Source organism: Aureivirga sp. CE67, from assembly GCF_015767245.1.
Lineage (GTDB): Bacteria > Bacteroidota > Bacteroidia > Flavobacteriales > Flavobacteriaceae > Aureivirga.
This window is the reverse complement of sequence record NZ_JADOTV010000008.1, coordinates 115,344-168,579: the sequence shown is the minus strand read 5'-3', so window position 1 is coordinate 168,579 and position 53,236 is coordinate 115,344. Positions and strand designations below refer to the sequence as shown.

58 protein-coding genes (1 of these 58 running past the window's edge) are annotated in these 53,236 nt (G+C 28.0%); 18 read left to right on the top strand and 40 right to left on the bottom strand.

Annotated features, from left to right (window positions below; all coding sequences use genetic code 11):
- Positions 1-374 precede the first annotated feature (374 nt).
- The 30 genes from I0K12_RS11710 to I0K12_RS11565 form a co-directional block, all read right to left on the bottom strand.
- Entirely contained in the window at positions 375-569 is a 195-nt protein-coding gene (locus tag I0K12_RS11710; RefSeq protein ID WP_196888276.1) for a hypothetical protein, read from the bottom strand.
- 389 nt (positions 570-958) lie between these two features.
- Positions 959-1,405: a hypothetical protein gene (locus I0K12_RS11705; RefSeq protein WP_196888274.1), complete on the bottom strand. Its 447-nt coding sequence runs from the start codon at positions 1,403-1,405 to the stop codon at positions 959-961.
- A 104-nt stretch (positions 1,406-1,509) separates the two neighbouring features.
- A complete protein-coding gene (locus I0K12_RS11700; RefSeq protein WP_196888272.1) occupies positions 1,510-2,520 on the bottom strand; it encodes an AhpC/TSA family protein in 1,011 nt (336 codons plus the stop codon).
- 53 nt (positions 2,521-2,573) lie between these two features.
- Entirely contained in the window at positions 2,574-3,191 is a 618-nt protein-coding gene (locus tag I0K12_RS11695) for a hypothetical protein (protein ID WP_196888270.1), read from the bottom strand.
- Between the two features lie 159 nt (positions 3,192-3,350).
- On the bottom strand, positions 3,351-3,845 hold the full coding sequence (locus tag I0K12_RS11690) for a YcxB family protein (RefSeq protein ID WP_196888268.1): 495 nt from the start codon (positions 3,843-3,845) through the stop codon (positions 3,351-3,353).
- 103 nt (positions 3,846-3,948) lie between these two features.
- Entirely contained in the window at positions 3,949-4,656 is a 708-nt protein-coding gene (locus I0K12_RS11685; protein ID WP_196888266.1) for a hypothetical protein, read from the bottom strand.
- A 177-nt stretch (positions 4,657-4,833) separates the two neighbouring features.
- On the bottom strand, positions 4,834-5,322 hold the full coding sequence (locus tag I0K12_RS11680) for a hypothetical protein (RefSeq protein ID WP_196888265.1): 489 nt from the start codon (positions 5,320-5,322) through the stop codon (positions 4,834-4,836).
- A gap of 68 nt (positions 5,323-5,390) precedes the next feature.
- Complete coding sequence (locus tag I0K12_RS11675; RefSeq protein ID WP_231372751.1) at positions 5,391-5,786, bottom strand: hypothetical protein; 396 nt, start codon at positions 5,784-5,786, stop codon at positions 5,391-5,393.
- Positions 5,787-6,007: 221 nt separating this feature from the next.
- The gene (locus tag I0K12_RS11670; RefSeq protein ID WP_196888260.1) at positions 6,008-6,412 is read right to left on the bottom strand and encodes a hypothetical protein; all 405 of its coding nucleotides are present in this window, start codon (positions 6,410-6,412) and stop codon (positions 6,008-6,010) included.
- A gap of 228 nt (positions 6,413-6,640) precedes the next feature.
- Positions 6,641-7,120, bottom strand: a complete 480-nt coding sequence (locus I0K12_RS11665) for a DUF695 domain-containing protein (protein WP_196888258.1) — start codon at positions 7,118-7,120, stop codon at positions 6,641-6,643.
- A 65-nt stretch (positions 7,121-7,185) separates the two neighbouring features.
- The gene (locus I0K12_RS11660) at positions 7,186-7,806 is read right to left on the bottom strand and encodes a hypothetical protein (protein WP_196888256.1); all 621 of its coding nucleotides are present in this window, start codon (positions 7,804-7,806) and stop codon (positions 7,186-7,188) included.
- Between the two features lie 298 nt (positions 7,807-8,104).
- A complete protein-coding gene (locus tag I0K12_RS11655) occupies positions 8,105-8,629 on the bottom strand; it encodes a hypothetical protein (RefSeq protein WP_196888254.1) in 525 nt (174 codons plus the stop codon).
- Positions 8,592-8,834: a hypothetical protein gene (locus tag I0K12_RS11650; protein ID WP_196888252.1), complete on the bottom strand. Its 243-nt coding sequence runs from the start codon at positions 8,832-8,834 to the stop codon at positions 8,592-8,594. The genes I0K12_RS11655 and I0K12_RS11650 overlap by 38 nt, the downstream gene beginning before the upstream one ends.
- A 198-nt stretch (positions 8,835-9,032) precedes the next feature.
- On the bottom strand, positions 9,033-9,557 hold the full coding sequence (locus I0K12_RS11645; RefSeq protein ID WP_196888250.1) for a hypothetical protein: 525 nt from the start codon (positions 9,555-9,557) through the stop codon (positions 9,033-9,035).
- Positions 9,554-10,702 carry a toxin-antitoxin system YwqK family antitoxin gene (locus tag I0K12_RS11640; RefSeq protein ID WP_196888247.1) on the bottom strand — a complete coding sequence of 383 codons (1,149 nt, stop codon included), beginning with the start codon at positions 10,700-10,702 and terminating at the stop codon, positions 9,554-9,556. Before I0K12_RS11640 ends, I0K12_RS11645 begins: the two co-directional genes overlap by 4 nt.
- Positions 10,703-10,770: 68 nt before the next feature.
- Complete coding sequence (locus tag I0K12_RS11635) at positions 10,771-11,352, bottom strand: hypothetical protein (RefSeq protein ID WP_196888245.1); 582 nt, start codon at positions 11,350-11,352, stop codon at positions 10,771-10,773.
- 136 nt (positions 11,353-11,488) lie between these two features.
- Complete coding sequence (locus I0K12_RS11630) at positions 11,489-12,229, bottom strand: NADase-type glycan-binding domain-containing protein (protein ID WP_196888243.1); 741 nt, start codon at positions 12,227-12,229, stop codon at positions 11,489-11,491.
- A 224-nt stretch (positions 12,230-12,453) separates the two neighbouring features.
- Entirely contained in the window at positions 12,454-12,954 is a 501-nt protein-coding gene (locus tag I0K12_RS11625; RefSeq protein ID WP_196888241.1) for a hypothetical protein, read from the bottom strand.
- A 53-nt stretch (positions 12,955-13,007) separates the two neighbouring features.
- Complete coding sequence (locus I0K12_RS11620; RefSeq protein WP_196888240.1) at positions 13,008-13,793, bottom strand: hypothetical protein; 786 nt, start codon at positions 13,791-13,793, stop codon at positions 13,008-13,010.
- A 180-nt stretch (positions 13,794-13,973) separates the two neighbouring features.
- A complete protein-coding gene (locus tag I0K12_RS11615; protein WP_196888238.1) occupies positions 13,974-14,489 on the bottom strand; it encodes a hypothetical protein in 516 nt (171 codons plus the stop codon).
- A gap of 18 nt (positions 14,490-14,507) precedes the next feature.
- On the bottom strand, positions 14,508-15,068 hold the full coding sequence (locus tag I0K12_RS11610; RefSeq protein WP_196888236.1) for a CPCC family cysteine-rich protein: 561 nt from the start codon (positions 15,066-15,068) through the stop codon (positions 14,508-14,510).
- Positions 15,069-15,338: 270 nt separating this feature from the next.
- A complete protein-coding gene (locus tag I0K12_RS11605; RefSeq protein WP_196888234.1) occupies positions 15,339-15,794 on the bottom strand; it encodes a hypothetical protein in 456 nt (151 codons plus the stop codon).
- Positions 15,795-16,082: 288 nt separating this feature from the next.
- Positions 16,083-18,002 carry an AAA family ATPase gene (locus I0K12_RS11600; protein ID WP_231372750.1) on the bottom strand — a complete coding sequence of 640 codons (1,920 nt, stop codon included), beginning with the start codon at positions 18,000-18,002 and terminating at the stop codon, positions 16,083-16,085.
- Entirely contained in the window at positions 17,992-18,513 is a 522-nt protein-coding gene (locus tag I0K12_RS11595) for an ABC-three component system middle component 5 (RefSeq protein ID WP_231372749.1), read from the bottom strand. Before I0K12_RS11595 ends, I0K12_RS11600 begins: the two co-directional genes overlap by 11 nt.
- On the bottom strand, positions 18,510-19,085 hold the full coding sequence (locus tag I0K12_RS11590; RefSeq protein WP_196888231.1) for an ABC-three component system protein: 576 nt from the start codon (positions 19,083-19,085) through the stop codon (positions 18,510-18,512). The genes I0K12_RS11595 and I0K12_RS11590 overlap by 4 nt, the downstream gene beginning before the upstream one ends.
- A complete protein-coding gene (locus tag I0K12_RS11585; RefSeq protein WP_196888230.1) occupies positions 19,082-19,273 on the bottom strand; it encodes a hypothetical protein in 192 nt (63 codons plus the stop codon). Before I0K12_RS11585 ends, I0K12_RS11590 begins: the two co-directional genes overlap by 4 nt.
- A gap of 254 nt (positions 19,274-19,527) precedes the next feature.
- Positions 19,528-20,037 (bottom strand): hypothetical protein, encoded by a 510-nt coding sequence (locus I0K12_RS11580; protein ID WP_196888229.1) that lies wholly within the window; start codon positions 20,035-20,037, stop codon positions 19,528-19,530.
- 208 nt (positions 20,038-20,245) lie between these two features.
- Positions 20,246-20,581 carry a hypothetical protein gene (locus tag I0K12_RS11575; protein ID WP_196888228.1) on the bottom strand — a complete coding sequence of 112 codons (336 nt, stop codon included), beginning with the start codon at positions 20,579-20,581 and terminating at the stop codon, positions 20,246-20,248.
- 423 nt (positions 20,582-21,004) lie between these two features.
- A complete protein-coding gene (locus I0K12_RS11570) occupies positions 21,005-21,307 on the bottom strand; it encodes a hypothetical protein (protein WP_196888227.1) in 303 nt (100 codons plus the stop codon).
- Positions 21,295-22,050, bottom strand: coding sequence for a LytR/AlgR family response regulator transcription factor (locus I0K12_RS11565; RefSeq protein ID WP_196888225.1), 756 nt, complete (start codon positions 22,048-22,050; stop codon positions 21,295-21,297). The genes I0K12_RS11570 and I0K12_RS11565 overlap by 13 nt, the downstream gene beginning before the upstream one ends.
- Positions 22,051-22,203: 153 nt before the next feature.
- Here I0K12_RS11565 and I0K12_RS11560 point away from each other — a divergent pair, with 153 nt between their 5' ends.
- The 11 genes from I0K12_RS11560 to I0K12_RS11510 all read left to right on the top strand — a co-directional run bounded on the left by I0K12_RS11560 (position 22,204) and on the right by I0K12_RS11510 (position 29,445).
- Entirely contained in the window at positions 22,204-22,539 is a 336-nt protein-coding gene (locus tag I0K12_RS11560) for a tRNA-binding protein (protein WP_196888223.1), read from the top strand.
- A 12-nt stretch (positions 22,540-22,551) separates the two neighbouring features.
- Positions 22,552-22,998: an AAA family ATPase gene (locus tag I0K12_RS11555; RefSeq protein WP_196888221.1), complete on the top strand. Its 447-nt coding sequence runs from the start codon at positions 22,552-22,554 to the stop codon at positions 22,996-22,998.
- A complete protein-coding gene (locus I0K12_RS11550) occupies positions 22,988-23,743 on the top strand; it encodes a tRNA(His) guanylyltransferase Thg1 family protein (protein ID WP_196888218.1) in 756 nt (251 codons plus the stop codon). Before I0K12_RS11555 ends, I0K12_RS11550 begins: the two co-directional genes overlap by 11 nt.
- Before the next feature lie 118 nt (positions 23,744-23,861).
- Positions 23,862-24,338 (top strand): hypothetical protein, encoded by a 477-nt coding sequence (locus I0K12_RS11545; RefSeq protein WP_196888216.1) that lies wholly within the window; start codon positions 23,862-23,864, stop codon positions 24,336-24,338.
- A gap of 69 nt (positions 24,339-24,407) precedes the next feature.
- A complete protein-coding gene (locus I0K12_RS11540; protein ID WP_196888214.1) occupies positions 24,408-25,064 on the top strand; it encodes a hypothetical protein in 657 nt (218 codons plus the stop codon).
- Complete coding sequence (locus I0K12_RS11535; protein ID WP_196888212.1) at positions 25,048-25,998, top strand: hypothetical protein; 951 nt, start codon at positions 25,048-25,050, stop codon at positions 25,996-25,998. The genes I0K12_RS11540 and I0K12_RS11535 overlap by 17 nt, the downstream gene beginning before the upstream one ends.
- 7 nt (positions 25,999-26,005) lie before the next feature.
- The gene (locus tag I0K12_RS11530) at positions 26,006-26,767 is read left to right on the top strand and encodes a hypothetical protein (RefSeq protein ID WP_196888210.1); all 762 of its coding nucleotides are present in this window, start codon (positions 26,006-26,008) and stop codon (positions 26,765-26,767) included.
- A gap of 4 nt (positions 26,768-26,771) precedes the next feature.
- A complete protein-coding gene (locus I0K12_RS11525) occupies positions 26,772-27,557 on the top strand; it encodes a hypothetical protein (protein ID WP_196888209.1) in 786 nt (261 codons plus the stop codon).
- A 54-nt stretch (positions 27,558-27,611) separates the two neighbouring features.
- Positions 27,612-28,325, top strand: a complete 714-nt coding sequence (locus I0K12_RS11520) for a hypothetical protein (RefSeq protein ID WP_196888207.1) — start codon at positions 27,612-27,614, stop codon at positions 28,323-28,325.
- A 13-nt stretch (positions 28,326-28,338) separates the two neighbouring features.
- Positions 28,339-29,097, top strand: a complete 759-nt coding sequence (locus tag I0K12_RS11515) for a hypothetical protein (RefSeq protein ID WP_196888205.1) — start codon at positions 28,339-28,341, stop codon at positions 29,095-29,097.
- 183 nt (positions 29,098-29,280) lie between these two features.
- Positions 29,281-29,445, top strand: coding sequence for a hypothetical protein (locus tag I0K12_RS11510; RefSeq protein ID WP_196888203.1), 165 nt, complete (start codon positions 29,281-29,283; stop codon positions 29,443-29,445).
- 113 nt (positions 29,446-29,558) lie between these two features.
- Here the strand turns inward: I0K12_RS11510 and I0K12_RS11505 are convergent, their stop codons facing one another.
- Positions 29,559-30,083 carry a hypothetical protein gene (locus tag I0K12_RS11505; RefSeq protein WP_196888201.1) on the bottom strand — a complete coding sequence of 175 codons (525 nt, stop codon included), beginning with the start codon at positions 30,081-30,083 and terminating at the stop codon, positions 29,559-29,561.
- 132 nt (positions 30,084-30,215) lie between these two features.
- Positions 30,216-31,013 (bottom strand): tRNA pseudouridine(38-40) synthase TruA, encoded by a 798-nt coding sequence (gene truA / locus I0K12_RS11500; protein WP_196888199.1) that lies wholly within the window; start codon positions 31,011-31,013, stop codon positions 30,216-30,218.
- Between the two features lie 409 nt (positions 31,014-31,422).
- On the opposite strand from truA, the gene I0K12_RS11495 reads away from it, so the two are divergent.
- Positions 31,423-38,349, top strand: coding sequence for an HYR domain-containing protein (locus I0K12_RS11495; RefSeq protein ID WP_196888197.1), 6,927 nt, complete (start codon positions 31,423-31,425; stop codon positions 38,347-38,349).
- A gap of 66 nt (positions 38,350-38,415) precedes the next feature.
- Here I0K12_RS11495 and I0K12_RS11490 read toward each other — a convergent pair whose 3' ends face one another.
- Together I0K12_RS11490 and I0K12_RS11485 are read right to left on the bottom strand one after the other, a co-directional pair.
- The gene (locus tag I0K12_RS11490) at positions 38,416-38,802 is read right to left on the bottom strand and encodes a DUF4345 domain-containing protein (protein WP_196888195.1); all 387 of its coding nucleotides are present in this window, start codon (positions 38,800-38,802) and stop codon (positions 38,416-38,418) included.
- A 71-nt stretch (positions 38,803-38,873) separates the two neighbouring features.
- Positions 38,874-39,566, bottom strand: coding sequence for a helix-turn-helix transcriptional regulator (locus I0K12_RS11485; RefSeq protein ID WP_196888193.1), 693 nt, complete (start codon positions 39,564-39,566; stop codon positions 38,874-38,876).
- A gap of 295 nt (positions 39,567-39,861) precedes the next feature.
- Between I0K12_RS11485 and I0K12_RS11480 the strand changes: the two genes are divergently transcribed.
- A complete protein-coding gene (locus tag I0K12_RS11480; RefSeq protein WP_196888191.1) occupies positions 39,862-41,322 on the top strand; it encodes a hypothetical protein in 1,461 nt (486 codons plus the stop codon).
- A gap of 94 nt (positions 41,323-41,416) precedes the next feature.
- On the opposite strand, the gene I0K12_RS11475 is transcribed toward I0K12_RS11480, so the two are convergent.
- The 4 genes from I0K12_RS11475 to I0K12_RS11460 form a co-directional block, all read right to left on the bottom strand.
- Positions 41,417-42,031 (bottom strand): transposase, encoded by a 615-nt coding sequence (locus I0K12_RS11475; protein WP_196888189.1) that lies wholly within the window; start codon positions 42,029-42,031, stop codon positions 41,417-41,419.
- A gap of 27 nt (positions 42,032-42,058) precedes the next feature.
- Positions 42,059-43,261 carry a hypothetical protein gene (locus tag I0K12_RS11470; RefSeq protein ID WP_196888187.1) on the bottom strand — a complete coding sequence of 401 codons (1,203 nt, stop codon included), beginning with the start codon at positions 43,259-43,261 and terminating at the stop codon, positions 42,059-42,061.
- A 110-nt stretch (positions 43,262-43,371) separates the two neighbouring features.
- Positions 43,372-43,692, bottom strand: coding sequence for a winged helix-turn-helix transcriptional regulator (locus I0K12_RS11465; RefSeq protein ID WP_196888185.1), 321 nt, complete (start codon positions 43,690-43,692; stop codon positions 43,372-43,374).
- A 38-nt stretch (positions 43,693-43,730) separates the two neighbouring features.
- Positions 43,731-44,603 (bottom strand): hypothetical protein, encoded by an 873-nt coding sequence (locus I0K12_RS11460; RefSeq protein WP_196888183.1) that lies wholly within the window; start codon positions 44,601-44,603, stop codon positions 43,731-43,733.
- 98 nt (positions 44,604-44,701) lie between these two features.
- Between I0K12_RS11460 and I0K12_RS11455 the strand changes: the two genes are divergently transcribed.
- From I0K12_RS11455 to I0K12_RS11435, 5 genes are all read left to right on the top strand, one after another.
- Entirely contained in the window at positions 44,702-45,157 is a 456-nt protein-coding gene (locus I0K12_RS11455) for a hypothetical protein (protein WP_196888181.1), read from the top strand.
- 194 nt (positions 45,158-45,351) lie between these two features.
- The gene (locus I0K12_RS11450; protein ID WP_196888179.1) at positions 45,352-46,533 is read left to right on the top strand and encodes a TolC family protein; all 1,182 of its coding nucleotides are present in this window, start codon (positions 45,352-45,354) and stop codon (positions 46,531-46,533) included.
- Positions 46,534-46,543: 10 nt separating this feature from the next.
- The gene (locus I0K12_RS11445; RefSeq protein ID WP_196888177.1) at positions 46,544-46,867 is read left to right on the top strand and encodes a hypothetical protein; all 324 of its coding nucleotides are present in this window, start codon (positions 46,544-46,546) and stop codon (positions 46,865-46,867) included.
- A 103-nt stretch (positions 46,868-46,970) separates the two neighbouring features.
- A complete protein-coding gene (locus I0K12_RS11440; RefSeq protein WP_196888175.1) occupies positions 46,971-48,476 on the top strand; it encodes an efflux RND transporter periplasmic adaptor subunit in 1,506 nt (501 codons plus the stop codon).
- A 14-nt stretch (positions 48,477-48,490) separates the two neighbouring features.
- Positions 48,491-51,571: an efflux RND transporter permease subunit gene (locus tag I0K12_RS11435; RefSeq protein ID WP_196888173.1), complete on the top strand. Its 3,081-nt coding sequence runs from the start codon at positions 48,491-48,493 to the stop codon at positions 51,569-51,571.
- 65 nt (positions 51,572-51,636) lie between these two features.
- On the opposite strand, the gene I0K12_RS11430 is transcribed toward I0K12_RS11435, so the two are convergent.
- Together I0K12_RS11430 and I0K12_RS11425 are read right to left on the bottom strand one after the other, a co-directional pair.
- Positions 51,637-52,353, bottom strand: a complete 717-nt coding sequence (locus tag I0K12_RS11430) for a hypothetical protein (RefSeq protein ID WP_196888171.1) — start codon at positions 52,351-52,353, stop codon at positions 51,637-51,639.
- Positions 52,346-53,236: the 3' portion of an AAA family ATPase gene (locus I0K12_RS11425; RefSeq protein WP_196888169.1), read on the bottom strand. The gene runs 228 nt beyond the window's last position; only the last 891 of its 1,119 coding nucleotides appear in the window; the start codon falls outside the window, past its right edge — the gene reads right to left on this strand; its stop codon occupies positions 52,346-52,348. The genes I0K12_RS11430 and I0K12_RS11425 overlap by 8 nt, the downstream gene beginning before the upstream one ends.

The following is a 53,236-nucleotide window of genomic DNA, read 5'->3' as shown; positions in this document are numbered from 1 at the left end:
TAATTTACTACAAAGATCAAAAGAAAAATTGAATTTTAAGCAAATAAGAACAAAGTTAGCTTATAATAAAGATGAGTTGAATAAGATTTTTAAATCAAATTTATTTTTATGAAAAAGCCGTGTAAATGGATTCATCTTGTGAAAAAGAATTAAAACTATTCAATAGAATTAGAGTGAATAAAAAAATATTAATTTTTTCCAGTACTTTCATTTTTTCTTTTTTAATTAAATTACATACAACGGATTAGTATAAGAATAGTAGCGGATTTCTAGTCACTAACTTTTCATTTAAACACAGACCCTTTTTATATTCACTTACTTTGGTTTTAGCGATTAAACTACTATTATTTTTATACATTGTTGTAGCACGTATTTTATTCCTCCGTTTCATTTTCCGAAATCAGTTCGTAATAGTTTAGTAAATCATTAATCATTGTTGCCTCAATTCCACTGCAATGACTATGTTCATAATCTACAGAATTGAATAGAGAGCCAATTCTAATATATTCACTCGAAGTACAACCTCCGTAATCATCTTTTCCAATTTTCGTTTTTAAGTAGCTTTTCAAAGAGTCTATTTTAATTTTTGCAACTAAATGACTTTTTCCTGTTCTTTTAGACTCTAATAAGTATCCGTCATTTTTTAATTCAACCGTAAAATGCTCTTTACTTTCGCCAAAACATCCCCAATTCTAGATTTCAATATCAAAGTCAGACATAGCAAAAACCTTGTCCAAAGTTTCTGAATTGTTTTTAATTCTTGGTTTACAAGAGGAAATCAGTCCAATTGTTAATAATATTAGGATCAGTTTTTTCATATGTGCTACAACATTACTATAACAAGAATTCCCTGTTATTTCTATTATATCTCTAACTATGAAGTTTCTGTAAATATTGAATTTTCATAGCAGCAGATGGCTAAATATTAGATTACTTCTGTTGATTTTTAATTCAGTTCTTATTTAACAGATGTATTTATCTTTATTGTTTTAAAATTCACTCCTTCTAAATCTTCAACATTACTTATCATTGGAAAATTTTTTTGAAATTGAAAATAAAGCGAATCTTTATATAAAATAAATGGTAATTTACTTTGATTCCCATCCCAACTTAAAAAATATGATTTATTGTTAATCCTAATTTTCTGTTTGCCTTTTTTTATTCCTACAACTGATGAGTTTCGATAGTATAATTTCTCTTTAGGATTGTTTAGGTTATATGTAATATTGTCTTTTTCATTTTTCCCAAAATGATATTCAATTATAGCGTTTTTAACTTTCTCAGGTAATTTTTCGAAACTCCTATTTTTATAAGGTAACTTATTTAAATCTACACTATTATTACAAGAAGTTAAAAACATTAAACTAAATATAAATAACCAGCTTTTTTTAAAATATTTTATCATTGAACAAAATTTTTACAAATTTAGATTTTATAACTCTTAACTTTCGATTAAAAGATAGGAGTAAGGTGAATGAAGAGCATGTGCTTTACTTGGTGTTTGTGATTTTATAATTTATTTTTTAAAAGTTTATCTAATTCTTCTGAAGATATATCTCGAGCTATAATTTCTCCATTTTGGTCTATTAAAAAATTGTCTGGTACTCCAATTACTCCATAAAGCATTTTAATTTCACTATTATTTCTTTTCAAATCAGATAAGTTAACCCAATTCTTAATACTATCTATTTCAATAGCTTTAATCCATTTATTTTTATCAGAATCTAGAGATATTGCACAAATCTCAAACCCTTTTGATTTATATTTAGCATGCACTTGAGTTAGTTTTTCATTTGATTTTCTGCAACCTCCACACCATGAAGCCCAAAATTCCAAAAGTATCATTTTATTTTTTATAGATGAAAATTTGACTTTTTGTCCTAACTGATTTTGAATTTCAAAGTCAATATATTTATCTCCAACTATTGGGGATTTATTTATTTGAATATACTTATCTATTAAAATCCCATCTTTTGATTTTTTTACATTATCTGATAGCTGATTGTATAACTTTAAAGTTTTTGCTTTTCCGTAGCTATATTTATATTCGTTCAGATAATATGCACTTATAATATTAGTAGGGTTTTCTATAATTAATTCTTCTTCAGATTTATAGTCTTCTCTTTTTAATTTTTCATAAATTTGGTGAGTATCTGATCCTGTTACAATACCACTTTTAAAGTCAATGTCTTTAGCAGTAAAAGTCATTTTTGAATTTTCAATCCATATTCTTTTTGATTCATAATACTTTTTTGAATCAGAATATCCTTTTGAATAGATAACAGTTGAAATAGGGAAGTAAGGAAAAGGTTTTTCAAACGTTAGCTTATTATTTTTTATTCTTATTGAATCAAGAACAATTTTTGTGTCGAAATTATTTTCTGGATAATACTCAATATAGACATATTCATTTTCTGGAATTAAGTCAGTGTTAACAGAAAGAGAAAAGTTTTCTTTTTTTGAAATATCACAGCTAATGAAACTGCACAATATTATAATTAATAAAATTATTTTTTTCATAGTTTTTGTTTGGATTTAGTATGTTTTCATTAACGTTTCAGCTAAACTACGTTTTAATGGAGTTTAGGTGTTGTTATTCTTAAAGTATCGATAGTCTTAAAACTAAAAGAGTCTTTAGATACTTTTTTTGTTATTTCAATGATTGAGTCATTTATTTTGAAAGCATCCACCTTAGTGATCGTGTCTTTCTTAGAAAATTTTCCAGCAATTAAATCTATTTTAAATGCTTTTCTATTCGAATTACTCAATTGTATCAAATAAACACGTTTATTATTTAGAGAATCAGAACAGATAAATGTAACTCCTTTTATGTTTTTATTTTTAAAATAAAGATCACCAATATCAATTTTTCCTTTGTTAAAAGGATGATTATCATTTATTCTTAATTCGTCTTTAATAACTCTTTTTATGGAGTTCATTCGTTTTAAGTATTCATTTTCACTATTAAAAACCTGAAGTGTATCTTTATTGAAACCAACCAAAGATGTATTAAGTTTTGGCTTAGGCCCAGTTATATAATAAGAATCAGTTGCTATTGTTCCAGCTATAAAATCTAAACTTTCATTATTTGAGAAAACAACTCTTTCAATTGGTATTTCAATTGAATTCTGGCAAGATAATAGTAAAATGAATAAACAAAATATTATAGTGTCTTTTTTGATAATATTCATATAATTAAAAATTATTTATAGAACTTAGATTGATTTTTTTTCTTGTAATTATTTTTGATTTTACATTTCTGTATTAGGTACAGATATTGTTGGCTTTAAGTTTCGATTTCTGTGTTACATCTACTGCAGAAAGCAAAACTTATACTTTGTTGAAGCACATTATTTCATTTTTTCTTTTATAATGTTTTTAAAATCTTCAAAATCTTTTTCATTCAATGATCTTTTAGGTATTACATATTGATGTTTCCCTTCTATCTCAAAATAATTTTCTTTTATTTCTATATTTTTTATATTCTCCCATTTCTCAATAGTTTCTTCTTCTCCCCGAATAATTGTAAAAGTATTTTCTGATAAAACTATTTCATTTTTTTCAAAACTTATTTGTTTATTTATCCATTCATTAATTTTCTTATTCGAATAATTGAACTTTTTTTTAGATAATATATAATTAACTAGAGCTATTATAAATAATATTAAAACAAAAATAGTTATACCATAATCCACAATATATATTGAAATTGGCAATGAAACTATTAATAAGAATAAAAGAGTAATTCCAATTTTAAAGTCTCTCTTGATTATTTTCTCAGTAGGATGAGTTTCACCAGTAACAGGAAGATATATTCCCTCATAATGTTCCTTTTCAATTTTCAATTTAAAAACAGTTTCCTCCATTTTAAGTTTTATTTTTCAATCTGTTAAGACGTTTTAGTTAAGTTGCGTTTTAATGTAGTTTAGGTTTTGTTGTGCAATGTTTTTACTTGTTGTCTTTAAGTGTTTTTTTAAATTTTTTTTCAGTCAATTTTTTAAATGGTTTGTTTTTATAAAATCTATAATTTGTAATTACAGAATCTATTTGAATTTCCGTTCCACCATTTTCTAATTCAATTTCTTCCATATCAATTCGAGTCAATATGTAAGTTGAGTTATTTACAAATTTTCCATATTGGTCATATGACCACATTCCATCTCCACCAGTTCCGGCAACGATATTATCACTTAATAGTTTATTTTCAGAATTGTAAATCAAATAATGTAAATCCTGACAACAACTTTCATCTCCTTCTATAATTGTAATTATTTTTTCTGATTTGTCATTTTTTTGGATTGAAAAGTATTGGTAATTTGCAGGGTAAATATTCTCTCCTTTGAGTCTTTCGTTTTGAAAATATGCAATTAACTTTTCTTTTGAAGAGAATGATTTAAGACTATCAACGAATTTTCCATGATACCAACCTCTTAAATCAAATTCATTTAGGTTTGAGTATTTAAAATCATTTGGGTCAATAAATAGAGAATCAGATTTTTCTATTTCAATAATCTGCTTAGCTTTCAATTCTGTTGAATCAGTTTTTATTAAGGCTTTTTCATTTTTCTCAATTTCAATGTCAGATTTAGATTCTTTCTTTTTCTCAGCACAGCTGAATGTCAGAAATATTAATATGTAGGTTAAAATTTTTTTCATTTGGTTAAATTTTATATGACATGAGTCTGCGAATAAACCTCACAATTTTCACTTTCTGAGAATTGAATTTCTGTCTTTTGTTTATTGTTATTAATTCAGTTTTTGTGCAGTCTGACGACCTGTGTAAGTTTCAATTCCTATATTGCACCTACGACAAAAATTGAAATTTACACTTTATCAGCAGTTTTTATTTTTTCGATTCCATATTCGAGTCACATTTTCCACATTCTGGTTAGTCATTTTTTGAGTTCTGATAAGTGTTCTCACACCATGAATCATAATCATTGATGCTTTTCCAGTTTCAATGAAATATTTCAAATCATCACCATTTTCAAGTTTAACAAATCCAAAACTTACTTGGATATCTTTGTATTCCTTAAAATCTCCATATCCTATGTCTGTTGCTCCCAATAAACTTTCAGCTCTTTCTCTTCCCTCCACTACAGTAATAAGCTTCTGGGTAGTTAAAACACTATAGTTTTCTCCATCTATTAAAGTCGAACAGATAATAAGTTCATCTTCTGTTAAGTTTAATGAAAGTCCTTCATAATGAAAATCTAAATTCGATTCATAAAACTTTGTCCACTTAAAATCATATGGTTTCATCGTACTTCTCTTTATTGAAGCGAGAGAAATATTATGTATTGATTTATCTGTCTTTTTCATTTCCTATTATTGTTAGCGTCTTGTATAAAATGCATTTTAGTGAATTTTTGCACCTTGTTGTAATGTGTTTATTCTATTTTAATAATAATTCTTGCTCTATACCTATCGTCAATTAATCTGTCCCAAAAGAATGACTTGACTTGATCCTTGCTTTCAAAAAGTTCAGTCGATTTTTTAGTAACAATTTCTATTCTTTCAACCCTATTGACTAGTGAGTCCAATGAATTATGAATTTCCCATGTTCCAATTCCAAAATCAAAAACTCTTGCTTCGGCTGAGTCTAGATTTATTATTAATGAATCTTTTGTCACGAAATTGTCGAACTTATAATATTCAGTTCCAGTGAAAAAAAATTTTATAGTTGACAAATCATTTGAATTATTCTCTATTTCAATGGTTTGAGCAGGATCGCACGAAACAAGAGAAAATCCTATCATCATTATTATTATTAATTTGAGTTTCATTTGTAAAAAATTACAACATTACTATAACAAGAATTCCTATTATATCTGTAACCATGAAATTTCTGTAAATTTTGAATTTTCATAGCAGTAGAAGGTTAAATTTACACTTCTTTGTTATAGCTAGTTTTTTTCGATCTTATTAAATTTATATGAATTCATTCCGTAATATTTTCCTGTCATTAAAAAAATCTAACCAAACTCTTCATATCCATATTTCATTATTAATTCCTAAAAGTATTTTTCTTTCTTATTTTATTTAAAATATATTTTCCAAATCGTAATGCGATCAGAACTAGAGCTATTATTGCTGAAAAACAAGCTGTATTATAAACTCCAAAATAAAATTGGTCAATTGGAATAAATTCTGAAAATACAGTTCCTAAAACTATACACACCAAAAATATTCGAATTACAACTTTAAACCAATTCTGTTTTGTTTGCATTTCGTAAAATCCAATTATTAAAACAAATAAGAATAAACTATCACCTAGAAAAACTCGGCTAATCAATTTGTCCAATTCAGGATTATTTTTCCCCCAATCAACAAAATTGTAATAACTCACAATAGATAAAATCAGTTGTATTATTATGATAATAATTGAAAAAAGTGGTTTATAAAATTTCATTATATTGAATTGTATGTTTGTTTTTTTATTTCATCTTAATATGTAACCTTTCCATTTCAATCAAATTTATTTTCAGCTTGCAGGTAACGTTTAATATATGGCAAGTAGGGTAGTTGATAGCGAAAAACTCTCAAGCTTGCACTAAGCCAAATTTTATATTTGGCGCTCTTTCTGGTAACTCAGAATATTGATAAGCCACCGAACGCCATATTTGCTATATAGTGTTATCTACTTTTTTGTTTTAAAATCATCAATTATTTTGTGCATTTCAACCCATTCAGGGTCTTCATAAAAATTTATTTCAATCGGATATACTTCATGTCCTTCTAACGTTTTATTGAAATGAATCATAAATTCTTCTCTGTTTTCAATGTAGTAATTGAATTCTTTTAATCCATTTCCAGTTCTATTGTAGGCATGTTTGCAAATGTCACTTTTCCAGAATGCTGTTTCAAGAGCGCCTTCTAGTTTAAGCATTTTATCGTTTGTCGATTTTGCTGGCATTCCATTTCTTTCAGAATCGTCATATTTCCATGAAACAACAGTAAACCAAGCCATTCTTGAAATTATTGAATTGTCAGGTATTTCATTAATAAATCTCACAACAATTGGAAAACCATCTTCTTCATATTCACCAATTATTCCGTTAAGCTTTTCATTGGGTTCATGATCAGTAGTTTTCTTTTTACGTTTAAATATGTTCAGCATAGATATTGCAGGTAACGTTTTGGCTAAGCTGCGTTTTAATACAGTTTAGGTGTTGTTGTGCATAGTTATTTTTTCCAAATGTCAAATTCCGTTCTTATTAAATTCAGAATTTCGCACATATAATTCAGTTCATCAATTTCTGGATAATGATTTAAATATCCATTGGGATTTGAAAATTCAAATTCGTTTGTTTTATTCCTACCTCGGACTTGAATTTTATATCCTTCTCCATCTAAAATCGCAACTTGCATGTTTATTAATTCATATTCCTCAATCTCTTTACCTCGATGTATCATTTTTACTTTTTCAACTTTTCCACGAGTTACTAACTTCCATTTTATTTCGCTTAAATTTGGTAAGTCTAAAATATGACTCCGAATAAAGTTTAGAAAAATAAATTCCATATCATTTTCCGATTTTAGAGTTTGTTTTTTAGCCCGTAATTCCACTTGTCCCTCAACCTTTGCGTAATGCTCGTAAAATTCAGCTGTCCATTTCTCCGATTTGTCTTGAAACATTCTAAAAAGTGAAGAGTAATTTGTTATTCCGCCGCCTTGATAAATTCGCACTTCTGTTTCGTAAGTCAGTGAATCAGATAGTTTCAAATCAGAATTAATTTCAGTTATATTTTGTGCTGAAACTCCAATAGAGAATAGAAATATTATTAAAATCTGTATGTTTTTCATGATTATGCGCAATTTAACCATAACAGGAATTCCTGTTATTTCTCTTATAACTGTAACTATAATATTTCTATATATTTTGAATTTTCATAGCAGCAGATGTCCAAATATATATGAATCTGAAATTTTTAACAAATAAAAGACTTAAATATTTAAAAGTAGATGAAAACTGTTTTTTAAAGTTGTTGAAAATAAAAAAAGCATATCAAAATAGTACTCTGATATGCTTAGATAAATATTGTATAAAGTTTAAGATTGTTTTAATTGATTTTTAATTTAGCTCTTTGTTAGTTATCGTTTTTTATTTAGTGTTTAAATCTTTTTCAACTTTAATCCATTTTTTCTTTTCCCTATTAAAAACAAATCTTATATCTGGAACATATTTTCCATTTCCACAAGGTAATGCGATAAATGCTCTTTTAAAACGTATTTTCCCTTTAAAAAAATAAATTCCTCTTTTAGCATTTACGTGATAATATGTATAATTAATATCTATAGTATCTTTTCCTATTTGAAGATGATCAATAACTGCAATTCTTATTTTTCTACCATTTTTAAGTGCATATTTTGTAATATTTTCACTTTCCACATATTTATACTCGTTGTTTGTAAATTCATTCTTAATTCTTTCAATTCTATCATTTAATTCTATTGTTTCTTGTTTTAAATGATTTCTAAAATAATCACTATTTAATGCTTCAATATAGATTTTATCTAATTCTAATTGATTCAAATCTTGTGCAATAATTTTAATTTGAGTTAAAAATATAATTAACAGTATAATAATTTTACTTTTCATAATCTCTTTCATAGTTACTAATGTCATATTCTAAGTCTTTATTGGTCTTTTCATCTTGTTTAGTAAAATCTAAAACCTGAATTATAGCTCCTCCATTTTTGAGTTCTTTTTTGTTTTTATAGAAAACGATATTAGAATGATACTTCACAGCATTATTAATATCACCTTTCCAATTGTTTGGTTCCTTCACCTTGAATGAAAAGGTTTCACCATAAACTATTAAATTATCCATTTTTATTTGAGTCTAATTGTCCATATGATAAATAAGAAACTAAAAAAATAATGGTTGTACTCAGAATCTCTTTTATCTTTTTCATTTTATTGGTTGTATACAGTTAGTATATAAAGTGTAACTTGCCAATAAGCGACTATGATTTCATATACAGTGTTAGCGGTGTTTTTCTAGTTTTTCAATTGTAATTTTTATCAACTAACCAAATTCCTTTATGTCACCAGTCGCTCCATTAAAACTATATTCCATTCCATATTTGATTGGTTTTGAATTAGGTACATCAAGTTGAAATTCAAAGTACAAACCACATCCGTCATCACAGTCAGGACATCCATAAATGTTTCTATTACGATCAGATGCAAGTATTGACTTGGGAATCTTATTTATTAATTCAAAACTAATTTTTTCCGATTCTCTTGACATTTTAGTCTCGAACTTTAGTCCGCCATCTTTGAAATATGAATCGGTTTTATCGGTCCAAAATGTTGTCATATTTCCAATGAGATAATGTTTATACATTTTAGTACATTCATTGGCACATTCTCCACAATAATATCCATAAGCTACATATATTATTCTTGGTTCAATTTTTATCGAATCAGAATTAGTACCAATTTCAGACTCTTGGGTTATTTCAACTTTTTCAGACTCTTTCTCTTTTGTAACTGCATTACAGTTTGACAAAATTATCAGTAAAGAGAGAGTGAATATTTTAATTATCATTTTATTAAATATATTCGTTTTCTATAAACTTCTTTATCTGCAATAATTCCTTTTTCTAAAGCGTTTTTCAATGAATATTCGATTCCGTCATTATCGTAAAAACTCCATTCATTTGTCAATTCACCACAGTTGATATTTACACCACCTTCACAATTTGTCTTAATATTTTTTAAACCGTATTCGTAAATTCCGTTTGCTTTTATTTTTCCATTTGGATAATAATAGTTCCATTTTCCAATTTTGTATTCATAGTATGCAGTAAAAGGTAATGCTCCGCAAACAGTGTAATTTCCAGAGGTGAAATCTCCAGAAGATTTAATTTTTCCACTTTCATAAAATTCAGTCCAACTGCCGCTTCGTAGTCCGTTATTTAAATTACCGCTAATTTTTTTATTACCACTTGGATAATATTCAATGAATAAACCATCCTCAATTTTATCATTTGAATAGTTTAAAGCAAAACGTAATTGACCATTAGGATAATAATAGCTTAATGTTTTTGTTCTTTTTCCATAAGAGTTTTTAATTGCAGAATTACCAAGATTGATTTTAGTATTAGTAAAATATTCTTCAATTTTTATTTGACCGTTTTCGTAATATTCAGTCCACTTTCCGTTTTTAACTCCTGTCGAGTCATAAGTTTCAATCTTTTTTAAATTACCATTTTCATAAAATGATTTTCTATAAATTTTATTAGAAAAAACATGACCGTTTCTTGCAGTATCTAATTTATAGATCACACTATCTCTTATTTTTCCGTTTTCAAAATAATCAACTCTTAAGCCAGTGATATTTTCATCAAGGTAATTTTGGATTAATTCTATCTGTCCATTTTCATAATACTTACTGTACTTTCCGTTAAATTTACCATTTTTCAATTCGAAAACCTTAGCTGGAATAGAATCGTGGTTTTTATAAAACTGAATCCATTTTCCATCTGTAGATTCTTCTTTATTAAGCTGATACTTTTCCCTAATTTTGTTGTCTTTCCATGACAGAATATTAAAATTCATATATTTTTCATCGTGACTTTCGGGGTAAATAAAATAAGATTTACCTTGATATTCAGTAGAAGCTATTTTATCCTGACAATGGGAATGACTTAAATAGAAAAATAGCAATGTCGTTAGTAGTAGTTTGTTCATTTTCAAATTGGTGTCAACATTTGGCAAAGCTGCGTTTTAATGCAATTTAGTCTTTGTTGGACACAGTTTTATTTTTTTATATTTCCGTAATTTAAACCTAAATCTTTACTTAAATCTATTATGTTTTTTATTCCTTCATCACTAAAACCCCAGTCTACAGTTGGAATTTTAATAGATGATACTAAGTAGTTACAATCTAAACAAATATCAATTACTAATTTTACTTTTTCATTATCATAAAAAATAATTCCTTGATGAGGATTAAAACATTCATACTGTTCACTACCATATGTTTCTGGATTTGTCAATAGGTTTACTAACCTATAAATCTGTTCTATATTTAATTTCTTTTGATTTGTTATTACATCTGAATATTTATTGTTTTTTTGATTAAATACAGATTTCCAAGGAGTTCCTTCAAAATCATATGCAATAACCTTATTAAATTGAAGAGTATCAAAAGGTTTATTTTTTAATTCTTTAATTTCATAAGAATCTGCTTTAATTAAATAATCTAAAATTTGACTCTCATTTAAATAAGTTTCTTTTTGATCACTTAAAAGAACTGATTTATAATTACTCACACTACTTAAACTAAAAGACAACAATATTCCAAAAATTAATATTATACTCTTAAGTCCTTTTTTCATTTTTTCATTTTTTTTCAAAACTAATTGTTTCTAAGTTTTTAATCTCTTCTTAATTTATTTTAAGTTGTGTCCAACGTATAGGAGCAAGGTGCGAGCAAATCTTTCACTTTACTTGGTGTTTGCAAGTCGTATTTTTTTAATGTGTATTGTCGCCATCAAAGTATATTTCTGTTATTGCAGTGTCATTATATTTTTCCCCATTATAGACTTCAAGAATTTCGAATTTTAAAATTAAATCTTTCTCATTTTTATCATGCTCTATAATTCCAACATTAAACACTTGATCCTTTTTTGTGTCTTTTAAGTTTAGTATTGCAAAAAACTCATTGTTAATGTACATTTTTATTTTTTTGACTCTGTTATTGTTTATCCATGATTTATTTGACTTTACATAACCATTAGAGATAATTACTCTAGAAAATGACTGACTACCGTTTTTAAAATAATATTCTAAATATTCTCCAATTCCACTATCATTTCTCCCTTCAATCCATGCTGTCTCATAACTTAAATCATTAGCTGATTTAGCATTATAATCATATTTATTTGTGCTTTTTAAACTAGAAGAAGAAACAACTTTATAATTACTTTCTCCACAATACCAGCTACAGCCTTTGTCTAGGACTTCCCAGCCAGTTACTATCATTTCACCATATTTTTTAAGTAATTTGAAATATTCTTTTTTTTCTCTTTCAGCTAATTTACCATGATAACTTTTTTTTTGAAGTTCATTTTTCCGATAGATCTCTTTTCTTCTTTTTAAACTTCTGTCTTTTTCAATTAATTTATATGGTTCAATTATTTTTTCTTTTTTTTGCTGAATTTCTTGAAAAAGAGGAATAAAAATAATGGTCAGAATGAGTATTTTGAGTTTCATCTTTTAGTTGTATAAATGCTTGCTAAGCATAACCATAACAGGAATTCCTGTCATTTCTCTTATAACTGTAACTATAATATTTCTGTAAATTTTGAATTTTCATAGCAGCAGATGTCCAAATATATATGAATCTGAAATTTTTAACAAATAAAAGATTTAAATAAACTTTAATATTGTTTTACTTAATTTTTAATTTAGTTCTTTGTTATAGACTTTTTATTTTATTATTTACAATTCGGATAAAGAATAACTGTTCCTTTATCTTTTTTATTTAAATCAGATTTTATTTCAAATTGACATTCATTTTTAGTTAGCCAGATTCTATTTTTTGAACAGGATTCTATAAAAAAGCGATTCTCATGATTATAAATCCCACTTTCTATTTCTTTTGTAATTATTTCTTTATCATTAGTTAAAAAATAAAATCGGTCTTTAAAAGTTGGTATTTCCGTCACTTCAAAATTTTCAATTTCTTTAAATCCTTCTGTATTTTTAAGAATTTCTATTATTTCTTTTTGGTACACAGGAACACTTTCATTTCCTCTGATTAAAATTACTTTCTCCCATTCAAAGTTTGTAATTGATGAAAGGTCAAAAACATTTTTCTCATTTTTAAAAGCATTTAAATTTTTATTTGTAATACCATTATAAAATCTTTTTTCGAAATTATTACAACTTGAAAATAGAATTAAACTCAATATTATTACACAATTAAATTGCTTCATTATTTTGTAATTGGCTATAACGTATTAGAGTAAGAAGCGTGCGAAACATGCTTTTACTTGGTGTTAGTCACTGTTTTTTTTATTTCTTTAAAAATTCCATAATCTGAAAATTCGTTCTCATAAATAATTGAATCAGGTTCCATGAAGTAAGTTCTCAAACAAGCTGTAGCCAAGTTCTCATTATTAGAAACGTCAGAAATATCAGTCAGAGGATTGCCTTTTTTTACCAAAACCATTTCTTCAATTTCAAGTCGATATAATTTACCGATGGAATCAGAAACTATTTTAATATTTCCTTTTTTGAATCCAATCTTTGTGCTATCAGTTTTTGAATTTCCAAAAACTTTGTCTAGACCTAAAAAAAATAAACTGTCTTTAGTCTCGATAAATGAATTGAATTTGTATTTATTTAGCATGCAAGGTCCAGAAGAAGAATAGCTGTTATAAAAAGTCGTGTTGACATCTATATTCTCAAAAGTCATAGATTTATTTCTAATTTTTTCTTTTAAATCTCTAGTCTCGGGTCTTACGAAAGCTACTCCATTAATATTCTTATTTGTAATATTTTCGATATATGAAAAGGGAATTTTATCAATTTTCCTAAAATCAAAGTCTTTTGTCGTTCTTAAAATTGTATTTCCTGTTGTATTCCCATCTCTTCCATACCAAATATCATAATCAACAAGCAACAAATCACTTCCTTCAATCTTCTGAGTGAATAAAGTCACAGAATCCTCACTGTCCCAGCTTATAAAAGCTAAGAATCCGAAAAATATTAGTACTGGAATCAAAATTATTCCGATTATCATTCCTAAAGTTTTTAAAATCCTTTTTTTCATTATTGTATGTTCATTTTGGTAGTTGTAGTCTGCCTAAATAGTATCTAACGTCTCGGCTATGAACAGTTGCGTGTGTTAATACGAGCTTTTGCAAGTACACGACAAGCTGAAAATTCTGCAAGAATTTACAAGATAAGCCTGTAATAGCAATTGTTTATAGTCATTGTTGTGCGTTCGTTTTTATTTAATCTTTCTAAGTACTTTTTTTAATTTTCTGTTGCTATTCAAAATAACAACTCCGCATTGTGCAATTGTTCCATAATTCGAAATTGCCTTATTTCCAGTAACAATTTCAATTGACTCAATTGTTTCAATAGTCAAGTATTTTAATACAAATGAATAATTCGGATACTGATTCAAGTCTAACATATGTAATACCTTCTTTTGCTTTAAGAAGAAAAGAGTTTTACATTTTGTAGCCTTTTCGATTAAATCATTTACATTACCACCTTCACTTACTTTGATGAATATTTTTTCCGAAATATCAGCTTTAGAGACTATTGAATCAATCCGTATTTTTTTCTTTATTAATTCAAGTTTAGATTCTTTTGAATTTATTTCATCAAGCTTTTGTATCCAAATCAAGTTTGATTCTTTTGATGTTAAAGAATCGATATTTTGTCCAAAACAAATTGAAGTTTTTAAACTCAGTAATATTAGTATTAGAAATAATCTCATTTCGTTAGTCTTTTTCATAAAAGTTTAATTGAGTGACTAATGTTTTTCATATTTAAAATTTCCTTCTGGATCAACAAATTTCTTGAATCTTAAATCCATTACTCCATGTTTATTAAAGTTTCTTTTAGCTAGGTCAAGAGTCATTCCATTTGGACCCGATCCGAAATTTTCCCAAAAGCAAACAGGGCAAATTTCACATAAACCATCTTCTCCTAGACTTATTGTTAAGTAATCGCAACAAGGACAAGGGTCAAGAAGTTCTTTTTTTCCTGTTAAATCATCTACAATAACATTAGCTACCTCTTTTAATTTGAAGATTAAATATTTATTAGTCGAACCATATAAAATGGAACTTAAATATTCTTGATAAATTAAGTCGAATTCCACGTGATTTATTTCAACGGGCTTTTCATTATTTACAATCAATTGAATTATGTAATCACTAAATTTTGGAAGTTCATTATTCTCAATTTCTTCTCTAATATCAATTTCATTCTCATAATAAAAATATTCCTCTAAAATTTCATATTTAAATTCATTTGAGAGTGTGAATAATTGTCGATTGACTATAATATTTTTCGCTTCTTTTCTTGTCATTTTTTAATGAAACACAACATAACCATAACAGGAATTCCTGATATTTCTCTTATAACTGTAACTATAATATTTCTGGATATTTTAAATTTCATAGCAGCAGATGTCCAAATATATATGAATCTGAAATTTTTAACAAATAAAAGACTTAAATATTTAAAAGCTGATGAATACTGGTTTTAAAGTTGTTGAAAACAAAAAAGCATATCAAAATATTATTCTAATATGCTTGGATAAATATTGTATAAACTTTAAGACTGTTTTACTTGGTTTTTAACTCAGTTCTTTGTTGGCGGTAGTTATTTTACTATTTTCAATATTATATGTAAGTTGTTTTTCATCTCTTTTTCTATTTTGAAATAGAATTTCATTATTGTATATAATTTGATATGATTTCTCCAAATCAATAGAATCTAAAATATTTTTATTCAAATCATATAAAATTAATTTTTTTGAATAATTCTTTAAGTTTGTTTCTAATTCTATGATGTATTTTTTTCTCTGAAACGATTGATAGCTAATAAATTTAGAATTTGTATTATTTTTTTCTTCTTCTAAATCATATAATATTTTTAGTTCTTCATTATTTATTATATGTGAACCATTTAATTTTTCATCATCATCTTGATTTTTAGTTATTTTATATTCATGATTACATCCAAGAAGAAGTATGAATGTAATAAATAGTGTCAATATTTTTATTTGTTTTATATCAATAATTTTCATCATATTCTTTAAAAAATTTCGGAGATGTTATTATTTTTATTATTTCTGTAACTATAATATTTCTGTAAATTTTGAATTTTCATAGCAGCAGATGTCCAAATATATATGAATCTGAAATTTTTAACAAATAAAAGGTTTAAATATTTAAAAGTAGATAAATACTGGTTTTTAAAGTTGTTGAAAATAAAAAAGCATATCAAAATATTATTCTGATATGCTTAGATAAATATTGTATGAATTTTAAGACTATTTTACTTGGGTTTTAACTCAGTTCTTTGTTGGCAGCTGGTTTTACTTTATTTTTAAACTTGGATTATCTTCTGTATATGAATCTCCTACACAATAAGATGTATTATCTAGATCTTCTGGAATAAAAGAAGTGGTATAAATCAATTGAAAATTTTCTTTATTACTTTTTTCGGCTTGTTTAATTATAATTTTTTGAAAATTTTGCGCACGTTCTTTTTCTATTCCTTTATCCTCCATATTATCACAAAAAATGAATCTAGGATAACGCATTTTTTCAATTTCAAGAGATGCAAGAAAAATAGAAAATCTAGCTGCTGTTTTTAAATAAAAATTTGAACTAGCAGAATACTTTGCATCTTTATCAGAAATAAAGGCAAGATTATTTCTATAATCAATATTAAATTCTTTTGCTTCTGCAAAATCTTGTTGTCTTCTTAAGTCATTATTTAAGAGAAATAATCCTTTTTCTTCTATTTTATTATTGGTAGAATATTTTAACTTCTCTTGTTCTGAGCGCAAAGAATTTATTTTAAAATTAAGAAATTCGAATTCAACACCTAATTCTGTTTCTTTTTGAATTAGACTTTGATATAATTCAGCATTTTCAAGTAAAGTTCTAAGCTGAATAATTTCACCTTCAATAAATCCTATATCAGACAGCAATTTATCTATCTTCTCATCACGAACAGATTTAACATCTTTTAAAGATTGATTTACCTTTTGTTGTAATTGAAATAAATTTATTTTCTCAGATTCAAATGATGTTTTTAAATCAATTAATTTTCTTTCTTTTTTAGTAAGTAAAGAAATTGATTCTTTTTGCTGAAAACTAAGTTCTTGCTCTATTTTTCTTGCTTGTGTTATTCCATAACTTTCATCCACTTCTTGTTTGCATAATTTACAAAGAGAAGTATCTTCCATTTTTATATCAGATAAACATTCTGGACAGTATTCCAAAGGGAATTCACCCAAAAAATCCCTTGTTATTATTGAATTATTAATAGCTTTTATTTTTTTACTTAATGATTCAATAAAATATTTAGAATCTTCAATTTCAAACTGAAGATTTCTCGTATTTGATTCAATTGAATTTACCTTTTCTCTTTGAGTAATAACCTGTTTATTAAGTTCTTCAAATTCTAATTTTGTTTTTTTTGTAAACCTAACAGCTTTATTATTATTCTTTAAAACTATTAATTCAGTTTCAATTTTATTTAATTCTTTTTCTTTATTTTCAATTTTTGTAAAAATATTAGCAGGAATTAAATCATGAAGATTTTGTGTGAATTTTCGAATAACCTTAATTTCACTCTTTATACCGCTTAGCTCTTTTTCAACTTCTACTTTTCGCTGTTTACTGTCGTATAAATCTTGATTATAAACTCCCAATAATAAATCAGAGACAGTTTCTCTTGTCATAGATGAGTCAAATTGTTCGTATAAAAATAAAGAGCTTGTTGGAGAATCTTGATCTACATATATTAATCTCAATAATTGATGCATGGTAATATTATTATCACCTTTAACAATGGGAATATTCAATGTATTAAACAATACATTTGAATAACTCTTTTTATCTGGATATGTTTGGTATCCATACTTATGCCATTCATGTTCGATCTCTGTATTTTTTAATTCTTCTAAACTACCCCAATAAATATATAAAGGTTCTTGTGGGTTTGCTTTCTTAGTTTTATCACTAAAATTTAATTCTCTTTTTAAAACTATTGTAGCGCCATTTAATTCTACTTCAGATAATACATACGAACACTGTTTAGCTTCTTTAACCCAATCATTAAATGCACCACCTAATACATAAAATATAAAGTGGGTAATTGTAGATTTCCCACTACTATTATCGCCACGAATTATGTTAATTCCTTTATGAAATTCTTCATTATATGCTATTTTTCCTGAGTTTGTATAGATTATTAATCTATTTAGAAATAAATTATTGTGCATCATATTTACTTTCTAATAATTTTGATCTATCTTTTAAGCCATATTCCCCATATAATGACATTTGATAGAAATGAGATGTGAGTAATTTAATTGTATTTTCTTCTTGGTTAGTCAACTTCTCTAATTTACTAATGTAATCTTCAATAAGTTCCGAAGAAATTGAATTAATTCTATTTGTAGTTAAATAATCTTTATTAACTATACCATAAGAAGCTAAACTTTTAATAGCTGTCATTTGATATGGTTTTATTTTTTCAAACATTTTCCTATCATCAATAACTTCCTCGTAAGGATTATCAGCTCTGATTATAAAAGAATTAATTAAATTCTTTATATCTTTCTCATTTCTTCTTAATTTCAAATTTGAAAGCTTATTTGGAAAAAGCATATAATAATCCCAGATACGCAATCTATCTATTTCTATTTGGTCACCTCTTTTGAAATAACCTAATAATTGTATCATTCTGTATACTGTATGATACAAATCAAAAGCTTGGTGATAAATAATCATAATTTCCACTTTATATGGCATTGCCCTGTTAAAAAATGAATCATTCCTTCAATTTCCGTTGAAGATAACCCCATTATATCATCACAACCCTCTTCTTGAATTAAATTTACAATTGGAGCTGTAATCTTCTCAGACATTGCTGATAATATTACTTTTTCAGATTCATTTTGACGTATTAAAGGATAAATTATATTTCTAAACCTTTCATATACAATACCTAAAATAAAAGCATGAATTTCTTGAGCAGGTTCAAAAAATTGATATTTAGTTAATTTCCTAAAATATTGATCTTTAAGCCATAAAAAATCTTCAGTTAAATGCTCTCTATTTGCATCTTTTAATTTTTGTTCAATACTAATTCTATCTCGTCCATCTTTATATCTTTGTAAATCATCTGATATTCTTGTGATTTTATCATCTTCTTCAAACTTCTCTTTTAATGATTCAAATAAAAGTGAAAGTTTACCTTTTTTTGATACAAAAAAATTATTTTGTGAATTATCATCTCCAGCAACTATTTTACTTTTATTGCCACTAATTTCAACACCTTCAAAGGTTCTCTTTTGAATCATCTATTTTTTGAATTATCATCTCCAGCTACTATTTTACTATCATTTCCTGATACATTAACATTAGTAAATGAATTTTTAGTTGTCCTTTTCTTAGTTTTTTTAATTGTAATTAATGCTCCACTTACAATTATTGTAAGAACAGCAATTAAAGCAATGATTATTTTAGTTGTGTTTTCATCAAAATTCATAGTTTCTTTTTTATTGTTTGTTTTTATTTTTACTTGCTGCCAACGTTTAGTATATGGCAAGTAGGGCAGTATAAAGCGATAAACTTTCAATTTTGCACTGAGCCAAAACGTTGTATTTTGTTTTTATCTTATTCATTTTAAAAGCCAAATCAACGATTTGGCGGTGTTGGTAAATAGCACTAAACTTTCTTAAACCACCAAACGCCCTATTTGCTATATACAGTGTTACCCACTGGTATTTACAATACGGTTTCTTATTCCCAACTACCTCTTGTCGACTTAATGTTAACAGAAACAGAAATTAACTTATCACCTATTTTTGATGCCAAACAGGCTTTTAGTGCTATTTCCGCAGCTGCAGCCGCAGCACTACCACCTGAGGCAACACCTGCTATTAAAGCGGCAATTGCTGATTGCTTTAAACATTCTTCTAAGGCGTTTTTAGCGTTAGTGCCAGATATTGTAGTCACTCTTACGTGACCAATTCTATAAAGCCATCTATAATTTATTGTCCAACCCACACAAATTTTCACTCCTGGTAAAGGTTTTGACCATTTTCCACATTTTTTTCTAGTATGAGGAGGACTGGTAGGGTCTTTATATTTGAAAATTACACGGTCATAGACAACATTAGCATCTTCTGCTGAATCTGCTTCCATTAATTCAAAAGCACCTGCATTTTCATCATCTAAGTTGTCAAAGTCGGTCAATTGGGGTGGAGTCAAGTCCCCTATGTAAAGTTCTCCTTCAAATTTTTCTGCCATTTATTTAAATTTTAATTGTTAATATTCTGAATTCACGTCATTTTATTTTGCTTGTGGGTAACATAACTACAACAGGAATTCCTGTTATTTCTATTATATCTGTAACTATAAAATTTCTGTAAATTTTAAATTTTCATAGCAGCAGACGAACAAATATATAAGAAACTTTAAATTTTAACAAATTAAGATTTAATAATTTAAATCGAAGCTATAAAAGCTTATGGAGTCTAGGTTTTTTAAAACAGAATTTAAATGAATATATCTTATTAATTATTGTAATAAATTGAACGACAATTCCACTATGAGGAATTGCTCCGACAGTTACATTTATGACAAATCCACCATGAGGAACTACTCCGACACTTTGAGGAATGACTCCGACAGTAGCATTTATGACAAATCCACCATGAGGAACTACTCCGACACTTTGAGGAATGACTCCGACAGTAGCATTTATGACAAATCCACCATGAGGAACTACTCCGACACTTTGAGGAATGATTCCGACAGTAGCATTTATGACAAATCCACCATGAGGAACCACTCCGACACTTTGAGGAATGACTCCGATGGTTACATTTATGACAAGTCCACTTGTTTTTATTTGTAAGCGGTTTTGAGGAATAGGTGTTTTGGTAGGAGTAGAGGCCTTCGACTTCGCTCAGGCACCGATAAATCCGCTCAAGTGCCATCGAGAACCTCAGGCACCTTCGAGAACTTCTGGTACTGTTGTGGTTTTCCTTGCGAAAGGGATTGTAGTGGAAAGCTTTTGTTTTTTCAAAAATTAGTGTTCTTGGCAAAAGGAGGCGACCAACGGAAGCCCACGGATTGTCTAGAAAAACTTTTTTTGAAAAACAAAACTTGGAACGAAAAGCCCGACCTTTTTCTGAGTTTTTCGAAAACGAAGAAAAATGGTTTCGCCCTAACAAAATCAAAAAATCTTCTTTTTACTAAAGGAGTTTTTTGTTTATTTCAAGTGTTCTTTTAGCCAGACAGAATCTTTTGCTTTGTTGGTATAATTCCAAATAAGTTCTTCTGAAATGTTTTTGGGAATTAAGATTTTTCCATTTTCAGATTTCCAGTCTACGTTGTAATAATTTAAAACCTTTTGGATGTTTTTGTTTAGTTTTTCTGAAGCTTTTTCTGTGGAATATTTTCCATTTTTAAGCGTAAGTGGTTTGAACTCTTCATAATTGGAACAATAAACAAAAAGGCTCATCAGTAGAATGAAAAAGAAATATTTTAGATATGTGACTTTTAGCCCAACCATTCTTTGAATTTTTTTACTTTTTCTCTACTTACAATAATTTCTTCTTCGTTGTAGTTTTCTAAGATCAATTTTAGACGACTATTGGTGTAGGAAACGATGTCTTTAATGGCGTTGATATTGACAAAAAACTTACGATTGACACGGAAAAACACTTCATCTTCCAATTGACTTTCTAGCTGTTCTAGAGGAATATCAAGCAGATAATTTCTTTTTTCGTTGGTGTAGATATAAGTCGATTTGTTCTCTGAATAAAAGCACTCGATGTCTGAAACTTGAATCACTTTTAGGTGTTGTCCAACTTTTACAGTGAATCGTTTTTTATAATTTTTCTCGAACGGATTGCTTAAAAGTTGCTGGATTTGCGATAAATCAATCTGTGGATTTGCAGCAATTTGATTGTTCTTTTTATATTTTTCGATAGCAACTTCTAGCTCGTCATCATCAATAGGTTTCAATAAATAATCGATGCTGTTTAGTTTGAAAGCTTTCAGTGCATATTCGTCATAAGCAGTAGTGAAAATGATAGAACTGGTGATGTCTACTTCTTCAAAAATCTCAAAGGAAAGTCCGTCAGAAAGTTGGATGTCTAAGAAAATTAAATCCGGATGTTTGTTGGCTTGAAACCATTCAATCGATTCTTTTACAGAATGTAACATCGTGTTGGTGTGCAATCCGAAATCTTCTAAAAGTCGCTTTAATCTTCTAGCAGCAGGTTTTTCGTCTTCTATGATTATGATATCCATTTTGAAATGTTCTATTTTTTGGGGAAGTTACTTCTTTTTTGTGAAATTCTAGAATCAACGATATTAAAGAATAATTTTTTTAATTTATCCTGAAAACATTTAATAGAAGAAAAGTAAATGTATATTTTAGCTTTCCAGTAAAAATTAAAGGTTATGAATGAAATAAATTGGCAAGATTTTGCGAAAGTAGAAATGCGAGTTGCTACAATATTGAAAGTAGAAATATTTAAAGAAGCTAGAAATCCTGCGTATAAAATAGAATTGGATTTCGGAGAATTTGGAATAAAGAAAACTTCTGCGCAAATCACAAAATTATACCAACCAGAAGATTTAATAGGGAAACAAGTAGTTGCTGTAGTGAATTTTCCTCCAAAGCAAATTGCAAACATAATGAGCGAGTGTTTACTTTTGGGAGCTGTAGGAGAGAAGCAAGAAGTGACAATTATTTCTCCAGAAAGAAAAATTAAAAACGGGCTGCGAATTGCTTAAAATAATAAAAAAATGCAAGCAATATTATTTATAGGAATACAAGCTACAGGAAAATCGACTTTTTATAAACAGAATTTTTTTAATTCTCATGTCCGAATAAGTTTGGATTTACTGAATACGAAAAATAAACAACAAAAGTTTCTTGAAACTTGTTTTGAAACAAATACACAATTTGTTGTAGACAATACAAATGTTGAAAAAGAGAGAAGAAAATATTTCATAGATTTAGCAAAAGAAAATAAATATAAAGTGATTGGATATTATTTTAAATCGAATATTCAAGAGGCTTTAGAAAGAAATTCGTTGCGAAAAGGAAAAGAGAAAATTCCGAATGTTGGTTTGTTTTCTACAAGAAAAAAATTAGAACTTCCAAATTATGAAGAAGGTTTTGATGCTCTTTATTTTGTAGAAATAATAGAGAATGAATTTGTAATAACAGAATGGAAAAATGAAATTTAACGATTTAGATAAGAAATTAAGAATATACGAAACTGCCAATGATTATAATGTTCCGTTAGGATTTTATATTGTAGCAAGAATTGATGGAAGAGGATTTACAAAATTAACCAAGAAAACACATGATTTTGAAAAACCATTTGATCCGAAATTTCGAGATATGATGGTAGAAACTACAAAACATTTGATGAATTGTGGTTTTAAGATTAATTATGCATACACGCAAAGTGATGAGATCTCGCTTCTTTTTGATTTGAATGAAGGATCATTTGGTAGAAAAACTAGAAAATTGAATTCGATTTTGGCAGGTGAAACGAGTGCGAAATTTTCTCTTTTGCTGGGAGATTTAGCAGCTTTTGATTGTAGACTTTCGGTGTTGCCAAATAAAGAAGAAGTAATTGATTATTTCCGTTGGAGACATCAAGATTCACAGAGAAATTCTCTAGAAGCACATTGTTATTGGTTTTTGAGAAAAAAAGGTTTTTCGGCAAGAGAGGCTTCAGATAAAATTTTAGGAACTTCTACTTCTTTTAAAAATGAGTTTTTGTTTGAAAATGGAATCAATTATAATGATATACCAAATTGGCAAAAACGAGGAATTGGTTTTTATATGGGAAAAGTGACCAAAGAAGGTTTTAACCCAATAAAAAAGGAGAAAACATTTGCGATAAGAAATGAAATAATCATGAATTCTGAATTGCCAATAAAAGATGAATACACTAATTTGTTGAGAGAAATAATACTATAATATTAGATGTTGTACCGTCAGATTTTGAATACAAATTAACAAGTTATAGGGCTGTGTTATGTATTATTTAAAATTTTAAAAGGGATAATGTTTATTGGAAAAATACAAACCAACCAAAATGAAGCTATTTAAAAACAAACTCCATTTACTATTACTACCATTAATTTTATTGTTTCTAGTCATAGGAATCTTTAGGAATGAAGAAAAATTAGATATCAATATTCATGATACTTATTTTGTGATCACATATGACTATTTAATGATTTTTTCAGCATTATTTATACTTTGTTTGCTTGTTATTTACTGGGGAATGATGAGGTTGAAATTTCGTTTTTCTTCGTGGATGAATTTACTATCTATATTGACTCTTTACATTGGGTTTATTTTGATTTTAATACCAAATTTATTTTTAGGATTTTTTACATCTGATAATTCCTACGAAAGTTCTTTTCCATTATTTTCAGATCTGGCAGAAATAAACATAGTTATAACAATAGGAGCTATAGTTTTTGCTTTAAGTCAAGTTTTCTTTGGGTTTTCATTTTTAGTTGCTGTTTTCAGAAAAATAAAAGATTTGATAAAAGCGAGATTATAAATCTTATTTTATATTTGAAACATGAATACACTTTACAAAAGTGCATTAGAATAAAAAATAAAAAAAGCTATGATTACAGGAAGTGGTTCTGGTAAAATTAAATCGGAAATTAAGACAGAAATAGAATGTCCAAATTGCAAAGAAAAAGGGTATTTAGAATTAATAATTTCAAGATGGCATTTTCATGTTTTTTGGATTCCTGTTTTTCCTTTTTGGAAATATGGTAAAGGGAAATGCAATTTCTGTAATTTTAAATTTTTAGGAAAAGATAAAAAGATTTCAGATGAAATAAAATACGAACTTTCCGTGATGAAATCGAAAGCAAAAGGTCCGATTTGGCAATTTTCAGGATTGTTTATAGGTGTTTTTTTATTGATAATGCTCTTTACGTTAAGAGGAGAATTTAAAGATGAATATGCAAATTATATTGAAAATCCGAAAGTAGGAGATGTGTATAATTATCGAAAAGAAAATTTAAAATATTCGACAATCAAAGTGATGGAAATTCGAAAAGATACTTTGGTCGTGAAATATAATTTGTTTTCTGTGGAAGATATTTTTGACATGGATGATATTACGGATGATATTAATTATTCTTTTGATAATTATATAATGACGCATAAAGAAATCCGACAGTTATTTCAAGAAAATGTCATTTATGCTGTTGATAGAAATAATTTTATAAAATCGGAAAAAGAACCTATAGAATATGAAAAAGAAAATTGATTTATTAAAAGAATTAAATCCTTCAACAAAGGGAAGAGTTTTAATATTAAATTATTTAATTGCGATTTTAGCAGTTTTTTGTTTGCTAGGATTACTCTTTTTTACGAGAGATACATTACGTTTTTTTCATGAGCTTAAAAGTGGTTTTCTAAGTGAACCAATTTATTTTTCGATTCAAATTCTGTTGAATTTATGCTCATTTTACTTTTTTACAGGAAGCATTGGAAAAGATATTTTTGAAGAAAATAAATCACCAAGATTTTCGGTTTTTAAAGGCTTTTTGAAAATGTCATTTTTGATGTTGCTGATTGCCATGTTTTCAGAAATAATTTATAGAACTATTACATATGGTTTTGATTTAGAATTTTTGCTTTTGGATATGTGGATTTGGTTGATCTCAGGAATCGGAATTTTTATAATTCCTGGAGGTATTCTAGGTTTTGGGGTTGGATTTTTAATCGAAAAACAATTTTTAAGATGTAGGAAATTAAGTAAAATATTCATTGTTTTCATTTTATTGGGGACAACAATTTCGAGTTGTGCTATAGAAAAATTGAATTATAACAGAGAAAAACTTATTTCTTTAAATTCTAAGAATTTTAAGGTGTTTTTGGATGGCACAGAAATAGAAATGAAGAACTATTTATTGAATAAAAAGAAAATAGAGGAAATAGTTTTGAATAGAAAAAAGAAGCGTATTGATATTTACCAAAAATATGACACAAAATATATAAGTACGAATGTTTTATATGATAGTTTGGTTGAAAAAGATGATTTATGGTGGACGTTGCTTGATGGAGTCCCAGATTCAGATAGTTTGATGATAGATGTATCTGAAATAAAAAGTTATAGAATCAAGGAAGTGAAAAATAATACGAATATAATTATTTGTAGACCACTGAAACCAATGTTGTATTTAGAGTTAAATTATTGATGAAAAAATGAGAAAAATTAAAAATTTGAATATTCTCTTTTTCATATTTTTCTGTTTTAATACAGCCAGTGCAGAAGTTTTAGATATAGATTTCTATCAATTAATTTTTGCAGCAGATGAGATTGTTTATGGAGAAATTATTGAAATGAATGAAACAACATATCTTTTAAAAATTGAAGAAAATTTAACTTCAGATAAAGAATTTATTATTGTTAGAAAATATGAGGATTTTCCCTGTAGAGGAAGATGGAGTGAATATGAATTAAATCAGAAATTATTTTTGTTTTTAGAATGTATAGAAGATGAGTATTTTGATTTATTTGATGCAAATCAAGGAGAACTTCCGATAGTAGGAGAATCAGTTTACTTAGATGGTTTCATTTTACCAGCAGATCATTCTAAGTTAAAATATCAAGACATAAAAGAAGAAGAGCATGAGATTTTTTTTGATAAAAAACATTATGAAGTTTATGGAAGAGAGTATTGGGGACTTAAACATAATTTGAAATCTTTTGTACAAGAAGTGAAATTTATAAAAAACAACATAACTTATGAAAAATATATATTTGGAAGAAAATATCGTTGTCGTAGATTTGTTTCTTATAAATGGACACTAAAATGTAGTGAAAAAGAATTTGAAAAAAGAGCAGAGAATTCCAAAATTATTAGATTGATTTATGCAAATTATTGTAATGGAAAAAAAAAGTATACAGAAACTTATTTTAAGTTTTTAATACAAAATAATTTTTTGAAATTAGGTTATTTTTAGATTTATGTATTTTAAATTAGTTCTTGAAAAAAGTAATTTTAATTGGAATTTTGTTCCATTAACAAGTAAAATATTAAAAGTAAAATATAATTGGTTATCAAGAAAATATGATGATTCTTATATAGAAGAAAATAAAAATTTGCTATACGATTGGGCTTATGAAAGGAATTTGAAAAACATATTTTATCTGTCAACTTACTTTAATAATTCTGAAAAGTTAATGCTTTGGAATTCTCAGAATGATAATTTTCAATTTGATGAAATTCAGTTAAAAATGATTCAAGAATTTTGCTATTCAGATGTCAAAATTGATTTTTCATTTGAAGAGTTATTAGATCAAAGTAATTATGAAACACTTTTAGATTTTATTTTAATTATTTTGGACAGAGCATTACTTTGGCATGATCCAGATCCTTCTTGGAAGAGCGATTTTTATTTCATACTGAATAATTGTTTTGAAAAAAAGAAAGAAATCAACTTTGAAAATTTAAAATGGGAAGAAGAGGATTATAACATCAAAGGACACTATTTTGTTTCAGAGGAAGAATTTACAGGAACCTATTATAAATTTGAGAATTTAATCCAAAATATGAATGACGGTAAAATAATTTATGATGTTAGATTACTTGCCAAACAAACTCTTGAAACTTTGAGAAACTCTATAATTAAATCTCATGAATTTTATTCTTCAAACTTAACTAAGAAAGATTTTGATTTAAAGATTGATACTATAATTGAAAAAGAAATGCATTGGTCTATGAGCAAGTTGTTTAAAATGAATAACAAATAAAATTACTTTTTAAAATAAACTAACATATAAAATAATAAACTAAAAAATTAAATGATGAAAAATCAAATTTATCTGGTGCTGCTATTGCTTTGTTCTACAATTTCTTATGGGAAAATAAATAATTTTAAACAAAATGAACCGAAAAAGAAAACATTGAAATCTATATTACCTTCGAATCAGATTCCTGTAGACTTTAGAGTTTTCGAAAAATATGGTGGTGATTTAAATGGAGATGGAAAAATTGACAGTGTTTTTATTGTTAAGAGAACATGTCCAGAAATCATGGAAGCAAATCAATGGGGGCAATTAGTAAATCGAAATAAAAGAGGAATTATGGTTTTTTTTCAACAAAATAATCAATGGATTTCTGTATTGGAAAATTTATCCTGTTTTCTTTCTGAAAATGAAGATGGAGGAGTTTATATGCCACCTATGCTAAGTTTGGATATTGAAAAAAATAAATTGTTTGTGTTTTATTCTCATGGAAGATATGGAAGTTGGAGTTATACTTTTAGGTTTAATAAAAAGAAATCGGATTTTGATTTAATTGGATATGATAATACTAGTATGTATGGCCCGGCGATATTAAGCTCAACAAGTATTAATTTTTTAACGAAAAAAGAAAAAACTCGAAAAAACCCAAACAAAAATATAAATCCTCAGAATCCGAATAAGAAGGCTTTTGTTGAAACTTGGAGAAATATTGATGTAGATAGAATTATTCAATTATCTGAGATCGAAAATTTCGATGAATTGGATTTACCTTAAAAAAAGAAAACATATGAAAAAAATCCTTTATTTACTAAGCTTTTCAATCCTAATCAGTTGTTTTATTTCTTGCAAGGAAAAAATAACACAAAAAAATAATGCAACAAAATTTCTGAATCAAATGGGAATTCAGGAATCTGATGAAAATTTATCCATTCATGAATATAAACCTGTAGCGATAGATTGGTTTTCTAAAGAACATAAAACTGCTCCAGAAATTGAAATATCTACTAACGATGATGCTACAAAAAATTTGAGTGTAGTATTTGTTGAAGACATCGAAAATGTTACTCTTGAAAGAGTTTCTGTTTTCTCAATTCTTTCATACGAAGAAGGAAATCCAATAAAGGAAGCGTTGTTAAGTAAAGAATTATGTGCGTTTTTAAACAAAGAAGATAAATACACTTTTGAGGAAGACTTTAATGCTTATAAAGTAACAGATTCAACTGAAATTGTGGAGGTTTTTGATAATTTGAAGAAAATAATAGGCTCTAAAAAACCAATTGATTTTGAAAAATTAAGAAAGGCTGAAGAACCAATTGAAAATTTAAATTATCTTTTGGAAATAATGCAACTTAATAATGCAGAATTTTCAAAGTATGAGATTAGAGAGTACCTAAATTATTGTTTAGAAAACGAAGGAAAAGAATATATCGAAAGTTTGAAAAAAGCAGTTCGTTCTAATGGTTTTGAAAAAATTGATCCAGAATATAAACTGTCAAAAAAAGATATCAAAAATATAAAAACTTCTATTTTAGTTTTTAAAATTTAAACCAAAGAAGAAGTAGTTTTTTAGAATGAAAATTATTGAAAAATCTAATAAATATTTGAAAATCAATTGTAGTTTACTATTAATTTTATGGAGGATTGATAAAAAACTAAAATATTGTTCATTAGTTGGAAAATAAATAGTACTTTTGGCTTGAAAATACTATTAAAACAAAAATTACCAGTTATGGATTTTTCTCAATTTTCAGGTTTTTTAGCTTTCTTAACTGTTTTAACAACAGGATTTTGGTTAATGATTTTCTTATTAACGTTTGCAGTTCCTTATTGGATTATTGGAAACATTATGGAAATTCGTAAATACAAGAAGCTAGAAAAACAAGCTAAGAAATAAAAGATATTTTCTAAAAGTATAAAATCTCATTGTGTTTTATGCACGATGGGATTTTTTTTGCCCAAGATCATATTAAAAAAGCCTAATCTTTTTTGGATTAGGCTTTTGTTATTTTAAACAATTTTCAAAGTATTCAGAAAAGGATTTTCATCTTCCATCAATAATTTAATGGAAATAAAATAATCCGTTTCAAAAGTGATTACTCGAATATCTTCAATGTAAAAATCACAATCAAATTCTGTATCAATTATACCATCTGATTTTACAGAGTCAATTCTTATTTTTTCAGTATTCGAATTTCTTAATCTACCATAAAACAACTCTGTATCATCTTCATCCTGAAATTCAAATAAACCGTATTTTTTCTCAGACCATTTTAAGAATTCTACGGTATCCAAAAACGCAAAACCTTCAGGAATTTTAGCTTCTTCTTTTTTTAGTTTTAAAACTCTTTCAATCAGTTTTTCTTCATCTCCATGAATTTTTTCTTCTACAAATTCTTTTTTCAAAATTTTAAAACCATCCAGCTGATAATCCGCAGGTATGTTTTTTATCAAAATCCAATCCTCGTTTTCAGCTAAAAGAACACCTTGTTCTGTGTCTTCCCATTCTGAAATTTTATATGTTTCTACTCTCATATTATTATTAAATATTTTCACATTTAATTTTGTGAAAAATAAAGATTATTAAGTTCCCCTCTTGAGAGGGGCTAGGGGTGTGTTTTATATTAAACAAAATATTTTAATTAGAATCTAAATTTAAAATGATTATTATTTATCCAAACCAAACTTCAAAAGCTTGATTAAATTATGTGCATCTTTCAATTCCAAAAACGGATATGTAATTTTACTCAAAAACAGACCATTTGGAAAAGCCGCCTGGCGAACTTTATATTCTTTTTCAAGATTAACAATTTGCTGAAATTCCTCCACAGAAATTTTTCCAGTACCAACCTCCAACAAATAAAAAACACAAATTCGAATCATTTTCCTCAAAAAACGATTAGAAGAAATTGTAAATCGCAATCTTCCTTGTGCTTCGTTCACAAATAAATCACAATTTGTAATCATACAAAGCGTATTGTCATACAATTCAGGTTGCTTACACAAAGCTCTAAAATCATTGGTGTTTCGGATAATTTCAACAGTTTTTTTCATCGCTACAAAATCCAAATTTTCGTATTCATAATAAGAACTATAGAAAGACAAAGCCGGATCTTTTCGCCAATGAATAAAATAATCATACGTACGAATATCTGCATCATAACGACAATGTTGATTTTCTTCCACTTCGAAAATCTCAAAAACGGCAATACTATTCGGTAAATTTTTGTTCAAGCGAAATTTTAAATCAAACGAAGGAGCTTCCTCCACCTCAAATTGAATCACATACTGACTCGCATGCACTCCAGCATCCGTTCTCCCACAACCGTAAACCGCAATATTCTTTTTAAACAAACGAGAAAGCGTTTGCTCAATCACTTCTTGCACCGTGTTTTGCGTACTTTTTTGTCGCTGCCACCCACTGAATTTTCCACCATCAAACCCTAAATGTATAAAATATCGCATTTGTAATTTATTAATATTCTCAAGCTTTCAAAGGTAAAAAATATTTGGGCGTTTCCATTTTTCTTCGTTTTCGAAAACTCAGAAAAAGGCCGGGCTTTCCGCTATATCTTTTTTGCTAAAGTAGCGGAATGAAGAAAAGCAAAAAAGGATGCCGCTACAATCCCTAACGCAGATAATTACTAGAAAAATAACATAAAAATCACCTTTGTTTAATATAATACATTGGCTCATAGGTGGTTGCTTGTAAATGTAAATCGAAATGAAATAAAGTACGGATTGTAAAAAGTATTTGAGGGTTAAAAATTTAAAATAATAAGCATTTTACTTATTATTGATTTGTAAATGTTTGTTTATTAAATATTTAAGTTAAAAAATTATACTTTTGTCAAAAATTAATAAAAGGAAAATTATGACAAAAAAAATTACTTTTTTCCTATTGTTGCTCTTTTTCAATTTAGCAACAATAGTAGCGCAATCAGTTGATGTAGTTACAGGTGTATCTCAACCAACGGGTATTGTTTTAAATGGAAACGATTTATATATTGCAACTTCAGGTGGACAGCTTTATAAAAAAGATATTTCGGATCTTTCTACAACTTCAGCAACAGAAATCCTTACAGGATTGGATACACCTCGTGGGATGCTTTTGAATGGAAATGATTTATATATCTCAACAAACACTACTGTATCAAAAGTTGATATTACAGATCCTTCGTTAACTGTTTCAACAGTTGTCTCTGGATTTGATTTAGCAGAAGAATTAGTATTAAATGGAAATGATTTGTATATCTCTGAATGGAATGGGAAAAAAATCCATAAGATTGATATTTCAGATCCAAATCCAAGTTTAACTACTATTTTCACCCATTCTTCAGAAATATATGGTTTAGCTATACAGGGAAATGATTTGTATTTTTCGGATGAAAATGGTAGTATTTCTAAAATAGATCTTTTAAACCTATCTTCTGGACATACGATTATTACTTCAGGACACGGATCATTACGTGCATTATCTTTAAGAGATAATAAACTGTATGCAGGTTTAGCAGTAAGTGGTATTTTACAAATTGATATTAGCAATCCAACACCAGTTGTTTCTACTTTTATTTCAGGATTTATTGCACCATATGGATTTGCATTTGATAACCATAATATATATTACTCTGCTTATGTAAATGATACTGTAACTAAGTATTCTATTTCTTCAGATATTACAAATCCAGAAATAGTTGAATGCGCAAATGTACCAGCATCTATGCCTTGTAATGGTGTTTTAGCTGATTTAACTTCAGAAGTAGTAGCTACAGATGATTCTGGAATAGCACCAATAATAACACAAAACCCTACTCCAGGAACGATTTTAGAATTAGGGACACAAACGGTAACTTTTACTGCTACAGATTCTAACGGTAATTTTACAGAATGTTCTATTGATATTGAAATCACAGAAATTATTAGTCCAGAGATAATTTGTCCTGAAACAGTAACAGTGAATTATGATCCAAGTATATGTGGAGCAATTGTTACTTATGATTTACCAACTATTTCTGGAGATTGTTCTTCTATAAATGAAATAAATTATAGTGAATTAAAAGTATTAAATTATTTACAAGATGATTATGGACATAATTTGAATGCAAAGCTTACAGAACTAGGTGTGAATGCTACTTATTATGGAGGTGATGGTAATTTAGATACAGTACTTACATCAGATAGTTGGGATATAGCAATTCTTCAAGTGTATTCTAGTTCTTTAAATGATGATGAAATCACAGCAATTTCAAATTATTTAGATAATGGAGGGAAATTGATTATGCATTATTGGAATTTAAATTCAAGTCCAGTATTACAACAAATTTTAGGAGTTTCAAACACAGTATCCTATAATACACCAACGCCAATTTATATTTGGTCAGATGCTAATCCAGTTTTTAATTACCCAAATCAAATAGTAGATTTTACTGTTGTTGGAGATAATGGAGGTGAAGATAATGGAGATATTTTAGAGCCTGATGCTTCTTCAACTGCTCTTGCTGGGCACACTACAGAAGCTGAAGCTAATCAAGCAGCAATAATTCTTAGTAATAATGAGAATAGTTTTTACCATGGGTTTGCAGCTTCTGATTTTGAAATTGAAAATTATGAAAACTTGATTGAAAATGAAATCTCCTTTTTATATGATAATTTACAATTAACAGCAGGTGTTAGTTCAGGAGGAGTTTTTCCAGTTGGTACAACAACTACGACTTATACTTTAACAGATAATTTAGGAAATATACATTCTTGTAGTTTTGATGTAACAGTTATAGATAATCAAGCACCTGAAATAAATGATTTAGCAGATTTAACAGCTGAATGTGAAATGTTAGAAGCAGAAATTATTATTCCAGTTGCAATTGATGTTTGTGAAGGAGAGATTACAGCAACAACAGAATCTAATTTAAATTTTACAGAACAAGGAACCTATGAAATTATTTGGAATTTTAAAGATAGTCTTGGAAACGAGGTTGATGTGGTTCAAAATGTAATAATTGAGGATAATGAAACTCCAATAGTAGTAGGAGAAGATATTCAAACTACATTTAATTTTGGAGAACCAGAACTTATAATAAATGATTTAGAACTTCCTACTGAACTAATTGTTAGTAATGATAAAGTTTATTTTAATTCTTGGGAGGGAAACAGTTTATATTCATTTTCTGTTTCAGACCCAGCTGGAACATTAGAAATATTACATACTGAAACAAGTAATATTTATGGATTAATTGAACATAATGGTATTTTGTATTTTTCTTTAGCATCTGGAGTGATAAAAAAATATACAATAGCAACACAAGAGGTAGAAACAATTAAGACAAATTTAGGTAACCTAAGAGGATTAGCTATTTATGAAAATGAATTGTATTGTGCAGATCCTACAGAAGATAGAATTTTTAAATTAAATCCTTTTGTTTCTGATCCAGATGTTATAAATGTTGTAACAGGATTAGTATGGCCAATGGGAATTGAAATTAAAGATGGTCAATTATTTATTGCTGATAATGATAATGGAAATGTACATAAAGTAGATATTACGGGATCTTTACCTGTAACTAATCCTACTGTATTTTTAAATATTCCAACGGTTGCTTCTGTTTATATTTTAGGAGATGAAATACTTATGGGGAATTATAATGGAGAAATTTATAAATCTGATATTTCTGTAGGTAATGCAGAGTTAATTTTGGATTTACCTGTTGAAGGTCTTTTAGATTTTTCATCTAGAGATAATACTCTTTTTTTAACTTCAGAATCTGATGATTCAATCTATAAAGTGTCTTTTGAATCTACATTTGCAAATGGTGAATTAGAAGATATAATTACTTCTTGTTATATTAATTCATTAGAAAATCCAGTAGTTTCAGATAATTGCTCATCTAATATTACAATTACAAATGATGCTTCTTACCCTATTACAGAAACAACTGTTGTAACATGGACTTTTGAAGATGAAAATGGAAATATAAGTTCACAAACGCAAAATATCATCATCGATGAAAATGCAGCTCTGGAAGCTATTGAATTGGATGATTTAACCGCAGAATGTGAATTACTTGAAGGAGATATTGAAGCTCCTACTGTATTAATGAACTGCACAGAAGAAGTAACTGCTACAACAGAATCAAATTTAAACTTTACAGAACAAGGAGTTCATGAAATCACTTGGATTTTTAATGATGGAAATGGGAATGAAGTAGAAGTGATACAAAATGTTATTATTGAAGATACTACAGCTCCAGAAGTTTTAGGAGGAATTTCGTCTACATTTAATTATGGAACGCCAGAGATGGTTTTAGACGGTTTAAATGTACCTGCAGAGCAAGTTATTGTAGGTGATTTAGCATACTTTGTTAGTTGGGGTTCTTCTAATTTATATTCTTATTCTCTTTCAGATCCATCAGGTACTTTGGTAGAATTATATGATGGAACAGCAACTTATTTTGGTTTAGTAGAGCATAATGGAGTATTGTATTTATCTTCTAGTCAGGGAGTAATATATAAATATACAATTGCAACTCAAGAGATAGAAAATGTAAAAACAGGTTTAGGAACATTAAGAGGATTAGCATTTTATGAAAATGAATTGTATTGTGCAGATATAGAAGGGGATAGGGTTTTTAAATTAAATCCTTTTGTTTTAGATCCAGAGGTAACTAATGTTGTTACAGGTTTAAGTTGGCCTACAGGTTTAGATTTTAAGGATAATTATTTATTTATTGGTGATAATGGAGATGGAAATATTTATAAAGTAGATATAACACAGCCACAACCTATATCAAACCCTAATATTTTTACTAGTATTTCTTCTCCTGCTGCTGTTTGTGTTCAAGGTGATGAGGTATTTTTTAGTAGTTATGATGGAGCTGTTTATAAATCAAATGTTGATAGTGCTTCTTCAACATTGATTAATTCTTTTTCTGGAGGACTTATTAGTTTAAGTTCTGACAACAATAATACTCTATATTTATCTTCAGAGGACGAAAATGCCATTTATAAAATGTCTTTTGAATCGATATCTAATATTGGAGAGATACAAGATTTAACTTCACAATGTGAAGTAACATCAATAGAAAATCCAGAAGTTACAGATAATTGTTCATCTAATGTTATAATTACAAATGATGCTATATTTCCAATTACTGAAACAACTGTTGTAACTTGGACTTTTGAAGATGAAAGTGGAAATATAAGTTCACAAACACAAAATATCATTATTGATGAAAATACAGAATTAGAAGTTATTGAATTGGATAATTTAATTGCAGAATGTGAGTTACTTGAAGAAGATATCGTGGCACCAACAACGATGGATAATTGTACGGGTGAAATCACAGCAACAACAGAATCTAACTTAAACTTCACAGAACAAGGAACGTTCGAAATCGTTTGGATTTTTAATGATGGAAATGATAATGAAATCGAAGTGATTCAAAATGTAATCATTGATGATATTACGAATCCAGAAGTTATTGAGTTAGCAGATTTAACTTCAGAATGTGAAATCTTAGAGGCAGAAATCGTAGTTCCAACAACGATGGATAACTGTGCCGGAGAAATCACAGCAACAACAGAATCTAACTTAAACTTCACAGAACAAGGAACGTTCGAAATTGTTTGGGTTTTCAATGATGGAAATGATAATGAAATCGAAGTGATTCAAAATGTAATCATTGATGATATCATAAATCCAGAACTTATTGAATTAGCAGATTTGACTTCAGAATGTGAAATTTTAGAAGAAGAAATCGTAGTTCCAACAACGATGGATAATTGTGCAGGAGAAATCATAGCAACAACAGACTCTAACTTAAACTTTACAGAACAAGGAACTCATGAAATCGTTTGGATTTTCAATGATGGAAATGATAATGAAATCGAAGTGATTCAAAATGTAATTATCGATGATATCACAAATCCAGAGGTTATTGAATTAGCAGATTTGACTTCAGAATGTGAAATTTTAGAAGAAGAAATCGTAGTTCCAACAACGATGGATAACTGTGCAGGAGAAATCACTGCAACAACAGAATCTAACTTGAACTTCACAGAACAAGGAACTTATGAAATCGTTTGGATTTTCAATGATGGAAATGATAATGAAATCGAAGTGATTCAAAATGTAATTATCGATGATATTACAAATCCAGAACTTATTGAATTAGCAGATTTGACTTCAGAATGTGAAATTTTAGAAGAAGAAATCGTAGTTCCAACAACAATGGATAATTGTGGAGGAGAAATCACAGCAATAACAGAATCTAACTTAAACTTCACAGAACAAGGAACGTTCGAAATTGTTTGGGTTTTCAATGATGGAAATGATAATGAAATCGAAGTGATTCAAAATGTAATCATTGATGATATCACAAATCCAGAACTTATCGAGTTAGCAGATTTAACATCGGAATGTGAAATTTTAGAAGGAGAAATCGTAATTCCAACAACATCTGATAATTGTGCGGGAGAAATCATAGCAACAACGGAATCTAACTTAAACTTTACAGAACAAGGAACGTTCGAAATCGTTTGGATTTTCAATGATGGAAATGATAATGAAATTGAAGTGATTCAAAATGTAATCATTGATGATATTACGAATCCAGAAGTTATTGAGATAGCTGATATCACAGCAGAGTGTGAGATTTTTGAAGCAGAAATTCCTATTCCAACAACAATGGACAACTGTGCTGGAGAAATTGCAGCTACAACAGATTCTGAATTAAATTATACTGAGCAAGGAACGTATGAAATTATTTGGAATTTTGACGATGGAAATGGAAATAGTATTGATGTTATTCAAGTAATAACAATTGATGATACAACTGCTCCAGAAATGATTGAATTAGAAACATTAACAGCAGAATGTGAGTTGTCAGTAACAGATATAACTTTCCCAACAACGACAGATAATTGTGTTGGTGAAATCACTGCAACAACAACTTCTTCGTTAGAATTTAATGAACAAGGAACTCATGAAATTGTTTGGATTTTTAATGATGGAAATGATAATGAAATTGAAGTAATTCAAAATGTAATTATTGAAGACTTAGAAGCTCCAATTGTAGAAAATTGTCCAGAAAACGAAGTGATTGATTTAGAAGATACTTGTGATTTTGAAATTCCAGATTATACTACATTTGATTACTTATTATCAGATAATTGTGGAGGAGAAGTTACAATAACTCAATCTCCAGAAGTAGGAACGTTGATTACAGAAAGTACAGAAGTAATTATGACTTTCACGGATACTGCAGGAAATCAGTCAGAATGTAGTTTCATGGTAGAATTAGTGGATACAACAGCACCAACTTTTACATGCCCAGAATTACAAACTATTTTAGTTGAAGAAGGAGGTTCTTATACTTTAGAAGATTTCACAGTAGATATTCCAACACAAAATGATTGTCAAGATGTAACTTTCACACAGTCACCAGAGGAAGGAACAGAGCTAGGAATTGGAGAGCATGTTGTAACATTAGAATTGACAGATGCTTACGGAAATACACATTCTTGTGAGTTTATGGTAAAAGTTACAACAGACTTGAGAGTAGAGGATGAGTTTATCACTGAAAATATGATCAAAATTTATCCAAATCCAGCAAAAGATATTGTAACAATTGAAAGCGATATTAAAGTTCAGAAAATCTATATTTTAGATATGTCAGGAAAAATAATTTTAGATCGAAAAGGAGCGGAGGAAAACACAATTGATGTTTCTGCGCTTGCAAGAGGAACTTATCTTGTAAGAGTTCAGTCTAAAAATAATTCAGTACTGAAAAAAGTAGTTCTTTATTAATCAAAATTTAAATATTTTAATGAAAGGTTGTACAATTAAGTACAACCTTTTTTTATTGTAGTAATTTTAGATCATAGCTAAAATCAAATATGAAATATTCAAACCTCCCAAAATAATTTCTGAAAAAATACCTTGCATAATCTGTTTGTTCGGTTTTCCATCAGAATTCATACTAAAAACTCTTCCAATAGCAAAACCAATGAAAATAAGTATAGCTATAATAAAAGAAGTAAAAGTGAATTTTGGTAAAAATATTCCTAATAGAATCAACAACCCAGAAAGAAACATTACTGCGCTCAAACCACGAATTTCATTCAATAAATTAGTGTCTTTGTGAAGAGAAATTCCTGAGTTTTTATAATAAGTTTTAAGAGGGTTTACTAATCTAGAAAGACCAACAAATGTTAATAGAATTCCTGATAATGAAAGTGTAATGATTTTGAAAATTTCCATTTTATATGCGTTTAAATTTGATTTAATGCAAATGTAAAATGGACTTGTGACAAGGGTGTGTCAGGGGTGTATTATTTTTTTATATAATTTTCAAAATATTCTTGAATCGTCATATTATGCGGAGAAAAAGTTTCATTTGTAGCTAACAAGGATTGGATATAATCAATACGAAAAGCTCTAAAATTATTTCGCAATCTACAAAAAGCAATTAGCAAAAAATTCCCATGAATACTATATACTGCAAAAGGTTCTACAATTCTTTTTGTCAATTTTTTATCCGAAGATAAATACTCAATTTGTAGTATTTGAAAATTAGTAATTGCAGACTGAATCATCATCAAATTATTACTAGATTTTTCTGCATTTTGATTAGTATTGAAATAAATTCTATTCGCCAACAGATCTGCTTTTCCTTTCTGAGAATATTTCAAAACCGACTTGATTTTCGTAATTGCGCTACTATAATTTTCACTAAAAGAAATGTCCTTATTTTGCGAAATCAATTGCTCAGCAGTAATCAAAGCATTTGCCTCATTTTCTGTAAAAAGTACAGGTGGAAGTTGATAACCTTCCATCAGAGAATAGCCTTTACCTTCTTCTGTCACAATCGGAATTCCAGATTGTTCTAACGTTCGAATATCACGATAAATTGTTCGAATACTTACATCATATTTTTCTGCAAGATATCTGGCTGTCACAATCCTTTTCGATTGTAAAATGGTGATAATAGAAGTCAATCTCGAAAGTCTAGGTTTTTCGTTCATTCTGAAATGTAATCTAAATTAATAGCCTTCAAAGTTAATTAAATTTGGGCGTTTCCATTTTTCTTCGTTTCTAAAAAAACTCAGAAAAAGGCCGAGCTTTCCACTATATCTTTTTTGCTAAACCAATTTTATGAAGAAAAGCAAAAAAGGATGCCGCTGCAATCCCTAACGCTGTAAATTACTTGAATAATAAATTCTAACTATAAATTATTTTTTTAACTTAGAAATGTTATAATATTGCAATGAATAAATAAAACGATATAGAGATTTTCTCTAAGTTTATAAAAATTAAAAAATGAAATTAAAAAGAGTACTTTTGATAGCACTGATGTGTGCTTTTTATCAATTATCCGCACAAGTCAATGTTTCAGTAGGGGTTGGTGTTGAAGCCCCAAGAATGAGAGTAACAGGGCCTGATACAAATGGTTTAACAGAAAATGCTAGTTATACCACAAATTTTGTTTCTCCCATTGTTAAAGATGAAAATTACTATGTAATCACTGAAAAGCTAAATACATATTGGGTAAAACAATATTCTATTGAAAATGAATTTATAAAAGAACATAAAATTCCTTATGAAAATTTTGATCATACAAATTTAATGGGAGGATTGTTCAATAAAGGTGAAATGTTTTTTTATTTTTCAAATAATTCAAGATCTGGATTTACAATTCGTTCTATGGAAATGAATACAGGAAATTCAAAAGAAATAAAAATTTCTTTAGAGTTTGAAAAACAAAATTTTGTTGATTTTATAGTAAAAGGAGAGTCGGTTTATTTAGTTTTTATTGAAAAAAAATCATCGATTTTAAATTTTTATAAGTTTGAAGGAACCGAAAATACAGGAAAACATGTGGTAGACTTATCTAAATATAAATTCAAAGAATCAAAATATTCGAATAAACTTTATGATATCTTGAAAAATGATAAAATAGCTCAAATTTCCTCAAACAATATCACCTTAATAGAAGAAGCTGCTAAGAAAAATAAAACCTATGTAAATCAAGATTCTTATTTTATCGTCATGGATGCTAGTGAGAAGAATACAAAGTGTATTGAAATCGATTTGAATGATTTTTCTTTCGAATTAAAAATGTTTTTTAAAAAAGGAAAAGATTATAAAAGTTCTAAAAAATATAAGTCAAACTCTTTTATTAATAATAATCTGTTATTTCAAATAATCTGTTCGAGAAAGGAAATGTATATTTCAATTTTTGATGTTTCGACTAAAGAACTTTTAAAACAATTTCATGTTGGAGAAAATCAAGATATAGATTTTAATGTTACCGATTTTGAACAAATAAAATATTTAAAAAAGGAAAAAAAGAAAACATGGTCTGAGACTGATAAATTCTTGAAAAAAATGAAATCTGGAGCAGTTGCTATTTCTGTTTTTGAATATCAAGAAAATTATTATATCGAAATTGGGGGAATTCCGAATACAAAATCTAAAGGAATATTATCGGAAATTGGTTTAGAAAATTTTAAAGAAAATTCTGAAATATTACCTTCGTACTGTAAATATACAGGTTTAACGGAATATTCATTTAAATCTATTTTGAATAAAAATACTTTAGAATTTAAAAAAGAAAGAACCAAAGATTTTAAAAAATTTGATGAAAAAATAAATCAATTAGCAAGTAGAGGTTATAAAAGAGATAATATTATTTTTAGAGATGGAGATAAAATTAAGATCTACTATTACAAAGAAAAATTAGACAAAGATGTGCTAGAAGATGCAGGATTAAAAAAATAATATAAAAGCCCTGTAATGCTAATTATAGGGCTTTTATATTTGCTATTATTCCTTAGGTGTTTTAGTATCTGAAATACTTAAACTGTAATTCAATTCACATTTTCAATTTATCCTTTTCCCAATTTTCCGGATTGTTTTTTATATAATTAGATATTCTATCAAAGGATTCATCATTTCGAATAATATGTTCCCAATAATTTCGCTGCCATAATTTTTTATCGAATCGTCTCCAATGATGATTTTTTACACCACGAATATATTCATTTGTCGTCATGGTTTTAAACCATTGTATGATTTGATGTAGGGATGAACCAACTCGTAGGGATGAACCAGCGTGTTCATCCAATACAGAATTTGGTTCATCATCTGGATTGACACATTGATTAGGATTGACACATTGGTTTGGATTGACACATTGGTCAATCCCTACGGTGGAATCGGTGATTTCAATAATACAATGAAAATGATTTGGCATCACAATCATTTCATGACATTTGATATCTGGAAATTTGTTTTCTAATGCAGAATACCATTTACAAATCATTTTACCTGCATCATTTAAAAATAATTCACCATTTTTTATTTCACCAAAAAAATGTGTGCGATTTTGACAACAAATTGTAACGAAATACAATCCTGCTTTTGAATAATCATAACCTTTTAAACGAATTGATTTACGATTGTGGATTTTTGGATTGTATTTTGACATCTTTATTATTTTTAATGAAATATAAAACTAATAAATCGGCTTTTTATAATCTCCAACATTCATACTAAAACGAATTTTTTCATAATCCACTTTTTCCTTAGTATCATTTTCTTTTTTATAATCCTTATACAAATCTTGACGCATTTCTTCCGTCATTTCAACCATTTTCAAAAGTTCATCACCTTCCTGAATATAAACATTCTCATTTTTATACTGCGCTTTCATGTTCGAACAACGAGCTACATAGCCCATTCTCACAGGAATTTGATCTACATTCAACATCGAAGTTCGAATTTCGTGTGTGTACAAACGATTTGTAGAAAGTGGAATAATAAAGGCAGAATTCGGATAAAGCGTTACACTAAATTCCTTTACCAAAGAAGAATCGGTAATATCTTTTTTCAGTTTAAACAAAAGTCTAGAAAGTCCACTGACATTTTTGTAAGTCCAATCAAACGGATCTTTTTTAGAAGGTTTTAATTGCTCAAATTCAGTTCTATCATAAAAAGTACAAAAAGCAATCAAACCATTTTCGTCCATATCTTTTGTTTTGTCCGAATGCGCTTTGATTTTTGCTTTTGCTTGCTTCCCGTTCTCTTGAACTTTATTTCTATAAATCTGCGCCAAAACATGATTCAAATCCGTGTCATTTTCAAAAACATCCTTCGCACAATCATTTAAACGTTTTATAATTTTTCTATCTGAATTTCTAAAATTATCTGTCGGCCCAGTTAGATTGCTAGAACATCTCAAAAGATGATAATGCAAGATTTCTCCATTTTCATCAGATTCTTCTTTTTTTACATCTGTCATATAGATTCCAGAACGCAAGGCTTTTGTATTTTTAATAGATTCAGTCAATTCCTGAAAATCATGTTCAGATTCCACCCATTTAAAATAATCTTCATCATTGAATAAATTTCGATATAAAATTCCTGCATCATGAAAAAGAATTGGAGTTTTTCCCAAATCCGTAAGTTCAAAATTTTCTAGATTTTCATAATTTGTAGAAAGTTCTTTAATAATCAAAACAGATTTATTTTCATTATTAAAATCCTTTAAATCACCACAAACATATATTTTTTGATTTTCTTTAGTTTGGTTTAAGTTTTCAATAATTTCTCCACAAAAGTTTTCTTTTAAGAATAGAAGGTCTTTGTTTGTTTCATTTTCAGAAGGAAGAATTAGTAGCGCATTTTTTGTTTTTGAAATAGAATTTTCGGTTTTCATTTTTACTTATTTTTTTGCTAAAGCTACTATTTTGGAATTAATAAATCAAATAATAGTTTCTGTTAGCTAATAATAAAAAAACGAAAAGACTGCCTAAACAGTCTCATTTTTTATGATGGAAATTTTCTAGCCCATTCTTTTGTCCACGGTTTTAATAAATTTAATTGCGTACATAAACTCAAACCAAGCGGTGTTAAAATATAGCCATCTTTGCTCAATTCTAGCAAATGTAAATTCTTCAATTCTTTGATTCTTTTGTTCAAAGTAGTAGGAGATGAGGTTCCGCACCTGTACAATAATTCACGGAATTTACAAGGTCCATCTTTCAAACTCCAGATGATTCTCAAACTCCAGTTTTGTCCTAAAATATCGAATAAAGCTAATAAAGGCTGATCATTAGTAGCATCTTTTTGTGGTATTGTTATTTTCATAATTGTTTTTAATTATTACAGTAAATGTAGCAAAAAAATCAATTATTTAAAAAGTATTTTATAGATTCCAGTTTTTTAATTTTTTTATTTGAGTTTTCTATTAGATTATTATTGTAATTTTTTATACTATTTATTAAATCTTTATTTTGATCAAAAATATCGCAATATTCCATCAGAATAATCATAAAACTCATACAGTTCAAGTTTGTGCTCACTTCTGAGTTATTGATTATTCCTATCATTTTTTTATTATTATCATAAACATTTTTAAAAGAAATATGAATAATTCCATTACTAGTTTCATAACTCCCTTTGTTTTTAATTTCTTCAATATGTGATAGAGTTTCTTTTGAAAAATTCTCTTTTATAAATTGTGTGTTAATGAATTTGTAAAATTCTAACTCACACATGCTTATTTGTTTTCTTAGTAAAGAATTCAGTTCTATTAATCTAGTTGATGATTCATTAATTTCAATAATATTTGTTTCTTTTTCAAATTTTAATTCTTCCAATATTTCTAAAAAATCCTGAAATTCGTTATCTAATTTTAAACTAGATAAACTGTTCATAATTTGTGAGATATTGAAATTATGAATATGTTCTGAATATGTTGAACATTTGTATTCTGTATAATTGGGTTTTAAATTTTCGATATCAAATAATTGATTTGATTTTTGAAAAAAAACAATTTTATTATTTAAATCATCTAAGGTTTTTATAACCATTTTTTTGAAGAGTATTTTATTATTTTTTGCCTCTTTGGATTTTTTGATTTTATTTTTAATACTTTCGACTATTGAAGAAATGATATCTCTAATTAAAAAAACAATTAATGTTATAATTCCTGTAGCAAATAACCCATATTCACTTAAAAATGTATGTAGATTTTGAATTTTAGTAACTTCTTGCATTTAACAATTTTTTATTTTAAGAGTACAAATAAAGGTAAAAAAGATTTTGAATAGAATCTTTTTCTAAAATATAAAAAAATACCATAGCTTTGCACTTGATGAATTACCTAAAGAAAATAAAAGCCTTTTTACTTTTAAGTGTGATTAGTATTATGATTCTTCATAATGCTTTGCCGCATATTCACCATATTCATCACAAATTAGTTTCTTCGGAAACTACGCATAATCATTCACACGATGGACATTCACACCATCATCATTCTTCAGATGAAAAAAAGCAAGATACTTCAGAGTTACAATCCAAACTTCCGATTGATTTAGAAGGACATGCACATTCAGTTCATACATATGAAGATGTAACAATTTCAAAATTCAAATCAGAAATTACTAAAACTCAAAAAGTAGTTTCAGAGATTGGTTTTGTTTTCACAGATGGCTATTATACAATTGCTGAAAAACTTGATTTACATAGAAATTTTCTTTATGAAGAACCTTTCTACGAATCCTATGTTTTTCAAAATATTGCTTTAAGAGCTCCACCTACAATTGCCTAAATTCTACATTTCGGATAAATCTCTTTATCCAAAAAATCAATTATTTTATTAATAAAAGGGTTTGTAAATTATTTGTTTACAGATAGTATTCTAATTTAAATTTATCTGTTATTGAAAGTTCCCCTCTTGAGAGGGACTAGGGGTGTGTTTTTATTCACCCAACAAACTCAAACTCTTCCAAATCATCTCAAAAAATGAGACTAAATATAGTTTTCATTATTTGTAGTTTATTTGCTTTTTCTCAGCTAAATGCACAAGAAAAAGTGGAGAATATTCTACAAAAAATAGAACAAAATAATAAAGAATTAAAGGCTTTTGCTACTTATATAAAAAGTAAAAAACTAGAATTAAAATCAGAAAATAATCTTCCAAACCCTGAAGTTGGGGCTTATTTTTTACCATGGGGAGAACATTCAGATGGAAATTACACAGAGTTTGAAATTTCACAAACTTTCGAATTTCCAACAGTTTATATTTCCAGAAAAAAATGGATTAAAAATGAGCAAACTAGTTTGGATTATGTTTATGAATTAAAAAAACAAGAAGTTTTATTTTCTGCTAAAAAAGAACTAATCAAACTAATTTCATTACAAAATTTGATGAAGTTAGAAGAAGAAAGAATTCAAAAAGCAGAGAAAGTTTATGAGCAAACCAAACAACTTTTTGAAAAAGAACAAATTGGAATTTTAGACCAAAACAAGGCTAAAATAGCTTGGTTGCAAAAACAATTTGATTTCGAAAAGTTACAAACGGAAATTCAAAATCAGAAGCTTTCTTTGGAGAGTTTAAATGGAGGAGAAGCATTAAATTTTTCTATTCTAGCATTTGATAAAAGTGTAAATTTGGCGCCTTTAAGTGAATTATGGGAACAAAAGAAAATGAACGATTTTATGTTGAAGCAAATTTCGCAAAAGGAAACTGTTGCCTTACAGAAATATAAACTTTCGAAGAATAAATCTTTGCCAAATCTAACAGCTGGTTTTAATTATCAAGGTGTTGCAGGAAATAATTATTCTGGACTTTATGGAGGAATTTCGATTCCGCTATGGAATAATAAAAACAAAGTGAAAGCTGCGAAAATCGATTATGAATCAACAAAAATCGAAACGGAAGCATCTACTTTGAAACTGTATGCTGATTTTCAACAGAAATACAATTCATATCAAACAATTTTGAGTAAATACGAAGCTTATAAAGAGACTTTAGAGTCGATGAATTCTTCCTCTTTATTATTGAAAGCGTATGAATTAGGTGAAATTGATTTCATTACATATTTCCAAGAAAATCATTTTTACGAACAAGCGATAAATAAAGTTTTAGAAATGAAAAAAGAACTTTATTTGCTTCAAGCAGAATTATTTAAATACCAATTATAAATTAAATATTATGAAGATCACAAAATTATTAATTGCAGGATTAGTTGTTTTTGCAGTGGCTTGTACGCCAAAAAAAGAAAAGAAAAATGAGGGTCACGGACATGATCACGGAACAGAGCAACACTCTGATCACGGACACGATCATGGAGATGGAGGACATGACCACGGAGAAGGTGGACATAGCCACGAACATGGAGATCACCATGAACAAGAAGAGTTTAAAGTAAAAGACACAACTTCTACTCACGAACACAAAGAAGGTGAAGATCACCACAAACATGAAGCGGAGAAAACGCACAAACATGAAGATGGAACTGAGCACAAAGCTCACTAATTAAATTTTAAATTCCCCTCCTTTAAAAAAGGAGGGGTGCCCAACGGGCGGGGAGGTATCCCAGCATTTTGTGATTTAAATAATTATTAAAACAAAAAAAACAATGCGATTTTTATATATAATCATTGCTTTAGCAATAGTTTCTTGTAGCCCAAAAGCACAAGAAGATCATGGACACGCACATGATGCAAATGGTGGACATTTTGAAGAAACACCAAGAATAGATTTTACAAAATGGACAGAGAAATCAGAATTATTTGTTGAATTTCCAGTTTTAGTAGTTGGAAAAACAAGTCGATTTGCTGCTCATTTTACAACGATGAAAAAACACAAACCTATTACAGAAGGAAAAGTAACGGTAAGTTTTATTTCTGGAAATTCAGGGATTAAGCATACAGTGAACGCGCCATCTTCTCCAGGAATTTTTTCTCCAAAATTACAACCGAAAAAAGCAGGAAAAGGGACCTTGATTTTTGAGATTCAAACACCTGAATTTTCGGATAAAATTGTAATTAAAGATGTAGAAGTTTATGCTGATTTAGAAACTGCTAGAAAAGCAAATCCAGCTACGGAAGATGAGGCTACGATTTCATTTTTAAAAGAACAAGCTTGGAAAATGGAATTTAAAACTGAACCTGTTCGAGAAATGGAAATTTATGAAATGATTTCAACTTCTGGAGTTTGGAAAACATCGAATTCTAATTCGAAAGTTTTAAATGCAACAGCAAGTGGAACTGTTTCTTTTGCTAATGAAAAAATTGTAGAAGGTGCAAAAGTTCAGAAAGGACAATTACTTTTAATGATAGAAAGTAAAGAGTTTTCAGCGAATAATTTAAACTCGAATGTTGCAAAAGCAAAAGCAAATTTTGAAGAAGCAAAATCAAATTTTGATAGAAAAAAAGAATTATACAATTCGAAAATCATTGCAAAATCAGAATTTTTAAAATCGAAGAAAGAATTTGAAGTAGCAAAAGCTTCTTATCAATCTTTAGTTTCAAATTTTTCTTCAAAAGGAAAACAAATCAGAGCGCCATTTTCTGGATTTATTAAAAATGTAAAACAAAGAAATGGTGATTTTGTAGAAGAAGGAGCGATGTTGTTTACAATTTCTAGTCAACAATCAAATATTTTAGAAGCAAAAGTGAGTGCTTCGGATGCAGAAAAATTAAGTGAGATTCAAAATATTTGGTACCAACCAGAAACAGATTCTTGGTCGAATTTGAAGAAAACAGATGGAGAAGTTTTATCTGTAGGGAAAAAAGTAGATGCTGAAAATCCGATAGTTTCTGTAATAGCAAAAGTGGAAGATGCTGTTTTAAAACCTGAAGGAGCATTTACAGAAGTACAAATTGCTGTTGGAAATGGAGCAAAAGGAATTGTAGTTCCTGTGAATTCTTTATTAGAAGATTATGGGAATTATTCTGTAATTGTTCAATTGAGCGGAGAAACTTTTGAAAGAAGACCAGTAATAATTGGAAAGCAAAACGGAGAATTTGTCGAAGTTAAAGAAGGGCTTTCGAAAGAAGAATTTGTAGTGACAAAAGGTGCGTACCAAGTGAAAATGGCTTCAATGTCAGGACAAGCACCAGCTCACGGACATGCACACTAAAAAGGATTGGATTTATGTTAAATAAAATTTTATCAATATCGTTACAAAATAGATTTCTAGTCCTTTTAATCGCTGTGATTTTAAGTATGACAGGAATTTATTTCACACGTACAATGAACGTGGATGTGTTTCCAGATTTGACTGCACCGACAGTTACAATTTTGACAGAAGCACATGGAATGGAATCGGAAGAAGTAGAGAAATTAGTTACTTATCAATTAGAAACAGCAATGAATGGTTCGCCAAATGTTCGTCGAATTCGTTCGTCTTCGGCTGCTGGAATTTCTATTGTTTGGGTAGAATTTAATTGGGGAACGGATATTTATCGTGCTAGACAAATCGTAAGTGAAAGAATTCCGATGGTTCGTGAGAATTTACCAGAAGGAGTTGGAACACCAACGATGGCACCGATTTCTTCGATTATGGGAGAAGTAATGTTACTTGGAGTTACTTCGGATAGTTTGTCACCAATGGAACTTCGAACTTTAGCAGATTGGACAATTAGTCCAAGAATTAAATCGATTGGAGGAATTGCAAATGTGATTGTAATCGGAGGAGATTATAAGGAATATCAAGTTTTTGCAAATCCAGAAAAATTGAATTATTATGATGTTAGTATTACAGAGCTTTTAGAAAAAGTACAAGAAGCAAACTTGAATGCTCCTGGAGGTGTGATTAATCAACATGGAAATCAATATATCATCAAAGGAAGTGGACGAGCTTATAATTTGGAAAGTTTACAAGAAAGTATCGTTAAATATAAGAATGGGCAAGCGATTAAAATTAAAGATGTTGCGACAGTTCAGATTGGAACTTCAGATAAAATTGGAGATGGATCTTTAAATGGAAAACCTGCTGTTGTTCTAACAATTTCGAAGCAACCAGATGTGAATACTTTAGAGTTGACAAAAAGTTTGGATGAAGCAATTGTAGATTTAAAGAAAACTATTCCAGAAAATGTTGAAATTCAAAGTCATATTTTTAGACAAGCAAATTTTATCGAAGCTTCAATTAATAATTTAAATCAAACACTTTTAGAAGGAGCATTTTTTGTTGTTTTAGTCTTATTTATTTTCTTGATGAATTGGCGAACAACGGTGATTTCTCTATTGGCAATTCCTATTTCACTTCTAGTTTCTATTATTGTTTTAAAACTTTTAGGATATACAATTAATACGATGTCTTTGGGAGGAATGGCAATTGCAATTGGAGCTTTGGTGGATGATGCAATTATTGATGTGGAAAATGTTTTTAAACGATTAAGAGAAAATGTGCAAAAACCAAAAGAAGAACGATTAGGAATTTTAGAAGTGGTGAAAATTGCTTCGATGGAAATTCGTAGTTCAATTATTATAGCAACGTTAATTATCATCGTTTCATTTGTTCCATTATTTTTCTTGAGTGGAATGGAAGGAAGGTTATTGCAACCACTTGGAATTGCATTTATCACATCTGTTCTGACTTCTTTGATTGTAGCTGTAACAGTTACACCAGTTTTATGTTCTTTTTTACTTAAAAATGAAAAAGTAATAGGGAAGCAAGCAGAAGGAACAAAAATCGAAAGAGTTTTACAAAAATGGTATGCTTCTATTTTAGAAAAAACATTGAAAATTCCGAGAATCATTATTGGATTTACAGTAGGAGTTTTTGTTTTAAGTTTAGTGTTTTTATCGCAATTAGGAAGAAGTTTCTTGCCAGAATTTAATGAAGGTTCTTTGGTAATCAGTGTTGTTGGAATTCCTGGAATGTCTTTAGAAGAAAGTAATAAAACAGGGAAATTAGTTGAGCAACTTTTATTAGAATTACCAGAAGTAGATGTGGTAACAAGAAGAACAGGACGAGCAGAATTGGATGAACACGCACAAGGTGTAAATGCTGCCGAAGTGGATGTTCCTTTTACTTTAAAAGATAAAACAAAAGAAGAATTTTTTGAAGAAGTTCGTACAAAATTGAGTGTAGTTCCTGGAGTAAATATAACGCTTGGACAACCAATTGCTCACAGAATTGATCATATGCTTTCTGGAACTCGTGCGAATATTGCGATTAAGATTTTTGGTTCAGATTTACAAAGACTTTTTGAAGTTGGAAAAGATGTAGAAACGAAAATTAAAGCTATCGATGGAATTGCAGATGTTGCCGTAGATCAGCAGATTGAAGTTCCACAATTACGAATTGTTCCGAAAAGACAAATGTTGGCTGCTCATGGAATGACTGTGAAAGAACTTTTAGAGCAAATGGATATTTCTTTGGCAGGAGAAAAAGCAGGAGAAATCTATGAAGGACAAAAGTATTTTGATTTGGTAGTTCGTTTGCAAAAAGAAAATCGAGATACAAAAGAGAAAATTGAAAAAACTTGGATTCATTTGCCAGAAGGAGGACAAGTTCCTTTGCGAGAATTGGCAACTGTAGAATCTGTGAGTAGTCCGAATACAATAAGTAGAGAAAATGTGCAGCGAAAAATTGTGGTTGCTGCAAATGTGCAAGGACGAGATTTACGAAGTGTGGTAAATGATATTCAGAATATTGTAAATGCTGAGGTGAAATTGCCAGAAGGATATCGTGTGGAATATGGAGGACAGTTTGAAAGTGAAGCAAAAGCATCGCAAATGCTATTAATTACAGCTATGATTGCGATTGTGATTATTTTCTTTTTGTTGTATTATGAGTTTAAAGATATCAAGCTTTCATTTATTGTTTTAATCAATTTACCTTTAGCGTTGATTGGTGGAATTCTGATTGTGTATTTTACTTCTGGAATAATTAGTATTGCTGCAACGATTGGATTTATTAGTCTTTTTGGAATTGCAACAAGAAACGGAATTTTATTGATTTCTAAATATGAAGATTTACGAAAAGAAGGAAAACAAGGTTTTGAATTATTAAAAATTGGAGCATTGGATCGTTTAAATCCGATTTTGATGACTGCTTTTACCACAGGTTTAGCTTTGATTCCTTTAGCAATGAAAGGAGGAGAACCTGGAAATGAAATTCAAAGTCCAATGGCAGTTGTGATTCTTGGAGGATTACTTTCTGCAACGGTTTTAAATCTGATTGTAATTCCTTGTGTTTATGAATTGGTGATGAAGAGAAAATAGAGATAATTTAAACTTTATATAATTTCAAAACCCAACTAGATTTTTTCTGGTTGGGTTTTGTTTTTTTATGATAGTTTTTCTTTGTAATTTTTTCCAAAATAGTCAAAAATAAATAGAGGAAATGCGCTCAAAACAGAAACAGATTCATTAGTCTCTATATATTTTTCTTTTTGTTTTTCAAATAATTTAATTTGCTCATAATATTTACTAGGAAATATATAGTTATTTGTGATTATATAATTTAATTTAGACAGATGTTCTTCAGTTAAATGTAACCAAATTTCGCTTGTATATTGATGAAAGTGCTTATATTTATCTTCAGATTCTGTACTAGCTCTTCCTTTATAATTGGTCAATTCAGATATTTTTGCTGTCAAATTTTTGAAATCTAATTTATCTGAATAATGTCTTAAAGCTTCAACCATTGGATAACTTATATAAAGTTTTCCATGTTCTGTTTCTTCATTGAAAAAGCTTAATATAGAAATGAGTAATTCATCATCAGCAGATGATGTATGACCATCATAATCAAAAAATAAATATATTTCAGCAAAATCATTTCTATTGAAACTATTCAAAATATCTTTATTTTGAGGTTGAGATTTTAAAATTGAAAACGTATCGAAATCTTCATCTTTTGATATTTTATTGTAAAAGTTATAAATAGTTGTATAGTAAGCACAATGAATATTAAATTTTTCATTAGGAAAACAATTATTAAAACTTTCAAATATTGAAGTTTCAGGTTTTTTACCTTCAAAAACAAATAAGATATTATTCATAAAAAGAACCTGCTTTATACATTTTTTCTATATTATGTGCTTCTCTTAATTCTTTACTAGTTAACCTTGAAAGGTTATTTATTGAATCTTTCTTCATTAAGAAATAACAATCAGGCCTCAATAAATCATTTGTTAAAATAGAAGTATTGTGTGTCGTTAGTATAAATTGTACATTAGTCTTTTTAAGTTCTTTGACTAAAAAAGCTGATAATTCATGATGATAAAAAGCATCAAATTCATCTATAAATAGAAAAGAAACTTTTCCTGTATCATTGAGCCTTTGAAACCAAAAATAAAATAATGATAAAGCTTTTGTACCTTGTGATGCTATTGCAAAAAAAGGAAGAGATTTACCATTAAAGTCCATTGCTAAAATATCTTTACCATCTAAATCTTTAATTATACTTAATTTACAATCTATACCTGCTTCTGTTAAAAATTTTTCGAAATTTGATAAATTTCCATTTTCAATAATATCTTCAACGACATCTTTTATACCAATTTCTAGTCCAAGATATATATTATCTTGTAAAGATCTAAAAAATAGCATTCCATCAATGAAATTAAAAAATGTCAAAAATGTTTCATTATAAGTGTCTTTTTTATCTAAGATAGAATTATTTTTTATATATTTTAAAATCGATAATTTGTTATTTGATATTTTATTATTAAGAGTTTCAGTTCCCTTAAAGTTAAAAGTAGCTAAATCACTTTCATTTCGATTAATTTTGGCAAGAATTTCCCCGTCAATATAAAACTCTTCTGAAATTATAATTTTATTACTAGATTTTTGATATTTATATAATATTTTTTTAGAATTAATATTGAATTCATATTCAAAGCTGGCAACATCTGAGTTGTTAAATGCATTTGTATAATATGA

Coding starts and splice junctions, on each gene's coding strand:
- I0K12_RS11705 (WP_196888274.1), bottom strand. CDS start 1,405: ATGATAAAATATTTTAAAAAAAGCTGGTTATTTATATTTAGTTTAATG.
- I0K12_RS11700 (WP_196888272.1), bottom strand. CDS start 2,520: ATGAAAAAAATAATTTTATTAATTATAATATTGTGCAGTTTCATTAGC.
- I0K12_RS11695 (WP_196888270.1), bottom strand. CDS start 3,191: ATGAATATTATCAAAAAAGACACTATAATATTTTGTTTATTCATTTTA.
- I0K12_RS11685 (WP_196888266.1), bottom strand. CDS start 4,656: ATGAAAAAAATTTTAACCTACATATTAATATTTCTGACATTCAGCTGT.
- I0K12_RS11680 (WP_196888265.1), bottom strand. CDS start 5,322: ATGAAAAAGACAGATAAATCAATACATAATATTTCTCTCGCTTCAATA.
- I0K12_RS11675 (WP_231372751.1), bottom strand. CDS start 5,786: ATGAAACTCAAATTAATAATAATAATGATGATAGGATTTTCTCTTGTT.
- I0K12_RS11670 (WP_196888260.1), bottom strand. CDS start 6,412: ATGAAATTTTATAAACCACTTTTTTCAATTATTATCATAATAATACAA.
- I0K12_RS11665 (WP_196888258.1), bottom strand. CDS start 7,120: ATGCTGAACATATTTAAACGTAAAAAGAAAACTACTGATCATGAACCC.
- I0K12_RS11660 (WP_196888256.1), bottom strand. CDS start 7,806: ATGAAAAACATACAGATTTTAATAATATTTCTATTCTCTATTGGAGTT.
- I0K12_RS11655 (WP_196888254.1), bottom strand. CDS start 8,629: ATGACATTAGTAACTATGAAAGAGATTATGAAAAGTAAAATTATTATA.
- I0K12_RS11650 (WP_196888252.1), bottom strand. CDS start 8,834: ATGGATAATTTAATAGTTTATGGTGAAACCTTTTCATTCAAGGTGAAG.
- I0K12_RS11645 (WP_196888250.1), bottom strand. CDS start 9,557: ATGATAATTAAAATATTCACTCTCTCTTTACTGATAATTTTGTCAAAC.
- I0K12_RS11640 (WP_196888247.1), bottom strand. CDS start 10,702: ATGAACAAACTACTACTAACGACATTGCTATTTTTCTATTTAAGTCAT.
- I0K12_RS11635 (WP_196888245.1), bottom strand. CDS start 11,352: ATGAAAAAAGGACTTAAGAGTATAATATTAATTTTTGGAATATTGTTG.
- I0K12_RS11630 (WP_196888243.1), bottom strand. CDS start 12,229: ATGAAACTCAAAATACTCATTCTGACCATTATTTTTATTCCTCTTTTT.
- I0K12_RS11625 (WP_196888241.1), bottom strand. CDS start 12,954: ATGAAGCAATTTAATTGTGTAATAATATTGAGTTTAATTCTATTTTCA.
- I0K12_RS11620 (WP_196888240.1), bottom strand. CDS start 13,793: ATGAAAAAAAGGATTTTAAAAACTTTAGGAATGATAATCGGAATAATT.
- I0K12_RS11615 (WP_196888238.1), bottom strand. CDS start 14,489: ATGAAAAAGACTAACGAAATGAGATTATTTCTAATACTAATATTACTG.
- I0K12_RS11610 (WP_196888236.1), bottom strand. CDS start 15,068: ATGACAAGAAAAGAAGCGAAAAATATTATAGTCAATCGACAATTATTC.
- I0K12_RS11605 (WP_196888234.1), bottom strand. CDS start 15,794: ATGATGAAAATTATTGATATAAAACAAATAAAAATATTGACACTATTT.
- I0K12_RS11600 (WP_231372750.1), bottom strand. CDS start 18,002: ATGCACAATAATTTATTTCTAAATAGATTAATAATCTATACAAACTCA.
- I0K12_RS11595 (WP_231372749.1), bottom strand. CDS start 18,513: ATGATTATTTATCACCAAGCTTTTGATTTGTATCATACAGTATACAGA.
- I0K12_RS11590 (WP_196888231.1), bottom strand. CDS start 19,085: ATGATTCAAAAGAGAACCTTTGAAGGTGTTGAAATTAGTGGCAATAAA.
- I0K12_RS11585 (WP_196888230.1), bottom strand. CDS start 19,273: ATGAATTTTGATGAAAACACAACTAAAATAATCATTGCTTTAATTGCT.
- I0K12_RS11580 (WP_196888229.1), bottom strand. CDS start 20,037: ATGGCAGAAAAATTTGAAGGAGAACTTTACATAGGGGACTTGACTCCA.
- I0K12_RS11570 (WP_196888227.1), bottom strand. CDS start 21,307: ATGGTTGGGCTAAAAGTCACATATCTAAAATATTTCTTTTTCATTCTA.
- I0K12_RS11565 (WP_196888225.1), bottom strand. CDS start 22,050: ATGGATATCATAATCATAGAAGACGAAAAACCTGCTGCTAGAAGATTA.
- I0K12_RS11560 (WP_196888223.1), top strand. CDS start 22,204: ATGAATGAAATAAATTGGCAAGATTTTGCGAAAGTAGAAATGCGAGTT.
- I0K12_RS11555 (WP_196888221.1), top strand. CDS start 22,552: ATGCAAGCAATATTATTTATAGGAATACAAGCTACAGGAAAATCGACT.
- I0K12_RS11550 (WP_196888218.1), top strand. CDS start 22,988: ATGAAATTTAACGATTTAGATAAGAAATTAAGAATATACGAAACTGCC.
- I0K12_RS11545 (WP_196888216.1), top strand. CDS start 23,862: ATGAAGCTATTTAAAAACAAACTCCATTTACTATTACTACCATTAATT.
- I0K12_RS11540 (WP_196888214.1), top strand. CDS start 24,408: ATGATTACAGGAAGTGGTTCTGGTAAAATTAAATCGGAAATTAAGACA.
- I0K12_RS11535 (WP_196888212.1), top strand. CDS start 25,048: ATGAAAAAGAAAATTGATTTATTAAAAGAATTAAATCCTTCAACAAAG.
- I0K12_RS11530 (WP_196888210.1), top strand. CDS start 26,006: ATGAGAAAAATTAAAAATTTGAATATTCTCTTTTTCATATTTTTCTGT.
- I0K12_RS11525 (WP_196888209.1), top strand. CDS start 26,772: ATGTATTTTAAATTAGTTCTTGAAAAAAGTAATTTTAATTGGAATTTT.
- I0K12_RS11520 (WP_196888207.1), top strand. CDS start 27,612: ATGAAAAATCAAATTTATCTGGTGCTGCTATTGCTTTGTTCTACAATT.
- I0K12_RS11515 (WP_196888205.1), top strand. CDS start 28,339: ATGAAAAAAATCCTTTATTTACTAAGCTTTTCAATCCTAATCAGTTGT.
- I0K12_RS11510 (WP_196888203.1), top strand. CDS start 29,281: ATGGATTTTTCTCAATTTTCAGGTTTTTTAGCTTTCTTAACTGTTTTA.
- I0K12_RS11505 (WP_196888201.1), bottom strand. CDS start 30,083: ATGAGAGTAGAAACATATAAAATTTCAGAATGGGAAGACACAGAACAA.
- truA (WP_196888199.1), bottom strand. CDS start 31,013: ATGCGATATTTTATACATTTAGGGTTTGATGGTGGAAAATTCAGTGGG.
- I0K12_RS11495 (WP_196888197.1), top strand. CDS start 31,423: ATGACAAAAAAAATTACTTTTTTCCTATTGTTGCTCTTTTTCAATTTA.
- I0K12_RS11490 (WP_196888195.1), bottom strand. CDS start 38,802: ATGGAAATTTTCAAAATCATTACACTTTCATTATCAGGAATTCTATTA.
- I0K12_RS11485 (WP_196888193.1), bottom strand. CDS start 39,566: ATGAACGAAAAACCTAGACTTTCGAGATTGACTTCTATTATCACCATT.
- I0K12_RS11480 (WP_196888191.1), top strand. CDS start 39,862: ATGAAATTAAAAAGAGTACTTTTGATAGCACTGATGTGTGCTTTTTAT.
- I0K12_RS11475 (WP_196888189.1), bottom strand. CDS start 42,031: ATGTCAAAATACAATCCAAAAATCCACAATCGTAAATCAATTCGTTTA.
- I0K12_RS11470 (WP_196888187.1), bottom strand. CDS start 43,261: ATGAAAACCGAAAATTCTATTTCAAAAACAAAAAATGCGCTACTAATT.
- I0K12_RS11465 (WP_196888185.1), bottom strand. CDS start 43,692: ATGAAAATAACAATACCACAAAAAGATGCTACTAATGATCAGCCTTTA.
- I0K12_RS11460 (WP_196888183.1), bottom strand. CDS start 44,603: ATGCAAGAAGTTACTAAAATTCAAAATCTACATACATTTTTAAGTGAA.
- I0K12_RS11455 (WP_196888181.1), top strand. CDS start 44,702: ATGAATTACCTAAAGAAAATAAAAGCCTTTTTACTTTTAAGTGTGATT.
- I0K12_RS11450 (WP_196888179.1), top strand. CDS start 45,352: ATGAGACTAAATATAGTTTTCATTATTTGTAGTTTATTTGCTTTTTCT.
- I0K12_RS11445 (WP_196888177.1), top strand. CDS start 46,544: ATGAAGATCACAAAATTATTAATTGCAGGATTAGTTGTTTTTGCAGTG.
- I0K12_RS11440 (WP_196888175.1), top strand. CDS start 46,971: ATGCGATTTTTATATATAATCATTGCTTTAGCAATAGTTTCTTGTAGC.
- I0K12_RS11435 (WP_196888173.1), top strand. CDS start 48,491: ATGTTAAATAAAATTTTATCAATATCGTTACAAAATAGATTTCTAGTC.
- I0K12_RS11430 (WP_196888171.1), bottom strand. CDS start 52,353: ATGAATAATATCTTATTTGTTTTTGAAGGTAAAAAACCTGAAACTTCA.